This is a genomic window from Arthrobacter sp. AFG20 (genome assembly GCF_002892795.1).
Lineage (GTDB): Bacteria > Actinomycetota > Actinomycetes > Actinomycetales > Micrococcaceae > Arthrobacter.
Map to the genome: position 1 here is coordinate 56646 of NZ_PJMC01000004.1, position 56217 is coordinate 112862.

The following is a 56217-nucleotide window of genomic DNA, read 5'->3' on the forward strand; positions in this document are numbered from 1 at the left end:
CGCTGATGTGGCGTTGAGTTTGTGTTGTTCAGCCAGGAGTTTGTAGCGTCCCACATCATTGGTCAGGATGGTCAGGACCCGCTTGGGGGCCTCGGCAGTCTTTGCCGCCAGGTCCGCGAACTCGGCGTCCGTAGGATCAGAGGCGAAGTATTCCCAGTCCCCGGTCGTGTCCGCGCGCAGGGCGGCGGGGAACCGTCCCTCGGTACGCGTCTCATAGCCCCGGCAACCAGCCCAACCGGCTACCCAGACTTCAAGCAGATGAGTGATGTCTCCAACCATGGCTTCTGGCGTCATGTGATGAGAGTATTCCAGCGCTGTCATAAGCAACAGGGCTTGGGCGCTTGCTTATGCAATTGTGATAGGAGGCTCTTCCCGGGTCCGAATCCGTCCCCGGCGGCCACCAAGTACCCTTAAATACGTGGCTTTGAACCGAATCGTACTCTTTTACGGCTTTACTCCCATTGCGGACCCGGACGCTGTTCGGCTCTGGCAGCGTGCCCTGTGCGAAAAGCTGGGCCTGACCGGACGGATCATCATCTCCAAGGACGGCATCAACGCCACCGTCGGCGGGGAGATCGGGGCCGTCAAGCAGTACGTGAAAACCACCCGTGAATACCGGGGCTTCCACGGTATCGACGTCAAGTGGTCCGACGGCGGTGCGGAGGACTTCCCCCGCCTGAGCGTCAAGGTCCGCGACGAGATCGTCTCGTTCGGTGCGCCCGGCGAACTGAAGGTGGACGAAAACGGCGTCCGGGGAGGCGGGACCCATCTGCAGCCCGAGGAACTCCACGAACTCGTCGACGCGAGGAAGGCCAGCGGCCAGGACGTCGTGTTCTTTGACGGCCGCAACGCCTTTGAAGCACAGATCGGCAAGTTCAAGGACGCCGTCGTCCCTGACGTCGCCACCACCCACGACTTCATCACCGAGCTCGACTCCGGCAAGTACGACCATCTCAAGGACCAGCCCGTCGTCACGTACTGCACGGGAGGCATCCGCTGCGAGGTGCTGTCCAGCCTCATGGTGAACCGCGGCTTCAAAGAGGTGTACCAGTTGGACGGCGGCATCGTGCGCTACGGTGAAAAGTTCAAGGACCAGGGCCTCTGGGAAGGCTCCCTGTACGTCTTCGACAAGCGCATGCACCTCGAATTCAGCGAGGATGCCAAGACCATCGGCGAGTGCGTCCGGTGCCAGGCGCCCACGAGCAAGTTCGAGAACTGCTCGAACCCGAGCTGCCGCACGCTCACCCTGTACTGCGCCACGTGTGCGGCCGACCCGGAGACGCTGCGCTGCCCGGACGGCTGCGCCGCCTGAACTGCAGGGACCTCGGTAAAGCCGGTGCGTCAGATCCGGCTGATCCGGTAGGCGAAATTGGCGTCCGAGCGCGCCTCTACCGTCACCCGAAGCACGGAGTCCTTGGACAGGTGCACCACATTTACGCGGGAGGTGCCGCAACGGAGGCTCAGGTCAACCAGGGCGAACTCGGCGTCGCGGACTGTGAATGAGACCCGGCGCTCGCTCCGGCAGGCGAGAGTGAGGGAGTACGTGCCGCTCGGCAGCTGGCTGGTGGACTCCGTCTTGCTGTGTCCCCTTTCAACGCTGCCGTAGTTCGTATTGAAAACCTGTCCCTCGGCGTCAGGCATGACTTCCTTCGCCCATTCGGTGAGCTCCTCGCCCGACACCGGCACGTTCTCCAGGGGATCACGCGGCAACACGGGATCCGTCACCACGGGGCCGGCATCATCCGGAAGTTCGCCCCGGCCGTCGTCGTAGCTGTATTCACAGCCGCCCAGGACGGCTGCCACCAGCACAAAGAAAAGCACGACGGCGGCTGCCGGCGCCCGCAGCCAAAGCGTGCGTCGCGACCGCCCCAGGAAACGATGCGCGGAGGCCATCCGCACCGTGGGCATACCCCGACTTTAGGCCTGCAGGAGGCGCCGGTACAGATGGCAATCCCGGGAAAAATTCTCCCTGGCTGTCCCGGAGCTGCGGGATCCATGCGGCCCCGCCGCCAATGGGGTCCCGGATTAGCGCGCCGGAACCAGGTGGTAGGCGTACAGGAGCGGCGCGTCCACGCTGGAGGTGCTGATCTCCATTCGCCCGGCCTTCGGTACCGTGATCGATGCGGTTTCGAGGCTGCCGTTGCAGGCCGCTCCGGCTTCCGCCAGTTCCCTGCCGGCGAGCGTAACCGCGAAGAACGCCTTCCCGCCGCCGTCGCAGGTAATGGTCAGCGTGTAGTCGCCCGCCGGAACGCTGGCCGCCGTCTGGATGATCCGGTCCCGGTTGAGGATCTTGCCGGCGTCCTCCAGCACTGCCTGGCCGTCGGAGGGCAGCGCGGTGGCCCGCCACTGCGGAACATCGGCATTTTCGATCGACACCACAGGGGAGCAGGCAGCAACTGCCAGAACCATGACGGCGGACGCGGCCGCCCTGCTCAGGGCACGGGAAATCAGAGGAGAACGGTCAGGCATGACTTCAAACTTACCCGTTTGAGGTGCTGCTGGTTTCCGATCCCCTCCTCCCGCTCCGCCGCGAGGCCACAAAAGAGACAAGTCTGTCTGCCTCAGCCAGCACTTTGGCCACGCCTGCGGAGGTCACCAGCACCTGCTTGCCCCGGGACTCCAAGCTCACGGGGATGACCGTGGTCCGCGCCGCGGTGCCGGGCGGTACCGCAGTTTCGTGGTGTGGGGGCTGCGGTTCCGGCCGCTGCCGTTCCGTGGGTTGGGTTTTCGCAGCCTCGCGCCTGGCACTCTCCTCGGACAGGGTCAGGGCATCGATCTTGGCGCCACCGATCTTGTCCAGCATCTCGTAGTCCTCGTCAGTGCACAGGTCACTGGCCGCAAGGTGCTTCAGTGCGACCAGGCCCACGATTGCTCTGCTGAAATCGCGGTCCATGGCAAGGTCGATGGCCCACTGGGTCCGCTTCCACCACTGGTCTCGCCGGTCCGCCCCGCGGCGCTGCGCGAGTGTGCGCCAGGCGATCCAGCCGGCAATGACGGCGGCCAGCAGCGGGGCGAACGCCGCCGCGTACCGCAGCCAATCGGGATCGGCCGCCACGGCCTGGGTTGCGAGCATGGCCCAACTGTAGCTTCAGGCGCCGACAATAATCAGGCGCGGACGGTAGTGATGACAGTGGAAATAGACTTGGCCGGTGACCGAACCAATGCACTTCACCGCCGGCAACACTCCCGACGCACCGCGCAGCGACCTGCCCGACCTCCTGCAGGCGCTGGCCTCAGACCTCCGCGGGGTGGGCTACACCCTCGAGGGTGTAGCGGACCTGCTGGGGGACTCCGCGTACGCGGCCCTGAACCGGGATCAGCTCATCCCGGCGCTGATCGCGACTGAAGCAGCAGCCGCCGGCGGGCCGCGCACCGCAGCGCTGGCCGCCGTCGTGCGTTTCTGGCTTTTGGCCGTTCCGCAGGAAGTGGAGGTGCTCGACGGCGCGCTGCCCAGGACCCGCGCCGAAGGCCTGGCGGCGCTTGGACTGGCGAAAATCACGGGGAGCGAGGTGGCCGCCGACGCTGACCTGCGCCCCTACGGCTGGGAGTCGGTCGGGAATGGCGGCGTCGAAATCTGGGTGGCCAGCGACCTCGCCGCGCACCAGCGGCCCGGCGTCCTCCGGCACGACCACGTCCTGGGCATCGGGCAGGCATCCACCACCCTTGTCCAGACCACCATCCGCCGCCCTGCCGAAAGAGCACTGGACCTGGGCACCGGCTGTGGCATCCAGACCTTCCATCTCCTGCAGCACAGCGGCCACGTCACCGCCACTGACATCTCGGAGCGTGCCCTCGCATTCACGCGTTTCAACCTCCTGCTCAACGCCGAAGCCCTGGCCATTGATCCGGCGCGGCCGGAAGATCGGGTGAGCCTGCGGCTCGGTTCGCTCCTCGAGCCTGTTGCCGGCGAGGTTTTTGACCTCGTCGTGTCCAATCCGCCCTTCGTCATCACACCGCGCACCGCGGGGGAGGCCGCGGCCGACCAGTTCACCTACCGCGACGGCGGCCTGCCGGGGGACGACATCGTCGCGTCGCTCATCCGCTCCCTGCCCGAGGTGCTAGCCCCGGGCGGAACGGCCCAGCTTTTGGGCAACTGGGAGATACCGGAGGGTGCGGCGTGGGATGAGCGGCCGCAAAGCTGGGCCGGTCGGGACACGGACGCGTGGTTCATCCAGCGCGAACAGGTGGGGCCGGAGCAGTACGCCGAGACCTGGCTGCAGGACGCCTCGGAAAGCCGGGACCGCCGGCACTACCAGGAGGCCTATGCCGCGTACCTGGCGGACTTCGCGTCGCGGAATGTCGGCGGGATCGGCTTCGGCATGGTCTTCCTGCGCCGGCCGGCAGGTGAGCGGCGGATCCGCCGGTTCGAGGAGATCACCTATCCGATTGAACAGCCTGTCGGGCCCCATCTGGGGGCGGCGGTGGAGCGGGCCGACTGGCTGGCGGCCCACGACGTGACGGCGGCGCACCTTCTGGTGGCCGAGGACGTCACCGAGGAGCGCCACCAGCGCCCCGGGGCCGAACACCCCGGCGTCATCCTGCTGCGCCAGGGAGCTGGCCTCCGCCGCACCAACCTGCTGAGCACCGAACTGGCGGGCTTTGTCTCCGCGTGCGACGGCGACCTGACGGCCGGGCAGATTATCGGCGCCCTTGAGGCGCTGCTGGGCGGGATGGAGGGGTTCGACGGCGATGCCTTCCGCAGCGGCCTGCTGACCGACGTGGCCAATCTGGTCCGGGACGGATTCCTGCTGCCTGTTTCTCCGGACTGAAGGGAGCGCGCAGGCGCTCTCAGTTAAGCAGGCGCATTCAGTTAATCAGTGCGCGGCCCATCCCCGGCGCAGGGACGTCGATGGTGAAGCCGCACATGCAGCGGTAGGTCACGGCGTCGGCGGCCCCCACGGCCTTCATGGAGCGGATCAGGCGCTGGCCGTCCACCCGAATGGCCATCTCCAAAGAGAATTCCTGATCCAGACGCTTCATGGACCGGCGGCAGTGCCGCGGGGTGCCCGTTGCCGCCAGCAGGGAGCTGTCGGTGGCCGTGCCCGCGTCCAGGCTTGAGCCTGTCCGTTCTCCGGCGGACGGGGCTGCCGGCATCAAAGTGTCTTCGTCGAGGGTAATCATGGTCATCCTTTGGGCTTCTCACGGGGCTGCCAACACTGGCGGCCCCGCCGCGAACTGCTTGCGGGAGGTCTGTTTACGCCTGTAAGCAAAGCATGCTTAGTATTTCCGGGGCAAGCCGACCGGGCCGGGGCCGCGGATATCAAGCATTTCTTTCACAGCTCCCTGGTGCTGCGTAAACTGATGAAGTGAGTACTGACACGCCGTCCCCGGGACCGGCGCCGGAAGCCGCGCCGCGTCGCAGGAGCCGGCCGGAAAAGAAGGTGGAAATCACTGACCCCAAGGCGATCCGGGCCCTGGCCCATGCCGCCCGCCTGGAGGTTATCTCCGAGCTGTACTCCACGCAGTCCAGCCGTACGGCCACGGAACTTGCCCAGCAGACCGGGCTCACCCCCAGTGCGATGAGCTACCACCTGCGGGCACTGCAGAAGTGGGGCATCGTGGTCCCCGCCGAGGCATCGGCCGACGCCCGTGAACGCCGGTGGAAGGCGGCGGGCACGGACTTTGCGATCAACTCCGGCGGGGCGGTGGCCGGTCCGGACTTCGCGGTGATCGACCTCGAACTGGACGCATTCCGGCGCCGCGCCAGCTCCTATGCCCGGGCCCGCGACGAACAGCGCAAGCGCGGTGAGTCCGCCGAGCCGGCGTCGGCTGTGCTGCTCGCCAACAACCTTCTTTATCTGACCGCCGAGCAGCGCAGTGAACTGACGGAAAGGGTCTTTGAGCTGCTCCGGGACTACGAGCTGGAGGATCCCAACTGCATTCCACCGGGCGCCGAGCGGATCGCCACACTGTGGTCAATGATTCCGGACGACCGCACCCTGCCAGGGGCCTCCGGCGGCCGCGGCAGCACCTGACAGGCGCGGCGGACGGGCGCGTGCCGGCCTGCAGGGACCGGCCCGGGCGGTGGGCAGCCACGGCCGTGACGGCGGCCACCGTTTTCCACATGACAGCGCAGAATTCTGCAAAATATGGTGAACTAGGCCAGTATGGGCTGATCTGCCCGAGCAACCTTTTTCTGTAGGAGCACTGTGCCAAGCAAGGCCAAAACCGGCAAGAAACTCGTGATCGTGGAGTCTCCGGCCAAGAGCAAGACCATCGCCAAGTACCTGGGCGAGGGCTTCATCGTTGAGGCCTCCATCGGTCACATCCGCGACCTGCCGCAGCCGTCCGAGCTCCCCGCGGACCTGAAGAAAACCTCCCTGGGCAAGTTCGCCGTCGACGTCGAAAACGACTTCAAGCCCTATTACGTGGTGTCCCCGGACAAGAAGAAAAAGGTGGCCGAACTCAAGGCCCAGCTCAAAGACGCCGACGCGCTCTATCTCGCAACCGATGGGGACCGCGAGGGCGAAGCCATCGCGTGGCACCTCCTGGAGGTCCTGAAGCCCAAGGTCCCCGTGTACCGGATGACCTTCGGCGAAATTACCAAGGAAGCCATCCACCGCGCCATGGACAACCTCCGCGACGTCGATGCCGCCCTGGTTGACGCGCAGGAAACCCGCCGCATTTTGGACCGTCTCTACGGCTACGAGATCTCCCCGGTGCTGTGGCGCAAGGTAGCGCGCGGGCTGTCCGCCGGCCGCGTGCAGTCCGTGGTCACGCGCATGGTGGTGGACCGCGAACGCGAGCGTATGGCGTTCAGGTCCGCCTCCTACTGGGACCTGACCGGGCAGTTCGGTGCCGACGCCGGCTCCTTCAAAGCCAAACTCGCCGCCGTTGACGGCGCCAAGGTGGCCACCGGCCGGGACTTTAACGACGACGGCGAACTCACCTCGCGCAATGTTGCGCACCTCAACGAGGAACTCGCCACCTCGCTGGCCGCCGCCCTGCAGGACGCCGACTTCCGCGTCCGCTCGGTGGACACCAAGCCGTACACCCGCCGCCCCGCCGCGCCCTTCACCACCTCCACGCTGCAGCAGGAGGCCGGCCGCAAGCTGCGGTTCTCGTCCAAGAGCACCATGCAGATCGCCCAGCGGCTGTATGAGAACGGCTACATCACCTATATGCGTACGGACTCCTCGGCTCTGAGCGACGAGGCCGTCACGGCCGCGCGCCGCCAGGCTGCCGAGCTGTACGGTCCCGAATACGTTCCGCAGTCGCCCCGCGTCTACACCAGTAAGGCCGCCAACGCGCAGGAGGCCCACGAGGCCATCCGTCCCGCCGGTGACTCGTTCCGCACTCCGGCCCAGGTGGCCAAGCAGCTTAGCGGCGACGAATTCCGCCTGTATGAGCTGATCTGGAAGCGCACCGTCGCCTCCCAGATGGGCGACGCCAAGGGTTCCACCGCCACCATCCGGCTGGGCGCAGTGGCTGCCGACGGACGCGACGCCGAGTTCTCCGCCTCCGGTACGGTCATCACGTTCCCCGGCTTCCTGGCCGCCTATGAAGAGGGCAAGGACGAAAGCCGCGGCGACGACGACTCCGACGAGGCCCGCCGCCTGCCGAACGTCTCCAAGGGTGACGGTCTGACCGCCTCGGAGATCACCGCCGTCGGCCACGAGACCTCGCCGCCGCCGCGCTACACGGAAGCCTCCCTGACCGCCGAGCTGGAAAAGAAGGGCATCGGACGCCCGTCCACCTATGCCTCCACCATCTCAACCATCCAGGACCGCGGCTACGTGCGGAAGCAGGGCTCGGCGCTGGTGCCGAGCTGGATCGCGTTCTCCGTGGTGCGGCTCCTTGAGCAGCACTTCACGGACTATGTTGACTACGAGTTCACGGCCGACATGGAAGGCGACCTGGACAAGATCGCCAACGGCCAGGCTGTGGGTGCCGCCTGGCTCAAGCACTTCTACTACGGTGAAGACGCCGACCCCGGCCTGCTGAGCATCGTGAACAACCTGGGCGAGATCGACGCCCGCGAAATCAACTCCGTGCCCATCGCGGACGGCATCACGCTGCGCGTCGGCAAGTTCGGCCCCTACCTGGAGAGCTCACTGCCCACGGTCGACCCGAAGACCGGCGAAGTGGTGGAGTCCGCCCGTGCCAACGTCCCGGAGGACCTTGCCCCGGACGAGCTCACCGCCGCGAAGGCAGTGGAGCTCATGGAAACCGCTGCTCCCGAGGAACGGGTCCTGGGCGCCGATCCCCACACCGGCCACACGGTCGTTGCCAAGAACGGCCGGTACGGCGCCTACGTCACCGAGATCATCCCGGAAATGACCGAGGAACAGCTGGCCAACCAGCCAGTGGAGTACTACAAGAACGGCAAGCCCAAGCCGCCGAAGAAGCCCGTCAAGGCCAAGCCGCGCACCGGCTCGCTGTTCAAGTCCATGACCGTGGACGCTGTCACCCTGGACGAGGCGCTGCAGCTCATGAGCCTTCCCCGGGTGCTCGGCGAGGACGCCGAGGGCAACCCCATCACGGTGCAGAACGGCCGCTTCGGCCCGTACTTGAAGAAGGGCACGGACTCACGGTCCATCGGCTCGGAAGAGGAAATCTTCACCATCACGCTGGAGCAGGCCCTGGAGATCTACTCCCAGCCCAAGCAGCGCGGTGCCCGCGCGGCCGTGCCGCCGCTGGCCGAGTTCGGTCCGGACCCGGTGTCGGAGAAGAACATCGTGGTGAAGGAGGGCCGGTTCGGCCCGTACATCACCGACGGCATCACCAACATCACCGTGCCCCGCGACACTGCGCTGGAGGAACTGACCCGGGAACGCGCCGTCGAACTCCTCGCCGAAAAGCGGGCCAAGGGCCCGGTCAAGCGCACCACCACGCGCAAGGCACCGGCGAAGAAGGCCGCAGCGAAGAAGTAGGGGTGACGGCTGCGGGAATTGCTTCGTGCCGTGCAACGTGGTCGAGTAGATGCATGACTGAACAGCCGGAACCCGCAGAGACCACGCCGCTGAACGACCTTGAGGAGAAGCTGGCCCAGGGCGGCCAGCCGGACGCCGATCCGGTGGACGTCATCCTGTCTTTCCTCAACAACGAGGTCTACATCATCAGTTCCGACGCGCTTGAGGGCGAGGATTCCCAGGTTGAGCCGCTGGTGCTGGGCAACGCGGACGGCCAGCCGGTCCTTGCGGTGTTCTCGCACCCCAGCCGGGTGGACTCGCAGTACCTGGAGGCCGCTCCGAATGTGCTGGGCACGCAAGGCGCGGCGATCATCGCCAACATCGGCGATGAGCTCGGGATGGTCATCAACCCGGGTGCGGCGTATGGCTTCGAGATTAATCCCGAGGGCATCGCCAACATCAAGCGCGACTTCAAGCGCGCCGATGAAGTGGATCCCAACCCGGCGGGCCTCGAAGGCGAGTAAACCCGCGCGGCCGTGCGCGCACTAAAGCCCGCAATGTAAGCGACAGGTTGCGTCCGCTGCGCCGGCGGGAGGAATAATGGCAGGATGCGGCTAGGCGTCCTCGACATCGGTTCCAACACTGTCCACCTCCTGCTGGTGGATGCCCACCCCGGCGCGCGGCCTGTGCCTTTCGCCTCGCACAAGCGCCCCCTCTCCTTGGTGCAGTACCTCGATGAGGAAGGGAACATCACCGACGCGGGCCAGCATGAGCTCACGGAGTTCGTGCTCGAGGCCTGGGAGTTCGCGGCGCGGCACAAGGCCGACGACCTGCTGGCCTTCTGTACGTCAGCCATTCGCGAGGCCACCAACGGACCCGCGGTGCTGGCGCGGGTGAAGCACGAGACCACGGTGACGCTGCAGGAACTCACGGGCAGCGAGGAAGCGTCCATGACGTTCTTCGCCGTTCGCCGCTGGTATGGCTGGGGCGCCGGCACGGTCCTGAACTTCGACATCGGCGGCGGTTCCTTCGAAATGGCCCTGGGGCAGGATGAACTGCCCGAACTGGCAACCTCCGTGCCCCTCGGCGCGAGCCGGCTGACCCGGGACTGGCTGCACGAGGACCCGCCCTCCGCGAAGAGTGTCAAGGAGTTGCGCCGCTATATCCGGGCCACCCTCAAGCCCGTGGTCCGCAGCTTCAACGAGGTGGGCAGGGCGAACGTCCTGGCCGGCACCTCGAAGACGTTCCGCTCCCTGGCACGCATCGCCGGGGCAGCCCCCAGCGCCGCCGGCCCGTACGTGAAGCGTGACTTGAACCGCACGGACCTCGGCATCTGGGCGCAGCGGATCTCTGCCATGAAGTCCGAAGACCGGCTGCACCTGCCGGGCGTCTCCGAGGCACGCGCCAACCAGCTCCTTGCCGGGGCGCTGGTGGCTGAAGCGGCCCTGGAGCTCTTTGAGTACAAGAAAATCAAGATCTGCCCGTGGGCACTGCGCGAGGGCCTCATCCTCCGCCGCCTCGACCAGCTGGTTGTCGACGGGCCGCTTGAACCGGCGCCGCACGTGGGCGTCCCGCAGGTCACCGCGCTGCCAGCCATTTAGGGTTTGCGTGCTGCGGCCCCTCGCCGCCGCCTTAAACGAGCAAGCGCCGGCCGGTTACGCAGAAGAAGCTGGGGGGAACACTTCTGCAACCGACCGGCGCCGCGCCAGTCCCGGAGGACCGGCTCCATCACTCGCACCTGTGAGGCGCTTACGACTCTAATGGGCGAGTATGGGTGTTCTGGGGGATTTACCTGAAAGCGGGCTGGGAATCCGTCGCCAGCCTGGCGGGAGCTTAACGGACAGGGACTTAAAGCAAAGACACCGACAGCCTGCTGCAGAAAAATGGGCAAAACCGCTGCAGACCGTCGGTGCCTGACAAGCATCCCCATGCTTGCTTCATCACTCGCACCCTCAATGAGGTATTACCTAACTTAGGGGCCGAAGGTGTGTGAATGCTTCGACCAACATGTGAGCTTCCTGTGAATGACGCAGTCCTGCATCCGGTGCGATGAACTGCAATGATGGAGCAATGAGCAACCGAATCGCATTCCTTGGCTGTGGATCAATGAACGAGGCCATCCTGGGTGGCCTGCTGGAGAGCGGCATGGATCCCATGGAGATCGTGGCCACCGTCCGCCGCGCGGAGCGGGCAGCGGAGCTGGCCGAACGGCACGCGGGCATCACGGCCATCGCCGGCAGCGAAGAGCCCGACAACAACAAGCAGGCGGCGAAAGGTGCCGGCGTCGTGATTCTCGGCGTGAAGCCTGTGGGCATTGCCGAGCTGGCCCGGGAAGTGAGCGGCTCGCTTTCTCCCGATGCGATCGTCATCAGCGTTGCAGCCGCCGTTTCCATCGCCCAGCTCGAAGCCGCCCTGCCGGCGGGCCAGCCCGTGATCCGGACGATGCCCAACACCCCTGCGAAGCTGGGCCGCGGCGTGGTCTCAGTTTCCGCCGGCACCAACTGCTCGCCCGAGCAGCTCCAGCGGGCAAAAGATATTCTCGGCGCGGTGGGGACCGTCGTCGAAATCCCCGAGGAGCAGGTGGACGCCCTGGGCGCCATCAGCGGCTCAGGCCCGGCCTACGCGTTCTACCTGGCCGAGGCCATGGCCGCCGCCGGCGTTGAACTCGGACTCGACGAGGAGCTGGCGCTCCTGCTGGCACGCGAAACCGTGGCAGGAGCCGGCCTCATGCTGGCGGAACCCGGCGCCGAACCGGCCGCCCTGCGCAAAGCCGTGACCAGCCCCAACGGCACCACGGAGCGCGCCATCGCCACGTTCGATGACCGCGGCATGCCGGCCATCATCGCCGCGGGCGCACGCGCCGCTGCCGACCGCGCCGCCGAGATCACCAAGCAGCTCGGCTAGTCCCCACCCCTCCAGGACTGGAGTTTTTGTCCAGATACCGCGACTTAAAGGCCCTTTTGGGCCCGGTATCTGGACAAAAACCCGCCGTTACGGCCGGGCGGCGAACCGTTCCAGCAGGTCCACGTGGCCGGAGACAATCAGCATGTCGCGGGCGGAGACCTTGGTCTCGGGGCGGGCGTACGTGAAGTCCTCGCCTGGGGACTTCACGCCCACGATGGTCACGCCGTATTTGGACCGGACCTTGGACTCGTCCAGCGTGAAACCGACAGTTTCACGCGGCGGATACATCTTCACGATGGCGAAGTCGTCGTCGAACTCGATGAAGTCCAGCATGCGCCCGGAGACCAGGTGCGCCGCGCGGACCCCGGCGTCGGCCTCGGGGTAGATGACGTGGTTGGCGCCGATGCGGGTGAGGATCTTGCCGTGCGAGGGCGTGATCGCCTTGACCCACAAGTGCTCGATGCCGAGGTCCACCAGGTTCACGGTGATGAGCACTGAGGACTCGATGGATGTGCCCACGCCCACCACGGCTGAGCTGAACTCCTGCGCACCCAGCTGGCGCAGCGCGTCGATGTTGGTGGCGTCCGCCTCCACCACGTGGGTCAGAACGGGTGACCACTTCTGGACCAGGGACCTGTCGCGTTCGATGGCCAGCACCTCGCGGCCCTGCTTCACCAGCTGCTCGGCCGTGGAGGCACCGAAGCGGCCCAGCCCGATCACCAGAACCGGCGCGTTGTGGGCGGGGCGGTTGGGGGCGCCTGACGAATTAGCCAATGATTGGCCTCTCTTCCGGGTAGTGGTACAGCTGGCTGCGCTGGCGCAGGGCCAGGGCAGCGGCAAGCGTTACGGTGCCGACGCGCCCGGCGAACATCAGAACCGACAGCACATACACGCCTTCCGGAGGCAGCTCGGCGCTGAGGTTTGTGCTGAGGCCCACCGTGGCGAAGGCTGAAATCGTTTCGAACAGCACCCGGTCAAGGGATGCGCCGCTGATGTGGAGGAGCAGGAAGGCGGACGCGGACACCAGCGTGGCGCCGGCGACGATCACGGAGATGGCCACGCGCATGGTGCCCTCCGGGATGGTGCGGCCGTAAACCTTCACGTCGGCGTCGCCGCGGGCTTCGGCGATGATGGCCAGGAACATGACGGCGATGGTGGTGACCTTGATGCCGCCGGCCGTTGAAGCGGAGCCGCCGCCGGCGAACATGAGGGCGTCCGTGAGCAGCATGGTGGTGGATTCCATCTGGTTCTGGTCCACCAGGTTGAAGCCGCCGGAGCGCGTCATGACGGAGGCGAAGAGTGAGTGCGTGATTTTGTCGCCGAGGTCCATGCCGCCGATGGTCCTGGTGTTGTCCCACTCCATGAGCGCCCACAGGACGGTTCCGGCCGCGAGCAGGATGAACGAGACCTGGATGGTCAGCTTCGTGTGGAGGTTCCACTTCTTCCAGTTCAGCCCGTTTTGCTGCAGCACCATGACGACGGGGAAGCCGAGGCTGCCCAGGAACACGCCGAGCATGAGCGGGATGAGGATCCAGAGGTCTGTTTCGTAGGGGACGATGCCGTCCGAATGGGGGGTGAAGCCGGCGTTGTTGAAGGACGAGATGGAGTAAAAGACGCCGTGCCAGACGGACTGCCAGAACGGTTCGCCGAGGACCATGAAGCGCGGGATCAGGGCGATCGCGAGGACGGCCTCGATGACCACCGAGGTGGTGATGACGATCCGCAGCAGCGTACCCACCTCACCCAGCCGGCCCGCGTTGTTCATGGCCTCCTGGGCGATGAGCTTGCCCCTGACCCCCAGCTTCTTGCTCACCATGAGGGCCAGCAGCGAGGCCAGCGTCAGCGTGCCGAGGCCGCCGACGAAGATGCCGACCAGGATGATCAGCTGGCCGAAGAAGGACCAGTGCACGGCGGTGGACACCACGGTCAGGCCCGTGACGCAGACGGCCGAGACGGCGGTGAACAGGGACTGGTGGAGCGGCGTGAAGTCACCGGTTGCCGAGGACGCCGGCAGCGACAGGAGGGCGGTGAAGAGGACGATGACCACCACGAAGGCGCTCAGGGCAAGACGGGCCGGCGATGTGTTGGCAATGTCATCGATGAAGTCACGGATGCCCGTGAAGATCCACAGGCCCTCACGCTCCGGCGCTGCGGGTTGCCAGCTGGCCGGGCTCTTGGACCTCGACTGGCTTTGGGTCATGTGCGGCTGTTCCTCGGTTGACTCTGCTTCCTCCAGTAGTAAACCACTAAACCCCGCGCCGTGGCCGGGCCCGGGAGCAGACGGGCCTCCGGTAGCCTGTCAGTAATGACATTCCAGCCTGGACTCAGCCTCCCTGCACTGCCAACGACGGTGGTGTGGGACGCCGCCATGACGGCGTACAACTTCGGCCCGGGCCACCCCATGGCACCCGAACGCCTGGACCTGACCGCCCGGCTGGCCTCGAGCCTGGGCCTGCTGGACCTTGCCCACGTCACGCTGTCCGCCCCGGACGTGGCCGACGACGGCGAGCTCACCACCGTGCACAGCCCCGACTTCGTGGCCGCGGTCCGCCGGGCCAGCGACAACCCCGCCGCCGCGGACGAGTCCTACGGGCTGGGCACCGAGGACGATCCCGCCTTTGCCGGAATGCACGAGGCTGCGGCGCGCCTGGCCGGCGGCTCCCTCCTCGCGGCGAGCTCGATCCTGGACGGCTCGGCGGTCCGGGCCGTGAACTTCGGCGGCGGGCTGCACCACGCCTCCCGCGACCGGGCCAGCGGCTTCTGCGTCTACAACGATGCCGCCCTGGCCGTCCGGAAACTGCTCGACGGCGGCGTGCAGCGGGTGGCATATATCGACGTCGACGCCCACCACGGGGACGGGACGCAGAGCATCTTCTGGGACGACCCCCGCGTCCTCACCATCTCGCTGCACGAAACCGGCATGTCCCTGTTCCCCGGCACCGGCTTCGCCAACGAGATCGGCGGCCCCGAGGCCCTGGGCAGCGCCGTGAACGTGGCGCTGCCTGCGGGAACGGGTGACGCCGGTTGGCTGCGGGCATTCCACGCCGTGGTCCCGCAGCTGGTGGGCGCCTTCGCGCCCGAGGTCATCGTCAGCCAGCACGGCTGCGACTCGCACCGGCTTGATCCACTGACCCACTTGAACGTGAGCGTGGACGGACAGCGCGAGGCCGCCAGCGCCGTCGCGAGCCTGGCTGCCCGCTACTGCGGAAACCGCTGGATCGCCACCGGCGGCGGCGGGTACCACATCACGGGCGTTGTGCCGCGGACGTGGAGCCATCTGATCGGCATCGCTGCGAACCGGCCGGTGCCGCTGCGGACCCCCGTGCCGGAGGCGTGGCGGACGTACGTGCAGGAGCGTTACGGAGTTGACGCGCCGGAGAGCATGGGCGACGACGCCGACGTCTGGTGGCGCTCGTGGGAGGTCGGCTTTGATCCCAACGATGACATCGACCGCACCGTGATGGCCACGCGCAAGGAGGTCTTCCCGCTGTACGGCCTGGATCCCTGGTTTGATTAGTTCCGGTTTCTTCATGGGGCCAGCCGCGGACGAAATAGTAGATGCCATTCGGCGTATATGTCGCTAGGGTGGGTCTCATGGTGACAGACGACGTATTTGCCGTCATTGCGGAGGCAACGCGGCGCGACATTCTCGTGTCCCTCCAGGCGGGGGATAAAGCAGTGGGGGAGCTGGTCGAGGAGCTCGCCGCCAGCCAGCCCACCATCTCCAAACACCTCAAGGTGCTGCGTGAAGCCGACCTGGTGAGCATGCGCGCGCAGGGCCAGAAGCGCTACTACGCGCTCAATCGCAAACCGCTGGCGGGTGTGGCCAGCTGGCTGGAGACGTTCGACGTCGGACGCGCGGCTTCCGCAGTTACGTCACCGGACGCCGCACCTCAGCAGGCCCCAGAAGCCGAGGCCGCTGCTGCACGTACGGCCGCCGCCTCAGGAACATCGGCCGGGATTTCCGCGCCCGCCGTGGCCGGCCCTGCCGCGGAAGTACCGGGCGCCTTCGCGGCAGCCGCCGCCGCACGGTCCGGCAGCGCGGCGGACGACGCGACCCACGCACCAGGGCGGCCGGCGAGCGGCCAGCTGAGTCCCGCCGTCGTGGTTCCCGGCGGACAGCTTCCAGGCAGCGCCGGCCAGGACGACACCGTCCCGCAGCAGATCGGCCGCACCGTGGGCCGCGCCGCGACGAAGGCCGCCGACCTGCTGGCGAACCTGCCCAAGTTCGGCCGCAAAAAGTAGCCCCCTGAAGGAGTTTTTGTCCAGATAATGGGGGCTAATGGCCCATCAGAGGCCATTATCTGGACAAAAACTCCAGCGGGAGCAGGCTACTTGCCGAGGATCCGGACGTGCTCGGGGGTCAGCTCGGAAATGCTGCTGACGCCGAGGAGGGCCATGGTGCGGGCCATGTCCTTTTCGAGGATCTGCAGGACGCGGTCGACGCCGGCCCGGCCGCCGGCCATAAGCCCGTACAGGTAGGCGCGGCCGATGAGCGTGAAGTCGGCGCCGAGGGCCAGGGCGGCGATGATGTCCGCACCGCTCATGATGCCCGTGTCCAGCATGATCGCGGCCTTGCTGTTGTCCGCCTTGAGCGCCTGGGAAACTTCCGGCAGCAGGTGGAAGGGGATGGGTGCGCGGTCCAGCTGGCGGCCGCCGTGGTTGGAGAGCACGATGCCGTCGGCGCCGTGGTCCACCACCTTGCGGGCGTCGTCCACGGTCTGGATGCCCTTGACCACGAGCTTGCCCTTCCAGGTTTCGCGCAGCCAGTCGAGGTCCTCGAAGGTGAGGGTGGGGTCGAACATCGAGTTGATGAGGTCGGCCACCGTGCCTGTGTAGCGCGAGAGCGAGGCGAAGGTAAGCGGCTCGTGGGTAAGGAAGTTGAACCACCAGGCCGGGCGGTAGGACGCGTCCAGCACGGTCTTCAGCGTCAGGGCCGGCGGGATGGTCATGCCGTTCCGGACATCGCGGAGCCGCGCCCCGGCCACGGCGGTGTCCACCGTGACCATGAGGGTGTCGTTCCCGGCCTTCGCTGCCCGCTCAATCAGTTCGAGGGAGCGGTCCCGGTCCGTCCAGAGGTACAGCTGGAACCAGTTCCGGCCGTTGGGTGCCGCCGCGGCCACGTCCTCGATCGAGGCGGTGCCCATGGTGGAGAGTGTGTAGGGGATGCCTGCGGCCTCGGCGGCCTGCGAGCCCGCATATTCGCCTTCAGACTGCATCATCCGGGTAAAGCCGGTGGGCGCGATGCCCACGGGAAGCCGGGAGGACTTGCCCAGAATGTCCGTGCTCAGGTCGATACTGGACACGTTCCGCAGGATTCCGGGGCGGAACTCGATGTCCAGGAACGCCTCGCGGGCACGCCGCAGGGTGATCTCGGCCTCCGCCGCGCCGTCGGTGTAGTCAAACGGGGCCTGGGGGGTGCGGCGCTTTGCGATGTCGCGCAGTTCCCAGACGGTGCTGGCGCGCTTGAGCCGTGCTTCCTTGCTGAACTCGGGCTTCTTGAACTGCATCAGTGGGGCGAGGTCCGAGTACTTCGGGATGCGACGCTTCAGGGCGGCCGGGACCGCTGCGGCCGCAGCGGCAGCAGCGGCGACGCCGGTGGCGGGTGTGGCGGGAATGTCCGTGGCTTCCGGGGCCGGAGTGGTCTCCGGGTTGCTCGGCTGGATGGTGTGGGTCATGGCTTTCCTCCGTTGGCATGCCGGGAGATGCTGGTCAGGAGCCTCCCCGCTGTGGTCTAACCACACTCTAGGGCATGTGGTCCAACCACATCAAGTACCATGGGCTCATGCGTACGCACCAACTTGTCCTGCGGTGGATCGAGGATCAGCTCTCCGGCGGCCAGCTCGCCGTCGGCGGCCGCCTTCCGGCCGAACGGACCCTGGCCGAACAGCTCGGCGTCTCCCGCACCTCCGTCCGCGAGGCCATCCGGGTCCTTGAGGCCATGGGTGTGGTCCGGGCCGGCGTGGGTTCCGGTCCGGAGGCGGGAACTGTGGTGATCTCGGATCCGACGGCGGCACTCGGCTCAGCGCTGCGGCTGCACGTGGCCACGCAGCACCTGCCGGTGGAGGACGTGGTGGAAACGCGCGTGCTGCTCGAGTCCTGGGCGGCCGCCCGGGCCAGGCCCGATGCCCCCGAACTCGACCTCGCCGGGGCACTGCTGGACGACATGGACGGGGGCCACGGCATCGACGACTTCCTGGCCCTGGACGTCCGCTTCCACCTGGCACTGGCGGACGCCGCCGGCAACGCCGTGGTCAGCGCCATGATGGGATCCCTGCGGGAGGCCATTCAGGGCTATGCCGGGCAGCTGACCGCGAACCTGCCAGACTGGGACGCCACGGCCTCGCGGCTTCGTGCAGAACACCGGGAGATCCTGACGGCCATCAGGAAGGACGACGGCGGCCGGGCGGCCGAGTTGGTTGCCGCCCACATCAGGGGCTACTACAAAGAAGCCGGGCTGGGCCCGAAGGATCCGGACCCAGCCCGGCCGTAGCTTGCCTGGGGGTGAGTTTTTGTACAGATAATGGCCCCAAACAAGCGTTTAAGTCGCGATATCTGGACAAAAACTCGGGGAGGGTTGGCGGACCTCGACCTGCATCGCCTGGAAGTCGTCCGCCGCGTGCCGGCCAACCAGCAGACGGAAGGAGCCGCGCTCAACCTGCCGGCCGCCGTCGTTATGGCCAAAGGCATCCCGAAGAAAGCGTAGCCCCCGAAAACCTGGTGTGATCAGGTTTGCTTAATATGTTCTGGTCGCCCGGTGGGCGGGCGCCGGTGAAATAAACTTGCGAAATGTCTCCGTCAAAGCCCCGCGGGCAGTACGCCAAAGGCGCCGAACGCCGCGAGCAGATCATCCAAACCGCGACAGACGTCTTTGCCAGCGAAGGCTTCGAGGGCGCCGCCCTCAAACGTGTGGCCGAGCTCGTGGGGGTTAAGGAGGCCACGCTCTTTCACTACTTCAGCGGCAAACAGGAGCTCCTGACGGCGGTGCTTGCCGAGCGGGACCGCCGTAGCCGGGACATTGGGGGATTGGCCGAGTTTGGCCTGCCCAACCTGGCGTCCGTGGCCGAGCGGAACGAAAAGGAACCCGGGCTGACAACCCTCTACGCCGTGGCGTCGGCAACGGCCAATGACCCTGGGCACGCTTCGCACGGCTACTTCCAGGACAGGTACTCCCAGCTGGTGGAGGAACTGGCGATCGATATCGGCCGGCGCCAGGGTGCGGGGGAAATCCGGTCCGACGTCGCGGCGGAGTCACTCGCCAGACTGGTTATTGCGGCGTTCGACGGCCTTCAGCTGCAGTGGCTGTACGACAAGAAAGTGGACATGGCCGGCGGCCTGACGGAGCTCGTCGACGTACTCCTGGTGCCGACCAAGCCCTAACCCCGGCGGGCCCTAAGTGCTGACTGGGCCGGTGCTTCCCCGGATCTCCAGGCGCGGCTGGAAGGTGGTGTCCTCGTCCGGTGCCTCGGCATTGCGGATCAGGGCCCGCAGACTGTGCCAGGCGCGTTCGCCGAGTTCCGTGATCGGCACTGCGGCGGTGGTGAGCGGCGGGGTGGTGTACCGGGCAAAGGGGATGTCGTCGAAGCCGGTGATGGAGATGTCCTCGGGAACGCGGACGCCGTGCTCGTGCAGTCCGCTGAGGAGGCCCATGGCAACGAGGTCGTTGAAGGCAAGGACCCCGGTGGCCCCGCTGGCCAGCACCTCGTTTACCGCTTCATGGCCGGTTTCGAAGCTGGACCCGCCCTCGAGCATCCGGAGTTCGACGTCGGGATTCGAGGCCCGGAACTTGTTCAGCCCGGCCATGCGGGCCCGGTTGGAGGCGCTTCGGGCGGGGCCGGCCAGGAAGGCGATGCTGGTATGCCCCAGGCTGACCAGGTGTTCCGCGAGCTCCTGCACGCCCTGGCTGTAGTCCACCTCGAGGCTCGGCACGCGGGTTTCCGTGGTGCTGCGGTTGATCAGGACCATGGGATGCAGTGACGGCGCCAGCTCCTCGAGTTCGGCGTCGCCCATGCGCGGCGCACACAGTACCAGCCCGTCGCAGCGCCGCCGCGCTTCCCCGGCCAGGATCGCCTCCTCGCTCGAGACCTCGGAGGAATCGGCGATGAGCACCCGGTAGCCGTCCTGGGCTGCGGCCATGCTCAGTCCGCGCAGGATGGCCTGGAAAGTGGGGTTGGCGAGGTCCGGCACCACGATGCCGATGGTGTCGGTCTTGCCAAGGGCAAGGCTGCGTCCCACAGGATTCGGCTGATAGTTCAGTTCCGCCGCAGCATCGCGTACGCGCTGGGCAATGGCGGGATCCACGGTGAAGTTGCCATTCATCACGCGGGAAACGGTGGCGTGCGAGACGCCGGCCTTGAGCGCGACGTCCGCGATGCCGATGCGCCGGGTGCCGGTTCTCCTGCCCATATGGTTCCTTCCCTGTCCGCTGCCACGGAACGTTGCCACTGTCCGCCGCCGCGGCCCTCCGGCTTGCGGAAGATGGTTGACGCGCTCGCCGGTGTCTTGATACAAAGCTTATAACGTTTCGAGAAAACGCTTTCTCAGGATTCTTCCTTCATGTGGGCAGGGCGTCAAGCGGCCCGCCTACCGCCTTTGGAAAGGGGCCCACCCATGGTCAATGTCGACACCGCCCAGCACCCGCAACCCGAGACTTCGGGACCAGCCGCGCGGTCCCGCATCGCCCTGATAGGCACCGGCGGCCGCTCGGAAATGTACATCCGCGCCATCCTCGGCCAGCACGCGGATGTGGCCGATCTGGTGGCCCTCTCGGACGCAAATCCCGGCCGCGTGGAGTACTACCAGCGGCTCATCCAGGAACTCGGCGCGGAGGGCCCGGCCGACTCGTTCGAGCCCGGCAACCTGACCGAGTACATCAGAGCAAAGGCGATCGACCGCGTCATCGTCACCACCCCGGACTACACCCACGCCGACTACATAGTCGAAGCGCTCGAGGCGGGGGCCGACGTCGTCGTCGAAAAGCCGCTGACCATCGACGCCGAGGGCTGCCGCCGCATCACTTCAGCCGTGGCGGCCACCGGCCGCAACGTTGTGGTGACCTTCAACTATCGCTACTCACCGCGGAACAGCGCACTGAAGAAGGTCATCCAGGACGGCGTGATCGGCAAAGTCACGTCCATCGACTTCAGCTGGGTCCTGGACACCGTCCACGGCGCCGATTACTTCCGCCGCTGGCACCGCGACAAGCAGAACTCCGGCGGCCTGCTCATCCATAAGGCCTCCCACCACTTCGACCTCGTGAACTGGTGGATCGACGACGTTCCCGAGCGGGTCTACGCCTCCGGCGGCCTGCGGTTCTACGGCGCAAAAAATGCTGCGGAACGCGGCCTCGGCGCCCGGCCCGAGCGCGGCACGCAGAAGAAAGACAACAGCAGCGCACGCGATCCCTTCGCCCTGGACCTTCGCGAGGACGAGCGGCTGCGCGAGCTGTACTACGACAACGAGAAGTTCGACGGCTACCGCCGGGACCAGGACGTCTTCACCGAGGGCATCACCATCGAGGACAACCTGGCGCTCACGGTGGACTACGACGGCGGGCCAACGCTCAGCTACTCCCTGAACGCCCACAGCCCGTGGGAAGGCTACCGGGTTGCCGTCAACGGCACCGAAGGCCGGGCCGAGCTGGAGGTGGTGGAACGTGCCGCCGTCGTCCACAGCACCGACAAGAAAACCGTGGTGGACCCCTCCGCCACGCCCGTGGAAGAGGACGACGCCGTACGCCGAAACGGTGAACGCCTCGTGGTCCAGCGCCACTGGGAGCCAGCCTACGAGGTGCCCATCGTCAACGGCGAGGGCGGCCACGGCGGCGGCGACAACCTCCTGCTCTCCGACCTCTTCAACGGCCCGGGCGAGGACCCGCTGGGCCGGCCCTCCGGGTACCTGGACGGGCTCCGCTCCGTGTCCGTCGGTATTGCGGGCAACGCGTCGCTGGAAACCGAACTGCCCGTCCGCATCAGCGAGCTCGGCCTGGGCGTGGAACTGCGCCGCGGCCGGGCCTGAACGCAGCAGGAACAGGAACAACACCATGAGCAGAATTGTTGTCACCGGCGGCGCCGGGCGTTTGGGGCGCAGTGTGGTCGCGGGCCTCGCCGAGGCCGGGCACAAGGTGATCTCGGTGGACCGGGACGCCGTCCCGGGCGGCGCGTTCCCGGCCGGCGTCGAACAGGAAACGGCGGACCTGCTGGTCCCCGGCGAGGCGTTCCGCCTCCTGGAACGCACAGCGCCCGACGCCGTCATCCACCTCGCTGCTATCGCCGTGCCTTTCAGTGCACCCGAGGAGGTCATTTTCAGCACCAACACGCGGCTCGCCTTCGCGGTGGTCAGCGCGGCGACCGAACTCGGGATCGGGAAGATCGTTACGGCCAGCAGCCCCACCGTCCTGGGCTACGGCTCGCCCGCCGGCTGGCTGCCGGAGTCGTTCCCGGTGGACGAGGCCACAACGCCCCGGCCCTGGAACGCCTACGCGTTGTCCAAACTGATCGCCGAACAGACGGTGCAGATGTTCGCCGCGGCCCAGGGGGACCGGATCCGGTACGCGGCGTTCCGGCCCTGCTACGTCATCTCGCCGGAGGAGTGGGCGGGCGCCCCCACCCAGCAGGGGCACACCGTCCGCGAGCGGCTCGCCGACGCGGCACTGTCCGCGCCGGCGCTCTTCAACTATGTGGATGCCCGGGACGTGGCCGACTTCCTGGATGTGCTACTGCGGAACATGGACTCCATCCCCAACGGCGAGACGTTCTTCGTGGGCGCTGCCGATGCGCTGGCCACCGAACCGCTGGCCGCGCTTCTGCCGCAGTTCGTGCCCGGCAGCGCCGGGCGCGCCGCCGGACTCACCGGCACCAGCCCCGCCTTTTCCATCGACAAAGCCAAGCGGCTGCTCGGCTGGGAACCCCAACGCACATGGCGCACAGAACTCGCCCTGACTGAGGAAACCCTGGTCGGCGCCACCGCGGGACCAACCACCACAGGATCAGCCACACCCGGATCACAGGAGACCAAATGAAACTCGACGGCGTGCTTTTCTTTCCCGTCACCCCCTTCGGCGCCGACGGTGAAGTGGACGTTGAGGTCCTGAAGGAACACATCGCCTCACGCCTGGCGCACCGCCCCGGCGGTGTGTTCCCGGCATGCGGCACCGGCGAATTCCATGCCCTGAGCATCGACGAGGTGCGCACCGTGGTGACGGCCGCCGTCGAAACCGTGAACGGCCAGGTGCCCGTTATCGCCGGCGCCGGCGGCCCCCTTGGCCACGCCCTCGCCGCGGCACGCGCGGCCGAGGAAGCGGGCGCCGACGCCCTGCTGGTCCTGCCACCGTACTTGGTTTCCGGGCCCACCGACGGCGTGGTGGCCTACATCGAAGCGGTGGCCGGCGCGAGCAGCCTACCGGTGATCGTGTACCACCGCGGCACGGCCAAGTTCACGGCCAAGGCCATTGCGCAGCTGGCCGGCAACCCCAGGGTCATCGGCTTCAAGGACGGCATCGGGGACGTCGGCCTGGCCCAGGAGATCGTCTCCGCCGTCAAGGCCAGCGGCCGGGAGGACTTCCTGCTCTTCAACGGACTGCTGACCGCCGAACTGACGCAGGGCGCCTACCGGGGACTCGGCATCCCGCTGTACTCCTCGGCAGCCTTCGCCATGGCCCCGGAAATCGCCACCGCCTACTACGACGCCTACGCCAGCGGCGATGAGGACCGCCGGCAGGCCCTGCTCGCCGGCTTCTACGCGCCTCTCGTGCGCCTACGGGACCAGACGCCGGGCTTCGGCGTCTCCCTGATCAAGGCCGGTCTGCGCCTCAACGGACTGGCCGTCGGCCCGGTCCGGCCCCCGCTGGTTGACCCCACCGAGGACCAGCTCGTGGAGCTCAAGGCAATCCTGGCCAAGGGCCACGAGCTGGCCGGCCGCTGATGCCGGCCAAGATCACGGGGCTGCACACGCGACTCATTACGGTGCCGCTGCGGCGCAGCTGGGGCGCCGATGCACCGGAGAACCACATCATCGCCACCAGCCTTTTTACGGACGACGGCGGCGCGGGGCACGGTTTCTCCTGGACCCCCACTATCGGGCCGCAGGCGGTCAAGGCCCTCCTTGACCACGACATCGCGCCTTTTATCACCGGGCTGGACGCGAACCCGGAGGTGGTCTGGGACCAGCTCTGGAAACGGCTGCACGAGGCCGGTGGCGGCGGGCTCACCACCATCGCGATGGCTGGTGTCGACCTCGCCCTCTGGGACCTGGCGGCACGCACTGCGGGGGTGTCGGTGGCCGGGCTGCTGGGCCAGCGGCAGGAATCGGTGGAGGTCTACGGCTCGGGCGTGAACCTGCACTACTCCCTGGAAGAACTCGTGGCCCAGACCGAACGGTGGGTGGCCGCGGGCCACCGGGCCGTGAAGATCAAGGTGGGCAAGCCGGACCTGGTCGAGGACGCCGAACGCGTGGCCGCGGTCCGCTCGGTGCTCGGCCCGGACCGCCGGCTCATGATCGACGCAAACCAGCGCTGGGACCTGCCCGCTGCCCTCCGAGCCCTGGACGTGCTGGGCCAGTTCGGCCTGGACTGGCTGGAGGAACCCCTGCGCGCCGACGATCTCTCAGCCTACCGCCGCCTGCGGAAGCAGTCGCCGGTACCCATCGCCCTGGGCGAGAACGTGCACACCATCTACCGTTTCCGGGACTTTATCGAGGCCGAGGCAGTGGACATCATCCAGCCCAACATCATCCGGGTAGGCGGCATCACGCCGTTCCGCCGGATCGTGGAGCTGGCTCGGGCCAACAGCGTCCGTGTGGCGCCGCATCTGCTGCCCGAGCTGTCCGGCCAGCTCGCCCTGACCCTCGCCGAGGCGGTCAGCGTGGAGGACGTGGAGGACGCATCCTTCGAACAGCTGGGCATCCTGGCCGGCCAGCCGCCGGTCCAGATCCGCGACAGCCGCCTCTACGGGACGGGCCTTCCTGGCCTGGGTTTCAGCTTCACCGCCGCACTCACCCCTCAACCGCGGGACCGCGCCTTCGACCTGCCGGCGGACCCGGCGTTCCGGCTCTCGTAGGTTCCTCGCGCCCATCCAGGTAGCAGCACAGGGCGTTCCCAGACTTGGGAACGCCCTGTGCTGCTACTTGGTTGGGGTCAGTTATGCAGTTGGGTCAGTTACAGCTGCAGGGTCAGCGGCCGGGGGAGTCCGTTGACCTCCGCCGCCGGCCACCTCGGGTCGAACGTCAGGACACCGGTGCCCGCCGCAGTCAGCTGCACGGTGTCCTCGATCTTGACGCCCGGACCGGAGGGATTCCACGTGAAGGTCTGGTTGGGCACCACGACGTCGTCCGTGGCGGCGGTGGCACGGGGATCGCGGCCCGCGTACCCGGCGGGTCCGCCCTGGTGGTGCAGGGTCCACTGGTCGGCGCCGAAGCCGTGCCGGGCGTACGCGGCCTGGATTTCGCCGAAGATGCCGCCGAGCCTGGCGCCCGGAACCGTGGCGGCGAAGATGTCCGCCTCAACGGCCGCGATGCGCTCCTCGGCGTCCAGTTCTTCGGCGGTACCGGCGTCGAACCGCACCCACCTGGTCAGGTTGGCCACCAAGCCGTGCCTCCGGGCGCAGACCACGGCCATGGCCCGCCGGCCCAGGGGTGAGTGGGTGGCGAGTGGGTGCCGGAACGCGCTGCGCGAGCTGCCGTTGCAGAGCAGGACCAGGGGCTCGGCTCCGGCCGCGACAATCCGCGCGGCCAGGGCGGACGCGACCTCGAACTCGGTGGTGTCCGGCGTCGTCCGGGACAGGACGTCCGTCATGGCGCTGGCGGCATCGGCGCACAGCCTGGCGTAGCGGGCGCTCTCACCCGGCAGCATCGGCTGCCGCGCCGCCCGGAGTTCCGCGGCCACGGCCTTCTCTGCCAGCGGCTCGCCGGGTCCGGCGAGTGCACCGACGGCGTCGGCGAGCTGTCCGTGCCAGGGGACCGTGTGAAGTTCGACGCCGGGCGGCAGCTCTTCGGCGGCGAGGCGTTCCGCCTCGTTGTTGAACGTGACGAGGCGCTCGCCCCTCCGGTCAACGAGGAGCGCCGCGATCGGGTCGCCTGCCAGGCTGATGTGCATGCGGCTGCCGTCCAGGTACCACGTGAGCGCGGTGTGGCTGGTCAAGAGCAGGGCGTCATGTCCCCTGGCATCCAGGATGTCCAGGACCCGTTGCCGTTTGGCGGCCTTGTCGTGTGGGTTGCCGGGCAGGGTTGTTGGAGCCTGTACGGCTCCGGCCAGTGCGGTTGCGGGTGCAGGAACGTTCATGTGGTTTCCCCCAAAGATTCGGTGAGTTGTGCAATGTCTGCGGTGCTCAGGATTCCGTCGGCGACCAGAACCGTCACGGTGCGCCGGACAGGGTTGTCCCGGGTTGCGAGGAGGGGACTGTCCCAGGCGAGCGAGAGCCCGACTCCCGGGTAGCCCGCAAGCCGGACGAACCACGGATCCGGTGCCTGCGGCGAAGCGAGGAACACCAGCGTGGCCTCTTGGCCGCTCGCGGACCTTCCAGCTGCCCCGAACACTCCGCTCCATGCCAGCCACGGGGCAACCGTGCCGTGCACGGCGTCCTCGCCTTCGGCCCTGGCCGTCCGGATCCGTGCGTCACTTGCGGGTGGCAGCCGCCAGAAGAAGCCGCCGTAGCCGCCGTTTTCCCGGCCGTTGGAGCCCGGGCTGCCCAGCGCCACTGGTTCCGGGCCAACGGGTGCGAGTTCAAAGTCCAGGCCAAGCTTCCACACGGACGGGCCGACGGCGTCATACCGCCAGCGCCGCTGTTCGGTCAGCACCGCCGTGCCGTCGGGACCCACCCAGTGGAGTGTCTGGTGCAGGCCCCCGGGGGACTCGGCCGTGTCCGTGATTTCGATGTGGCCATGGTCGTCCTGCCACACGTAGCCACCGGCCCGGCGCGTGTAGGTCCGCCCGCCCCAGAAGTTCACGCCGGCAACGTCCTGGATGGCGACGCCCGCCCCCAGATGCCAGACGTGGTCGGCGGGCAGGTGGTCCGTGACAACCGTGCCTGCGAGCGTCGTTACAGGGTGCAGGTAGGGCCGGGGCACGGACGTCGGCGTGATGCGGCTTCCGTCCTGCAGCCAGGCAACGGGACGCCCATCCACTGCCAGAAAGGGTTTCGCCGGTTCCGGCCTGGCCCAGGGCAGCCCGAGCTCGGCAAACGTGGATTGCGAGAGAACTGCCCGCAGCAGCGCCGTCTCGATGCCGCCAACCACGGGGTGGGCGTCGTCGCTTTCGCCTTCCCAGGCAACACATGCCGCCGGAATCTCCCGCGGCGGCTCAGCGGTGCGGACCGCCTCGAGGACGGTCATGTAGGCTCCGGCTGCGGAGAGCGGGCTGAGCAGCCCGGTCCCGTTAGCTGTGGCGCGGGCGGCCAGGAGATTCTCCAGCAGGTCCGTCCGTCCGAACGTCCGCGTGCTGGTGCCCTGGGCGGTTTCCAGGACCAGCCTGTCCTCGGTGTAGAAGAACTCCGCCTTGCCGAGCGTGCCGAAGACTGTGACGGAAGGCGGGGACTGTTCGGCCGCGCACAGAGTCAGGGCACACATGAGGACCCGTCCGGCCGGCGTGCGGACCCGGATAACTGATGTGTCGTCGCTCTCCGTGTTGTGGGCCCGGTACAGGTCGGTTTCCACCGACCCGACGTCGCCCACGCCGGCCGCGCCGGCGATCCGCAGCCCGGTCGCAACCGCATGGGCCAGGGCGTTCGTGGCCACGCCGTCCACGACGTCGGTGCCGTCCAGGCTCCGCCGGCCGGCCCAGCGTGAGCGTTTGAAGTAGCCAGCGTTCCGCACCCAGGCCCCGGTGGCACCGATTCCGCGGATGCGGCCGAGTGCCCCCGATTCCACCAGCGCGGCGATCTCCGGCAGCGCATCCGAGCCGAGGCTCTGGAACCCGACCTGGACCAGCCGGCCCGCCGCCTCGGCCGCGGCCAGCACCTCTTCGAACTGGGCAAGGGAGGCCATCGGCGGCTTCTCCACGTAGACGTCGGCACCGGCGGCGATCGCGGCCAGGGCCAGCGGGGCGTGGGTCTGGATGGGCGTCGCGAGGATGACGACGTCGGGTGCGGTGCCCGCTGCCAGCAGTTCATCCAGGGTGCCGAAGACCTGCACCGAAGAATCCAGCGTCCCGTCTGCCGGGGGACGCGGATCGGCGACGGCGACAAGCCGGGCCAGTTGACGATTCTCCAGCCGGCGGAGATTGTCCAGGTGCCGGGCGCCGTAGCCGTGCACGCCCACCAGCGCGATGCGGGGGACGGTCGTCGGAACGGCCGAAGGAGCCGCGGCCACCCCGCCCTGAAGACCAGCCGCGAGGAAGGCGGCCGCCTCCTCCTGCATCCCGCGGGTAAACACATGGCCGCCCGGCCAAAAGCTCCCGGTGTACCGCCCGGCCGGATGGAGGGCACCCAGGCGGGCGTCGGCGTCGTGCATTCCCTGTTCCGGGAACAGTTCATCGGCCGACGCGTATTGCACCAGCAGGCTGTCCGACGATGAGCTCGCGGTGAGCTCGGGCCAGTCGCCAAGACGGGTGAGGCCGGGCGTCTGGAGCAGCCACGAATGTGCGTCCAAATACGTGGGAAACAGGGATGCGAAGGTGGTCATCATGCAGGTCACAACGTGGCTGCGGATGAGCGGGCTGAGCGCGGCGAGCATGAGGGACCTGGCGCCTCCGCCGGAGAAGCCGGCACAGCCGAGCCTTCCGGCGTCCACCCCCGGGAGCCCGGCGAGTACGTTCAGCGCCGCGAGGTCGTCGTGCGCCACCATGCCGGCGAAGCTGGTGCCGAGCAGGCCGGCGGCCTTGGCCACGGTGTCCTCGTGGGCGGCGGCCGCGGCGTCGTACAGTTCTGCCGGGGACGGTTCGACGCCGGCCTCCCGCCACAGTGCCTTCCGGCCGTCGACGGCGGCAGCCGTTCGATCGGGAGGCGTGCCGAGGTCGAAGCCCCGGCTGCCCCACGAGAACGTGTCATGGGCGAGCACGGCGAAACCCTGCGACGCCAGCCAGGTGGCGAAGGGCCGGCCCTCATACAGCCGGTTCCGGAGCGTGTCCGGGCCGCTTCCCGCCGTCGGGCTGTCCACCAGCCGCGCGGCACCGGAAGACTTGATGCCGGCATGGCAGTGCAGCGCCAAGACGCCCGGCAGGGGGCCGGCGGCGTGCGCCGGGCGGATGAACCAGGCAGTGGTGCGCGGACCAAAGCCCAGCTGCCAGCTCAAGCGGGAGGTGGTCACGCCATCGTATGTTTCCTCCCAGTCGACACGGACGGCGGGCCCGGCCGGGACGTCAGGAACACCAAGCACGTCCGCCAGCTCCTGGCTCCGGCTGTCTGCCGGGCGATAGCGCGGGGCGGCAGCCACGAAGCCAGGCCAGTCCTCGTAGCCGCCGATGGCGCTGGCTGGAATCATGGCCGCGTTCTCCGGGGTGCAAACATCGTTGTCCTGCCTTTCGCAGTTCGCGCGCAGCGGCGCTCGGCAGCGCTCATCAGTCAGAAAACGCTTTCTCAAAAATTAGCAAAGGGGTGTACACCGGTCAAGAAACCGTTTACTTTGGTACGGAGCCGCCGTTGCCCGAGTCACTTTCGGGCCACATTGGGAGCGTACTTTGGCGGCACCAGCTGCCGGCGTCAACGCTTAGGCAAGGACCAATCCGTGGAAGGCCACGATGACCAAAGGAGACCACATGGCCGCACAGCAGCACGAGGGGACGCCCGGCGTCCCCGGAGACGTCGGGAGGAGCCAGTGAGCGCCATCAGCGAACTGTCGTCGATGTCCCGCCGCAAGGGACCGGTGACCGAGGAGGAAAAGCGGGCCAACCGGCGCGACAACAAGGCGGCCTACATCTTCCTTCTGCCGTGGCTCGTGGGGCTCGTGGTCATCACGGTCGGCCCCATGCTGATGTCGCTGTACCTGGCATTCACCGACTACAACCTCCTGCAGCCGCCGGAATGGACGGGCCTGGACAACTTCACCCGGATGCTCGGCGACGCCCGGCTGCACAACTCGCTCCGGGTCACCTTCACGTATGTGCTGGTCGGGGTTCCGCTGCAGCTGGCAGTGGCGCTGCTGATCGCGCTGGTGCTGGACAAGGGGCTCCGCGGACTGCCCTTCTACCGCTCGGTGTTCTACCTGCCCTCCCTGCTGGGCGGGTCGGTCGCCGTCGCCATCCTGTGGAAGCAGATCTTTGGCACCACCGGCCTGGTCAACCAGGTTCTGGCGATGTTCGGCATTGCCGGACCCGGCTGGATCTCGGATCCAAGCACGTCGCTCGGGTCCATTATCCTGCTGCACGTCTGGACCTTCGGCAGCCCCATGATCATTTTCCTCGCCGGGCTGCGGCAGATTCCCAACATGTACTACGAGGCGGCCGAGGTGGACGGCGCAACGACGCTCCAGAAGTTCTGGCGGATCACGTTGCCCATGCTCAGCCCCATCATCTTCTTCAACCTGGTGCTGCAGATCATCGGCTCCTTCCAGTCCTTCACCCAGGCGTTCATCGTCTCGGGCGGCAATGGTGGGCCGTCGGATTCCACCATGTTCTTCACGCTGTACCTCTACCAAAAAGGCTTCGGCCAGTTCGACATGGGCTACGCCTCGGCCATGGCCTGGTTCCTCCTCGTGATCATCGGCGCCTTCACGGCCGTCAACTTCATCGCTTCAAAGTATTGGGTGTTCTATGATGACTAAACTTCAGACACTGCCCGCCCCCGAGCAGGAACAGGGCAAAGGCGGAAAAGCTCCCGGAAACAGGACCCGGGGCAGTGGCTCCCGGGGCAAGGCCGGCCGGCCGCGGGAATCGCGCGGCACCCTCGCCTTCAGCCGAAGCGCGCGGGTCAAAGCGCTGGCCAAGCACGCGCTGCTGATCATCACCGGCGGGATCATGATCTACCCGCTGCTGTGGATGGTGGTGTCCTCGCTGCGGCCCAACGATCTCATCTTCCGCGAGCCGGGCCTGTGGCTGAACAGCCTGGAGATGAGCAACTACACGGACGGCTGGTCCGCGCTGAGCCATCCGTTCGGTCACTACATGCTCAACTCGGCCATCGTGGTGATCGGCTCCATCCTGGGCAACCTGATCTCGTGCTCCATGGCCGCCTACGCCTTCGCCCGGCTCCAGTTCAGCGGAAAGAAGCTGTTCTTCGGCATCATGCTCCTGACCATCATGCTGCCGTTTCACGTGGTGATCGTTCCGCAGTACATCCTGTTCTCCCAGATCGGCTGGGTGAACACTTTCTGGCCGCTCATTGTGCCCAAGCTGCTGGCCACGGACGCGTTCTTCGTGTTCCTCATGGTCCAGTTCATCCGCGGCATTCCCAAGGAACTTGACGAGGCGGCCAGGATCGACGGCGCCGGCCACCCCCGCATCTTCCTGCGGGTCATCCTGCCCCTGATGGTGCCGGCGCTCGCCACCACCACGATCTTCACCTTCATCTGGACCTGGAACGACTTCTTCGGGGCCCTGATCTACCTCACCGACCCCGAAATGTTCACCGTTCCCGTCGCGCTGCGCGCCTTCGTAGACTCGCAGTCCGCCACCAGCTGGGGTTCGCTGTTCGCGATGTCCATCGTTTCCTTGCTGCCCGTGTTCCTGGTGTTCCTCTTCGGGCAGCGTTTCCTCATCAAGGGCATCGCCACCACAGGCATCAAGTAGCCCCGCCGGCTGGCCGCAACAGTCCAAGCCAAAACCTCTTGTAATACAAGCCACATACTTATAATGTAAGTTAACGAGAAAGCGCTTTCCCGGCGAGTTCTGTTCCTCATTCGCTTCCAGGATCAAAGAAGATCGGAGTTTCCAGTGCCACTCTTTCCCCGGCCCGCAACGGCAGCCGCATCCGGCGCCCCCGCAAAACCTGCAAAGGCAAAACGCCGCCTCCGCGCCACCGCGGCCGTGGCCGCCGCAGCCGCCGCCGTCCTCGCCCTGAGCGCCTGCGGCGGACCCGCCCAGTCGAGTGCGGACGGCAAGGTGGAACTGCGGTTCTCCTGGTGGGGCGGTGACAAGCGCGCTCAAGTCACCCAGGCCGCCATCGCTGCGTTTGAGGCGGAGAACCCCAACATCAAGATCAAGGCCGAATACGGCGACTGGAGCGGCTATTGGGACAAGCTCGCCACCCAGGTTGCCGCCAACGATGCCCCGGACATCATCCAGATGGACGAGAAGTACATCACCGAATACTCCACCCGCGGGGCGCTGCTGGACCTTTCCAAGTACGGCATCGACACCTCGAAGCTGGACGAGGCGGCCCTGAACGCCGGCAAGAGCGACGACGGCCTGACCGGTATCGCGGCCGGCATCAACGCCGCGACCATCCTGGCCAACCCGGCGGTGTTCAAGGCAGCCGGTGTGGCGCTCCCGGATGACAAGACCTGGACCTGGGAGGACTTCGAGCGCATCTCGGCCGAGGTGACCGCCAAGTCTCCCAAGGGAACCTACGGCGCCGCCGCCTACGGCACCGACGAGGCCTCCCTCGGCGTCTGGTTGCGGCAGAACGGCAAGTCCCTCTACACTTCGGACGGCAAGCTCGGGTTCGAGCCGTCCGACATCGCGGGCTGGTGGGACTTCCTCAAGCAGCTGAGCGAAAAGAAGGCCGTGCCCTCGGCCTCGGAAGTGGTTGAGGCCGAGGCGGCTCCGCTGGACCAGAGCGGCCTGGCCACGGGCAAGAACGGGCTGGCGTTCTGGTGGTCCAACCAGCTGCCGGCGCTGGAGAAGGCGGCCGGCGGAGAGCTGCAGGTGCTTCGGTTCCCCTCCAAGACGGGCAAGGCGGCGAACACCCAGCTCTGGTACAAGGCCTCCCAGTTCTGGTCCGCATCATCACGGACCAAGCACCCCGAAGAGGTGGCCAAGTTCATCAACTTCCTGGCCAACGACACGAAGGCCGGCGAGATCCTGCTGGCAGACCGCGGCGTCTACCCCAACTCCGAGGTCCGGGCCGCTATCCAGGCCAAGCTGACTCCTGCCGATGTCAAGGTGGTCAAGTTCATTGACCAGATCAAGGGCGAACTCGGCGAGGCCCCGGCGCCGCCGCCGAAGGGCGCGGGCGCCATCCAGGAGATCATCAAGCGCTACAGCTCCGAGGTGCTGTTCAACCGGCTCTCTACCCAGGACGCAGGCACGAAGGCCGTGGACGAAATGAACTCCGCGATCAGCAGCTAACGCCTCGCAGAGAACCACGCCGGAAACCCCGGGCCGTCTCCCAACGGAGACTGCCCGGGGTTTTCCGCGCGCGTTGGTACTGAAGCATGCGAGGCGGGGAGTTTTTGTACACGTATCGCGACTTCGGGGGCCTTTTGGGGCCATTATCTGTACAAAAACTCCAAGCCGCGCTCAGTCCTCGGCGATCACGACCACCGCTCCGCCGGGAACAAGCCCGCCGAAACGTCCGCCGCCCAACAGTTCCTCGCCGTCGGCCTTCACCGCCGCGTCCTCCCGGCCGTGGTTGATGGCGAAGAGGAAACGGCGCCCGTCCGCCGAGACCCGCCGGGTAAGTTCGACGCCGGCGGCGGCCTCCGCGCAAGCCGCCACTCCCGCCTCGGCCAGGAGCCGGTCCAAGAGGCGTTCGATGCCGTCACGGTCGGGGAGCGTGGCCAAGTACCAGGCGGCGCCGCGGCCCGCGGTCCTCCGGGTCAGGGCCGGGATTCCGTCCAGCGGGTAGCCGGTGAAGGTGGCCAGGGTTTCTGCCCTGTCCGCATGGACATGTTCACTCCAGACCCGGCCAATGGTGCCGTCACTCAGAGTCACCTTTCCGCCCTCGAGCAGTGGGTGGAACTCCTCGGTCCGGATGCCCAGCAGCTCCCGGAAGGCGCCCGGATAGCCGCCCAGCCGGATGTGGTCGCGGTCGTCGACAATGCCGCTGAAGTAGCTGACCAGCACCGTGGCCCCGGCTTCGGCGGCGCCGGCGATGTTGGCCGCGGCGTCATCGGTGACGCAGTAGAGGGTGCACACCAGGACCAGGTCATAGCCGGTCAGGTCGGCGGTGGGATGCACGAAATCCGCGGCCACGCCGCGCAGGAACAGTGAGCGGTGGAATTCGCGGAGCAGGTCGAGGTACTTCACATCCTCGCTCGGGTGCGAATCCAGTTCGCTGGCCCACCAGGCCTCGTAGTCGAAAATGATGGCTACCCGGGATTCCACCGTGGAACCCTTGACCGGGCCGAGCTTTTTCAGGGCGTCGCCGAGGGCCACCACCTCGCGCCACACCCGGGTGTCGCGGCCGCCGTGCGGCACCATCGCCGAATGGAACTTCTCGGCCCCGGCAACGCTCTGCCGCCACTGGAAGAACATGACGGCATCGGCGCCGCGGGCCACGTGGGCCAGGGAGTTCCGCAGCATTTCGCCGGGCATCTTCGGCTGGTTGCGTGGCTGCCAGTTCACGGCCGACGTCGAGTGTTCCATCAGGATCCACGGCCTGTTGCCCGCGACACCGCGCGTGAGGTCCGCGCTGAGCGCCAGTTCGATCTCCCGCTCCGGGTCCGCCGCCACCATGTAGTGATCGTTGGCCACCACGTCCAGGCCCTTCGCCCAGTCGAAGTAGTCCATGGACTTGGTGGCGCTGGAAACCATGAGGTTGGTGGTGGCCGGAACGCCGGGAGTCACCTCCCGGATCACCGCCAGCAGGCTCCGGTAGTAGTCCATCAGCACCCAGGAACTGAACCGCTGGAAGTCCAGCCGTTGCGTCGGGTTGAGGGTGGTGGGGGCGGCCCGCGGCGGAATGATCTCTTCGAACGAGGCATAGTGCTGCGACCAGAAGGCTGTTCCCCAGGCCTCATTCAGCGCTTCGATGCCGTCGTAGCGCTGCTCCAGCCAGCGCCGGAACGCTGTGGCGTCCTCCTCGCCGTAAAACTCTGAAACGTGGCAGCCCAGCTCATTGTCCACATGCCAGAGCGCCAGGGCCGGATGGTCCTTGTACCGTTCGGCCAGCTTGCGGGTAATGCCCGCGGCATACCGGCGGTAAACAGCGGACGACGGCGAGTAGTGCCGCCGGGAGCCGCGCTCCAGGACGGTGCCCTCCGCCGTCACCGGCAGGACTTCCGGATGCTTCCGCACCAGCCAGGCCGGGGGAGCGGCCGTGGCCGTGGCGAGGGCAACCTTGATGCCTGCGCTATCCAGGTTGTCCAGCACCTCATCCAGCCAGGCAAAGTCGTACTCCCCTTCGCGCGGCTCCAGGAGCGCCCAGGAAAAGATGGCCACGCTGAGGAGCGTCACCCCGGCCTCTTTCATGAGGCCGATGTCCTCCAGCCGGACGTCGGCCGGCCATTGCTCGGGGTTGTAGTCGCCCCCGAAGGCGAGGCCGGGGCCGCTGTTCCACGCCGGAGCCGGGTAGGAGGTTTCTGGATTGGGCATGGGACTCCTTTGTCGAGGACGGCGACCTGGCGGTGATTTGGACGTCGAAAGAAGATGTTTGGAAAACGCTTGCCCGAACGGGCTAATGCGATTATTGTATCGATTCAGAGATGGTGTAATCCAGATCACGACTCCAAGTTGACGAAGTTTTCTGAAAAAAGTTTGCGTTATTGAGCAAGGAGGCTCCCATGATCAGCAGAAGGAATTTTCTGACCACCGTCGCGGTAGGAACGGTGTCCGCGGCAGCGCTGGCCGCGTGCGGTGCTCCGGCAAGCCAGACAGGCTCGGCCGCTAACCCGGTAACCATCACCTACACCTGGTGGGGCAACGACGACCGGGCCGAGCGCACCCGCAAGGCCATCGCCGTGTTCGAGCAGAAGAACCCCGACGTCAAGGTCAACGGCAACTTCACCGACTTCGCCGGCTACTGGCAGAAGCGCGCCACCGAGGCCGCCGGCGGCGGACTCCCGGACGTCATGCAGTGGGACCTCTCGTACCTGCGCGATTACGCCCAGCGCAATCAGCTCCTGGACCTCGGCACCGTGAAGATCAATACCGACGCCTTCGACAAGACCCTGCTTCCCTCCGGCCAGATCCGCGGCAAGACCTACGGCATCCCCACCAGCACCAACGCCTTCGCCGTCTACTACGATCCGGCCAAACTGAAGGAAATCGGCGTGGCTGAACCGGCCGGCATGTGGACCTACGCAGAGTACAAGGACTGGCTCACCAAGATCGGGCAGGCCGGCGGCGGAAAGTACTTCGGCGGGTCCGACTTCACCGGCATCTGGTGGCAGTTCAACATCTGGCTGCGGCAGAAGGGCATCGACGCCTTCACCGGTGACGGCAAGCTCGGCTTCAGCAAGGATGACCTGCGAACCTGGCTGAACCTGAACTCGGACCTCCGCGGCACCAACGCCGTGGTCCCCGCGGACCGCAGCGCCCAGGTCAAGCCCAAGAGCCCGTTCGGCTCCAACCTCACCGTCTCGGAGAACACCTGGGACAACTTCATGGCCGGCTACCTCAAGGACAGCGGAGCCAAGGAGCTCAAGCTGGTGCCCGTCCCGTCGGACGATCCGGACAACCTCGGACTGTTCCTCAAGCCGTCCATGCTCATGGTGGCCAGCGCCAAGACCAAGAACAAGGACGCGGCCGCCCGCTTCATCGACTTCATGGTCAACGATCCCGAGGTGGGCGAGATCTTCAAGACCTCCCGCGGTGTTCCCGCCTCCAAGACCCAGCGGGACGGCACCACCTTCGAAGGCACCGACAAAGCCGTGGTGGACTACGAAACCTCCATCGGCAAGTACCTCAAGGACGCCCCCGAACCCCCGATCGTCGGCTTCGGCACCCTCGAGGCCGCGTTCCTTCGCTTCAATGAGGACCTGAACTACGGAAAGCTCACGGTGGACGGTGCCGTGGACCAGTGGTTCAAGGAAGCCGAAGACGTCATCAAGCAGAACGCGTAGCGTACGCGCTGCAGAACCTGACAAGGACTCTTTCGTGACTCAGACCCTGACCCGCCGCAGCGGCACCGCCGCCGCTCCGCCCGCGCATGCACCGCGCCGGCGGAGTGCGGACGCCCGTGCCGGCTACACCTTCCTGCTGCCCTGGCTGCTGGGCTTCATCCTCCTGACCGTGGGCCCGATGCTGTCCTCGCTCTACCTCTCCTTCACCAACTACAACCTCTTCGACGCGCCCAAGTGGATCGGCCTGGACAACTACACCAGCCTGTTCCAGGACGAGCGCTTCCTGCAGTCGGTGGGCGTCACGCTGGGCTACGTGGTGTTCGGAACCCCGCTGAAGCTCGCCGCGGCGCTCGCTGTGGCCCTGCTGCTGAACAACGCCACCCGCGGCCAGGGCTTCTACCGCTCGGCCTTCTACGCCCCTTCGCTCATTGGGGCAAGCGTCTCGATCGCGATCGTGTGGAAGGCCATGTTCGGCGACCAGGGTCCCGTGGACCAGGGCCTGTCCTTCTTCGGCATCAACCTCGGCGGCTGGGTGGGCAACCCGTCCATGACCATGCCCATGATGATCCTGCTGACCGTCTGGCAGTTCGGCGCCCCCATGGTGATCTTCCTGGCCGGCCTGAAGCAGATCCCGCAGGAACTGTACGAGGCGGCCTCCGTGGACGGTGCCGGCCGGCTCCGGAAGTTCGTGAACATCACGTTCCCCATGCTCTCCCCGGTGGTCTTCTTCAACCTCCTCCTGGAGACAATCCACGCGTTCCAGATCTTCGCCTCGGCGTACATCATCTCCAACGGTGAAGGCGGCCCGGCCGGTTCCACCCTCTTCTACACCCTCTACCTCTACCTGCGGGGCTTCAGTGACTTCCGAATGGGCTACGCCTCGGCCATGGCCTGGCTCCTGGTGATCGTCGTCGGCATCATCACACTGATCTTCTTCCGCACGTCCAAGTCCTGGGTCCACTACAGCGGTGATTCAAAATGACCACACTCAGTCCAACCACCCCGGCCCGGACCGCTGACGCGTCCGAGTACAACCCCAAGGCCGACTCCCGGGCGGCCAAGCGCACCCGCAGCATCGTGTTCCACACCCTGTCGCTGGCCCTCATCGCCGTCGTGCTTTACCCGGCGCTGTGGATGGTCAGTTCGGCCTTCAAACCCAGCAGCGAGATCATCGGCAACTCGTCGATCTGGAGCTCACACTTCAGCCTCGACAACTTCGTGACCGCGATGGGCGGCATCGGCGGCGTCTCCACGGCCCAGTTCTTCACCAACTCGGTGGTGCTGGCCCTCGGCTCGGTGATCGGGACGGTGCTCTCGGCGACCGTCTCCGCCTACGCCTTCGCCCGGATCAAGTTCCCCGGCCGCAGCATCTTCTTCGGCATGATGATCGCCACCCTGCTCCTGCCGTTCCACGTGGTGATCATTCCGCAGTACATCATCTTCCAGCAGCTGGGGCTCGTGGACACCTACATCCCCCTGCTGATCGGCAAGTTCCTGGCCGCGGATGCCTTCTTCGTTTTCCTCATGGTGCAGTTCATGCGCAATCTGCCCCGGGAACTGGACGAGGCAGCGATCATCGACGGCGCGGGCCACGTGCGGATCTTCTGCAGCATCATGCTGCCGCTGATGAAGCCTGCCCTCATCAGCTCGTCCATCTTCGCCTTCATCTGGAGCTGGAACGACTTCCTGGGCCCGCTGCTCTACCTGAACTCGCCGGAAAAGTACCCTCTGCCCCTGGCCCTGCGGCTCTTTGTGGACCAGACCCAGAGCTCCGACTACGGCGCGATGATCGCCATGTCCGTCCTGGCACTGCTCCCCGTGCTGGTGTTCTTCCTGGTCTTCCAGCGCTACATCGTGGAGGGCGTCTCCACCCAGGGCCTCAAGGGCTGACACCATGACCGCCGAGACCGAAAGCGTGCCCGTCAACAGGTTCGCGCTCTTCTCCGAGACCATGCTGGCGGGCGTCATCGTGCTTGGACTCTCCGTTCCCCTGGTCACGGTGCCGGCCGCGTATGCGGCCGGCACCGCCCACCTGGGTCGGCACCTCTCCGGACGGGACGACTCCGTGCGGGGCCTCTGGGGCACGTTCCGGGCCGCCTTGCCCGGGAGCCTCAAACTTGGGCTTACGACGGCGGCCGTTGCGGCCGTCGTCATCATCAACCTGCTGCTCGCGGCGGCAGGGCAGCTGCCGGGAGGGGCCGTCGTCATGCCGGCGACGCTGCTCCTGGCCGTGGCGGCCACCGTGCTGCTGCTGAGGACCGCGTCCCGGTCGCAGCCCGGCCATTGGGATGAAGCCCTGGCAGCAGCCCGGACGGAGTCCGTGGTGGACTGGTCCGGTTCGCTGCTCCTGGTGGCGGCACTGGGCCTGACTGCCGTGTTCGTGTGGATGCTGCCGGCGCTGGTAATCGTGGTGCCGGGCTGCCTCGTGCTCGCCGCGGCAGCGGTCAGGCTCCGCGCCGAGGCCAGGTCAGCCAGCTGACGTGACGTCCCCCCGCAGATCCTTGCAAGGCAAAACCTACTCAAACAAGAGCTCCGGACGCGATACGGCTTCCGGACCCGTCAAGGCCGCCGGACAACCGAACCGGAACGGCAGCTGGTACCGGCCGCTCGTGCAGCGCAACTACCGCATCTTCGTGGGCATGCAGCTCGCGGGCGGCACCGGCGTCTGGATGCAGCGGCTTGCCCAGGACTGGCTGGTGCTGCAGCTGACCGGAAGCCCCGCGGCGGTGGGCGTTGCCGTGGCACTCCAGTTCCTGCCCCTGCTGGTGGTGGGGCCGCTCGGCGGCGTGGTGGTGGATCTCTTTCCCAAGCGCCGCATCCTTCTCCTTTGCCAGTCCGTCACCGCCGTCCTGGCCGGCGGCCTCGCCGTGTGGGACGCCGGCGGGAGCATCGCGGTCGAAGTTGTCTACGCCAGCTGCATCCTGCTGGGCATCACCAGCGCCCTGGACGGCCCGGCCCGCCAGGTGTTCGTGAACGAAGTGGTGGGCGACGCCGGCCTTCCGGCGGCAATCGGGCTCAACAACGCCATCGGGCAGCTCGGGGCCATGGCCGGGCCCGCCGTGGGCGGGCTGGTGATCGCCACGGCCGGATCCGCGGCCGCCTTCGCCGCCAACGCCGTGCTGTGCCTGGCGGTGCTGGCCATGATCGCCGCCATTAGGCCGGGCGAACTTCATCCGGGCACGCCGGCGGTCCGCGGGCGGGGCCAGGTGCTTGCGGGCTTCCGTTACGTGCGCGACCGCCCGCGGCTGCTGCTGGTCATGCTGCTTGCCGGACTCCTCGGGGCGTTCGGAATGAACGGGCCGGTGGTGCTGGCGGCCTTTGCCAGCTCGGTCTGGCACAGCGGCGCCGCCGGGTTCGGCCTGTTCAACACCCTTGCCGCCGGTGGTGCCCTTGCCGGCGCCGTCGTGGCGTCCCGGCTGCAGCGGTTCGGCCGGAAGGGCATCGTGGCCAGCGCCGGGCTCTTCGGACTTGCGCAGCTCATCGCCGCCGTCATGCCCAGCCAGGAGCTGTTCATGGCGATGCTGCTGGTGGTCGGTTTCATGACCCTGCTGTTCCTCACCAGCGCCGCCACCGCCGTGCAGCTGGAGGCCGGGGCGGATGTCCGGGGCCGGGTCATGGCCCTGTACCTGCCGCTCCTGCTGGGCGGCCATGCCCTCGGCGGGCTGCTGGCCGGCTGGCTGACGGAGTGGCTCGGCGTCCGGGCGGGGCTGGTGGTGACCGGCGCGCTGGGGATGGTTTCCGCCGCCATGATTGCGGGCCTGCTGTGGCTCCACGGCCGCCGGACGGCTGGTTAACCTAGCGCTGACTCACCAGGGATTCGACGGCGGCCGGCGACAGTTCTCCGTCGCACATCCACACGCTCAGGCTCCGCCGGAGCGATTCCCCGGCGGCCAGCTCCACCGGCCTGTCCCAGGCCAGGGCCGACCCGACGGCGGGGTAGCCGGAGCAGCGGACAAACCACGGATCGGCGGCCTCGGCCGGCGCACTGAACACGAGCGTCGCGGGCTGCCCCGACCGGATGCCGGGGACTTCCCCGAAGGAGGCGGTCCATGCCAGCCACGGCGCAACGGCGCCGTGGACGGCCGGTTCCCCCTCGGCGTCGGACGTGAAAATGCGGGCGCCGCTGCACGCCGGAAGGCGCCAGAAGAAGCCGCCGTAGCCGCTGCCCGCGGCGCCGTTCGAGCCCGGGCTCCCGAGCGAAACGTCGACGACGGCGGTCAGTTCCGTACCCAGGTCCAGGCGCCACGTGCGCTCGCCCAGGATCTCGCGGCTGAGGGTCCGCTGTTCGCTCAGCAGGGGCTGTCCGTCCGTTCCGAGCCACCGGAGCTGCCGGGTGTCCGGGATATTCAAATTGGCGGGAAGCAGTTCAATCCGGCCGTGGTCCTGCCGGGACACGTACGCGCCGGCGCCGCGCGTGTATGTCTTGCCGCCCCAGAAGTTGGTGCCGTTGACGTCCTGGAGCGCGAAGCCGGCACCCAGGTGCCACGGGTGGTCGGCGGGCAGATGGTCCGTCACCTCGGTTCCGCCGAGGGTGGTGACGGGGTGCAGGTAGGGGCGCGGTGACAACGCCGGGTTGAGTTCCGCGCCCGTACGCAGGACTGCCAGCAGCCTGCCGCCGGCGTCGAACAGGCGTGTGGCCTCGGAAGGATCCGCGGTGCGCGCCCATGGCAGGGCCAGCTCGCTGAATGTGGCGTGCGCGCTGATGGCCCGCTCCAGGGCGTCCTCGATCCCGGGTATCACGGCATGGGCCGCGTCGCCGTCGCCCACCCAGAGCACGTGGGCGGAGCTGACCGGCGCCGGCGGCTCGGCCGTGCGAACGGCCTCGAGCACCAGCATGAACGCCCCGGAGTCGTTGAGGGCGCTGGTGAGTTCCGCGCCTTCGGCCAGGTGCGCCAGCAGGTTTTCGGTCAGGTCGTCGCGGCCGAACTCCTGCGAGTGCTCTCCGACCGCGTTGCTGATGTGCAGCCGGTCCTCGGTGTAGTGGAAAACGGCCGTTCCCTCGGAGCCCTGCAGGGTGATGTACGGCTCCACGGGCTCCGACGCGCAGAGCGTCAGGGCGCAGGTAATCGGCAGCCCGGCGGCGGTCCGGATCCTGATGACGGACGTGTCATCGGCCTCGATGTCGTTCGCGCGGTAGAGGTCGGTTTCAACGGAGGCCACGTCCTCCACGGTCCGGGCGCCCGCGATGCGCAGGGCGGTGGCGATGGCGTGTGCCAGGGGATTGGTGGCCACGCCGTCCACCACGTCCACACCGTCCAGGCTCCGCTTGCCGGCCCACCGGGAGCGCCTGTAATAGGCCCGGTCCCGCACCCAGCGTCCGGTCGCACCGATTCCCTGCAGGGTGCCGATGGTGCCGTCCTGGAGGAGCTTGTCGATGGCCGCCAGTGCCTGCGATCCGAGGCTCTGGAACCCGATCTGCACGCTGCGGCCGGATGCTTCGGCGGCCTCCTGCAGCTGCCGGAAGTCGGCCAGCGATGCCACCGGGGGTTTCTCCAGGTAGAGGTCTGCGCCGGAGGCCAGGGTGGCCAGTGCCAGTGGCGCATGGGTCTGGATGGGGGTGGCCACGATGACCACGTCGGGGCTGTGGTTGCCGGCCAGGAGGGACTGCAGATCGGGGTGGACCGCCGTCGAGTCCGGCAACGCGCCCGGGGACGGCGGATTCGGGTCCGCCACGGCCACGAGTTCCACCGCGCCGGCCTGGGCCAGCCGGTCCAGGTTCTTCAGGTGGTGGGCGCCGAAGCCGTGGACGCCGATCAGGGCGATCCGGGCCGGGGTTCCGCGGCGGTGCATATTCATGAGTCTCCTGTCCGGCGCTGCGGTGCTGCACGACGCCATCGTCAACCATTGCCGGGGAGCGTGTCTTCAGTGCAGCAAGCGCTTTCCCGTTTCTGTCTGCTGCTCAGTGTACTCCGCTGGCGCGGCCTGTGTAACGTTTCAAAAATCGCTTGACCTTCAGGCTGCCGGCGGCTGATCATCTCAGGAGCCGATGCGGAAGGAAGAGCGATGAAGATTTTGCTGGCCGGAGATTCGACCGTTGCCAACTGCCCCACCTACGAGTATCCGATGAGTGGCTGGGGCGCCCACCTTGCGCCGGAGGTTTACTCGTGGGGCGCCGTGCACAACTTCGCCAAGGGCGGGGCAACCACCGAGTCCTTCCGGGAGGAGGGGCTGTGGTACGAACTTCTGCACCAGGCGGTCAGCGGCGACGTGGTGCTCATCCAGTTCGGCCACAACGACCAGAAGCGCGGTCACCTGGGTGCCCGCGGCGGCTACGCGGACAACCTCCGCCGGATGGTGGGCGATGTCCGGGCCAAGGGGGCCGCTCCCGTCCTCTGCACCTCGGTGGAGCGGCGGCATTTCAGTGATGGCCGCCTCGAGGAGACGCTCGGGGAGTACCCCGCGGTGGTCCGTGAACTGGGCATCGAGTTGGGCCTCGATGTGGTGGACCTCAACTCCTGGACCCGCGCCCTGTACGCCGGGCTTGGCGAGGAGGGGTCCAAGGAATTGTTCTTCCACTTTGGCCCCGGCGAGCACGCGCACTGGTTCGGCGGGCTGCTGGACGACACCCACTTTCACGAGCGGGGAGCGCGGCGGATCGCAGCATTCGTGGCCGCCCGCCTCGAAGTGCTGGGCTTTAAACCGGAACCCGACCTGCTCGCCGTCTTCTAGGCGGACGCCACCTTTGCCGGGCCGCCGGTCAGGGGGTCGCCTCAACACCTGCGGTGCTTTGCCTGACCACCAGCTCTGGCGTGAACACGACGGCGCGGTGGCGGGGGTGCTGCGCGTCCAGTTCCTCCGTCAGGAGTTCAATGGCAGTCCTGCCGATTGCGTCGGTGGGCTGGCGGATGGAGGAGAGCGGCACGACGGCGGACACGGCAAAGTCGATGTCGTCGTAACCGATCAGGGCCACGTCATCCGGAATGCGGACACCATTCATCATGGTCAGGGACTGCATGACTCCGAGGGCCAGCAGGTCGTTGGCGCAGAAGATGCCGTCCGGCATGTTGCCGGCGCCCCGCTCCATGAGACTATTGCCCACGCCGCGCCCGGCGAGCACGGACTGGCCGTCGGAATCAAGCACCTCCAGTGCTGCGCCGTCCACCTCGGCCACGGCTCGGCGGGCGCCGGCGAGGCGGTCGGAAACCTGCCGGATGGACAGCGGGCCGCCCACGAAGGCCAGCTTCCTGCGCCCGAGATCGAGGAGGTGCCGGGCGGCAAGGTAGCCGCCGGCGTCGTCATCCACGGACACCGAACTGAAGCGGTCCTCGTCGGCCAGCCGGTCCACCAGGACCGTGGGAACGCCGCGCTGCCGCAGGGCTTCCAGCCTGTCGGCCACATCCCCCACCGGGGAGATGAGCAGGCCCTGGACCCGCTGTTCCTGGAAGAGGTCGATGTAGTGCGATTCCCGGTTCGCGTCGTGCCCGCTGTCGCCCAGCAGCACGGCGCTGCCGTTCACGGCCGCCGCATCCTCGGCCGCCCGGACCAGGGAGGTGAAGAATGGGTTGCCGACGTCCAGGACCACGACGCCGATGGTTCGGCTGTGCCCTGCCCGCAACTGCCGGGCGGCGTCGTTGCGGACGAAACCAAGTTCGTCGATGGCTTGCAGCACCCGGTCCTTGGTGCGCTTGGAGACGCGGTCGGGATTGTTCAGGACGTTGGACACTGTGCCCACCGCAACCTGCGCATGGTTGGCGACGTCCTTGATGCTGGCTGCCCGCGACATTCTGCTGATCCTCCGAAAGATCGATTTGCCCGTCCGGGTGAAAACGCTTGACACCCTTCTTCAACCCAGAGTACTTTGAATCGTAACAATGAAACGATTCAAAGGCGAGAGAATATTCAAAGCCGAACGAATTGGTTTCCGCTTCGTCCGCCGCACCCGAAACGTCTACAGGAGTACAACATGAGGGTTTGCTTCCGATCCTCCGTCCAGCTGGAGCTGCTGGCGGAGTACCGCCGGCGCCACGCCGCCGTCTGGCCGGAGATGCTGGCCGCGCTCAAGGACGCGGGCTGGAACAACTACTCGCTGTTCCTGGACGAGGACGGGCTGCTGATCGGCTACCTCGAATGCGACGACTTTGACGCCGTGCGGGCCCGGATGGCCCTCACCGACGTCAACGCCCGCTGGCAGGCGGAAATGGCCACGCTCTTCCGGGACAGCGATGTTCCGCCCGACGAGGGCTTCCGGGTGCTCGACGAGGTGTTCAACCTCGACGGTCAGTTGGCCGCGGCCGCCGGCAGTAACGCTGACGCCGCCGCCAAGCACTAAGTCTTTCAAGTACTGACACTGCCAAACACTGACGAAAGAAAGATCATGAACAACACAGCATCGGCACTGGGCCGGCTTTCGGAGCTTGCGATTGAGGTTCCGTCATGGGCCTACGGCAACTCGGGCACCCGTTTCAAGGTGTTCGGCACGCCCGGTACCCCGCGCACGGTCCAGGAGAAACTGGCGGATGCCGCCAAGGTCCATGAGCTCACCGGCCTGGCTCCCACCGTGGCGCTGCACATCCCGTGGGACAAGGTGGACGACTACGCGGCCCTGAAGGAGTACGCGGCCGGCCTCGGTGTGGGGCTGGGCACGATCAACTCGAACACCTTCCAGGATGACGAGTACAAGTTCGGCTCGCTGACGTCCTCGGACGACGCCGTCCGGCGCCGGGCAATCGAGCACCACTTCGAGTGTATCGACATCATGCATGCCACCGGGTCAAAGGACCTGAAGATCTGGCTCGCGGATGGCACCAACTACCCGGGCCAGGATGACATGCGCGGCCGCCAGGACCGGCTGGCCGAGTCCCTGCAGGAGATCTACACCCGCCTCGGCGAGGACCAGCGCCTGGTGCTGGAGTACAAGTTCTTCGAGCCGGCTTTTTACCACACCGACGTTCCGGACTGGGGCACCTCGTACGCGCAGACCCTGGCCCTGGGCGAGAAGGCGTTTGTCTGCCTGGACACCGGTCACCACGCCCCGGGCACCAACATCGAATTCATCGTGATGCAGCTGCTGCGCCTGGGCAAGCTGGGCTCCTTCGACTTCAACTCGCGTTTCTACGCCGATGATGATCTGATCGTGGGCGCCGCGGACCCGTTCCAGCTGTTCCGCATCATGCACGAGGTGATCCGCGGCGGCGGCTTCGGCAAGGATTCCGGCGTGGCGCTGATGCTGGACCAGTGCCACAACCTCGAGGAGAAGATCCCCGGCCAGATCCGCTCGGTGCTGAACGTGCAGGAGATGACCGCCCGCGCCCTGCTGATCGACACTGCGGCCCTGGCCGAGGCCCAGCGCGCCGGCGACGTCCTGGCCGCCAACGCCGTGTTCAACGACGCCTTCTACACCGACGTCCGGCCGGTCCTGGCCGAATGGCGTGAATCCCGCGGCCTGCCCGCGGACCCGCTGGCCGCCTATAAGGCCAGCGGCTACCAGAAGAAAATCAACGAGGACCGCGCAGGCGGCCAGCAAGCCGGATGGGGCGCCTAATAGCCATGAGCATTAACAAGACTGTTGAAGACCTGATCGCCCGTTCCAACCGCCTGGGCGCGGACAAGCGGAACACGAACTTCGCCGGCGGCAACACCTCCGCGAAGGGCACCGAGACGGACCCCGTCACCGGCGAGGACGTCCACCTCCTTTGGGTGAAGGGCTCCGGCGGGGACCTCGGCACCCTGAAGGCCCAGAACCTTGCGGTCCTCCGCCTGGACCGGCTGCAGGCACTGAAGAACGTCTACCCCGGGGTGGAGCGCGAGGACGAGATGGTCGCGGCCTTCGATTACTGCCTGCACGGCAAGGGCGGCGCCGCGCCGTCCATCGACACCGCCATGCACGGGCTCGTGGACGCCGCGCATGTGGACCACCTGCACCCCGATTCGGGCATTGCGATCGCCACGGCGGCCGACGGTGAGGCGCTGACCGCGAAGATCTTCGGCGACAAGGTGGTCTGGGTGCCCTGGCGCCGGCCGGGCTTCCAGCTGGGCCTGGACATCGCCGCGATCAAGGACGCCAACCCGCAGGCCGTCGGCACAATCCTGGGCGGGCACGGCATCACGGCCTGGGGCGCCACGTCCGAAGAGGCGGAAGCCAATTCGCTCTGGATCATCGAACAGGCCGAGCAGTACATCGCCCGGAACGGCAAGGCCGAACCCTTTGGCCCGAAGCTGCCGGGCTACGCTCCGCTGGCCGAGGCCGAGCGGCGTGCGAAGGCCGCCGCGCTGGCACCGGTGATCCGCGCCCTGGCCTCGGCGGACAAGCCGCAGGTGGGCCACTTCAGTGACGACCCCGCCGTGCTGGAGTTCCTCGAAGCCGCCGAGCACCCCCGCCTGGGCGCGCTGGGCACGTCCTGCCCGGACCACTTCCTGCGCACCAAGGTCAAACCGCTCATCCTGAATCTGCCCGCGGACGCCTCGATCGAGGATTCTGTGGCCCGGCTGAAGGAACTGCACGCTGCCTACCGCGAGGACTACCAGGCCTACTACGACCGCCACGCGGATGCCGACTCACCCGCCCTGCGCGGCGCGGACCCGGCCATCGTCCTGGTTCCCGGCGTCGGCATGTTCTCCTACGGTGCCAACAAGCAGACTGCCCGCGTGGCCGGGGAGTTCTACCTGAACGCGATCAACGTGATGCGCGGCGCCGAGGCGATCTCCACCTACGCCCCGATCGATGAGGCCGAGAAGTTCCGGATCGAGTACTGGGCCCTGGAGGAAGCCAAGCTCGCCCGGATGCCCAAGCCCAAGTCCCACGCCACCCGCATCGCGCTGGTGACCGGCGCGGCGTCGGGCATCGGCAAGGCCATCGCCACCCGCCTCGCCGCGGAGGGCGCCTGCGTGGTCATCGCGGACCTGAACCTCGAAAACGCCCAGGCCGTCGCAGCCGAACTCGGTGGCCCGGACGTCGCCGTCGGCGTCCAGGCCGACGTCACCAACGAGGCCCAGGTCGCCGCCGCCATCGACGAGGCGGTGCTGGCCTTCGGCGGGTTGGACCTGGTGGTCAACAACGCCGGCCTGTCCATCTCCAAGCCGCTGCTGGAAACCACCGAGAAGGACTGGGACCTGCAGCACAACGTGATGGCCAAAGGTTCCTTCCTGGTGGCCAAGGCCGCCGCGAAGGTCATGATCGAGCAGGGCCTGGGCGGGGACATCATCTACATCTCCTCCAAGAACTCCGTGTTCGCCGGCCCGAACAACATCGCCTACTCCGCCACCAAGGCCGACCAGGCCCACCAGGTCCGCCTGCTCGCCGCGGAACTGGGCGAGTACGGCATCCGCGTCAACGGCATCAACCCCGACGGCGTGGTCCGCGGCTCCGGGATCTTCGCCGGCGGCTGGGGCGCCAAACGGGCCGCCGTCTACGGCGTGGACGAGGAGAAACTGGGCGAGTACTACGCGCAGCGCACCCTGCTCAAGCGCGAGGTCCTGCCCGAACACGTCGCCAACGCCGCGGCGGTGCTCACCAGCAACGAACTCTCGCACACCACCGGCCTGCACATCCCCGTTGACGCCGGCGTCGCGGCAGCCTTCCTGCGGTGAGCAGCATGCAAACTGCCAGTGTCGACGGCGGCCTGTTCGCCGCCGTCGACATCGGTGCCTCCTCGGGACGCGTCATCCTGGGACGGATCAGCACTGACGGCGGTCCGGCGCGGGCCACGCTCGACGTCGTGCACCGTTTCCCCAACGCGGTGGTGCAGTCCGACGGCGGCCTCCGCTGGGACTTCGACGCCCTCTTCGCCGAGGTGCTCACCGGCCTCGCTGCCGCCGGCACGGCGGCAGCTGAGTGCGGGGAAACGATCACCAGCATCGGCATCGACACCTGGGCGGTGGACTACGGGCTGGTCAACAAGGCCGGCGAGCTCACCGCGCAACCGTACAGCTACCGGGACGAACGCAGCCGCACCGCCGTCGCCCGGGTCCACGCGAAACTGGACCCGGCACGGCTCTACACCACCACCGGGCTGCAGTTCCTGCAGTTCAACACGCTCTACCAGCTCGCCACAGAACAGGACCTGGACGGGCTGCAGGCCCTCCTGATCCCTGACCTTATTGCGTTCCTGCTCACGGGGCAGCGCCGCACCGAGGCCACGAACGCCTCCACCACCGGGCTGTTCGACGCCGTCGCGGGGGAGTGGGCCACCGAATTGTTCGGACCCCTGGGCCTGCCGAAGGACCTGTTCCCGCCGCTGATCCAGCCCGGCGAAACCCTGGGCACCCTGCTGGCCGGAATTGCGGAACGGACCGGGCTGCCCGAAGCTACGAAGGTGGTGGCCGTAGGTTCGCACGACACCGCCTCGGCCGTCGCCGCCGTTCCCGCAGAGCAGGAAAACTTCGCGTACATCTCCTCGGGCACGTGGTCGCTGGTGGGGCTGGAACTGCACCAGCCGGTGCTCACCGAAGCCAGCCGCGCGGCGAATTTCACCAACGAGCGCGGCGTGGACGGCACTACGCGGTACCTGCGCAACGTCGGCGGCCTGTGGCTGCTCAGCGAATGCCAGCGCACCTGGGCGGAGGGCGGCTACCGGCCCGCCATCGGGGAACTTCTCGACGCGGCCGCGGCGCTCCCGCCCGGCGGGCCACGGATCAACCCCGACGATCCCGCCTTCATCGCCCCGGACAACATGCCGGACCGCATCCGTGCCGCAGCCCGCAACACCGGCGCCGTCCTTCCCGGCGAGCCGGCAGCGATAGTCCGCTGCATCCTGGACAGCCTCGCCGCCGGGTACGCGCGCACCATCGCCGACGCCGAACGCCTCGCCGGTGTTGCCGTCGACGTCGTGCACATCGTTGGCGGCGGCTCGCAGAACGCGCTGCTGTGCCAGCTCACGGCACAGGCTACCGGCAGACCCGTCATCGCCGGCCCGGTCGAGGCAACGGCCCTCGGCAACGTCCTGATCCAGGCCCGCGCCGCAGGTGCCGTCAGCGGGGGACTGGACGCGCTGCGGGCCCTGGTGCGGGCGTCACACAGGCTCGACAGGTTCGAGGCCGCGCTGGTCTGATAGGACGCAACTGCACGCCACCCCAGGAACCCGCTAACCAGGAAGAACGGAAAATCCATGCCCCTGTTCGATCTGCCCCTCGAGGAGCTCCGCCGGTACACATCCGCGGCCACGGTGCCGCCGGATTTCCAGGTTTTCTGGGACCGCACGATTGAGGAGGCAAGGACCTTCCCGCTGGACGCTGTCTTCGAGCCGGTGGAGAACTACCTGGCTGTCGTGGACACCTTCGACGTCACGTTCGCCGGCCACGGCGGCGCCCCGGTGAAAGGCTGGCTGCACCTGCCGGTGACACGGGAGGCCGGGACCCCGCTTCCCGCCGTCGTGCAGTACGCCGGTTATTCCGGCGGCCGCGGACTGGTTAACCAGGACACGAGGTGGGCGCAGGCGGGCTATGCGCATTTCATCATGGACACCCGGGGCCAGGGCTACTCCGGAGCGGTCGGTGAGACCGCGGACCCGCACCCGTCGGCCGGCGAGGTGGCGTATGCGGGCCTCATGACGCGGGGCGCGGCCAGCCGCGAGGACTACTACTACCGCCGCGTGTACGTGGACGCATTCCGCGCGGTCGAGGCGGCGCAGTCGCATCCCGACGTGGACGCGTCCCGGATCGTGGTGGCGGGCGTGAGCCAGGGCGGCGGGATCACCGTCGCGGTGGCCGGACTCGCTGCCGGACGGCTCGACGGCGTCATCGCCGCCCTGCCTGACGTCCCGTTCCTCCAGGACTTCCCGCGCGCCATCGACATTGCACCCCGCGGCCCGTATCCCGAGATCGCGGCCTTCCTCGGCCGGCACCGCGAGCGGTACGAGCCCATGCTGGCCGTGCTGAACTACTTCGACGGCGTCAACCTGGGCAGGTCAGCGACGGCGCCGGCGCTGTTCTCGGTGGCGCTGATGGATGACGTCTGCCCGCCGTCGACCGTCTTTGCCAGCTACAACGCCTACGGGGCGGAGGCTGTGGCTGGGCCGGGAGCAGATGGGGCGGCGGTGAAGGACATCGAGGTGTACCGCTTCAACAACCACGAGGGCGGCCAGGAGCACCACTGGATCCGGCAGCTGCAGTACCTGCGCAAGCTGCTGGGGTGAGGCACTCCTGTCGGCCCGCTCCAGCGCGAACGTACACTTGTGGCCCCTGGGAAACGCTTCCTCCGGGCCTCAAATGTCCGTTCGCGCAATGGTCGATTTGCGGCCCGCGCGGGGCCGCGGCTATGGTGTGCCTATGACTAACCGTTGGTATGCGTATTTTTCGTTGGCTCTGGAGGGGCCCGCGTCTAACTGACACGCATCCAACTTTCCTTCAGAGCCAACAGGGCAGAGATCATTCTCTGCCCTTCGCCATATCTACGGCGGGTTCTGATCAGGGGCCCGCTCCCACCCGGAACAGGACCCGAAAATGAGCGCAGCAGCCACCGAAACCCAGCAGCCGACGTCGAAACGCCAGTCGACGTCGAACCTGAGGGTCAGCGAGATCACCGCCCTGCCCACGCCTCAGGAGATGATTGCGGAACTGCCGCTGAATGCGAAGGCGGCCGACGTCGTCGAACGCGGCCGCGACGAAGTCCGGGCCATCATGGACGGCGTGGACGACCGCCTGCTGGTGATCGTCGGTCCGTGCTCCATCCACGACCCCAAGGCCGGCCTGGAATACGCCCGCCGGCTGGTCAGCCAGGCCGGGAAGCACAAGGAAGACCTCCTCGTGGTCATGCGGACCTACTTCGAGAAGCCGCGGACCACCGTGGGCTGGAAGGGCCTGATCAACGATCCGCACCTGGACGGAAGCCATGACATCGCGACGGGACTTCGGGCCGCCCGCCAGTTCCTGCAGCAGGTCACCGCCCTGGGGCTTCCCACCGCCACCGAGTTCCTGGAACCCATCAGCCCGCAGTACATGGCAGACCTCGTCTCCTGGGGAGCCATCGGCGCGCGGACCACGGAAAGCCAGATCCACCGCCAGCTGGCGTCCGGGCTGTCCATGCCCATCGGCTTCAAGAACGGAACCGACGGCGACCTCCAGGTGGCGGTCGATGCCTGCAGCGCCGCCGCCGCAGCCCAGGCCTTCCTCGGGATCGACGGCGACGGCCGGGCCGCGCTGGTGTCCACCGCGGGCAACCCCGACACCCACGTGATCCTCCGCGGCGGCCGGAAGGGCCCCAACTACTCCGCCGCCGACGTCGAAGCGGCCTCCGCCAAGCTCGCCGCCAAGAACCTCAACCCGCGGCTGATCGTGGACGCCAGCCACGCCAACAGCGGTAAGAGCCACCACCGCCAGGCGGAGGTGGCGCTTGAGATCGGCGCCCAGCTCGAGGACGCGGGAACGGCCGCAGGGGCCATTGCCGGCGTCATGCTGGAGAGCTTCCTCGTGGGCGGCGCACAGAACCTCGATGTGGCAGAACACGCCGCAGGCCACTCCGACCTGACCTACGGCCAGAGCGTCACGGACGCCTGCATGGAGTGGGATGTGACGGCGTCCGTGCTCGAACAGCTGGCGGCATCGTCGCGGAAACGGCGGGCTTTCACAATGGCCACGTGAGCATCTAGAGTAACTAGCACACGGTTGTTCGATGGCTCAGCATCGGCGCACACCGCAGATAGACCGGCGTCGTTGCTGAGAGCAAAGGAATATGGGTATGTCCGCAGAGTCGAACTTCTCGAACGCCAAGTTCTTGACCGTGGCCGAGGTGGCTGAGGTAATGCGTGTCTCCAAAATGACCGTGTACCGCCTTGTCCATTCGGGGGAGATGCCCGCCGTCAGGTTCGGCCGCTCCTACCGCGTCCCGGAGACCGCCGTCGAACAGTACCTCAAGGGTGCTGTCGTGGACGGTCATACGGGCACCGCCTAACGGACCAGACTGACCGCACCGATCCCGTGGTTGCTGCAGCCGCCTTGGGGGCCGCTGCACGCCACGGGGCTGTGCTGGTCAGGGGATGCTCCCGATAAGCGGTACGCTGTTAAGGAACGTTTTACGTCATTGTAAGAATCTGTCAGTTGTCAGTCTGTTGCTCAGTCCACGGACCTTCTTCATCAGACAGGTACTGCATCTAGTTTGTAAGGAACTTTCGTGGGTTCAGTTATTAAGAAGCGTCGCAAGCGTATGGCCAAGAAGAAGCACCGCAAGTTGCTTCGTAAGACCCGCCACCAGCGCCGCAATAAGAAGTAGAGCTCGCTCTACGCGTCAATGCCCGTTCCCTTTCGAGGGTGCGGGCATTTTTGCATCCTGGCGACGATACTGGCAACCCGCGATGCACAAACCGCCTGGCGCGCCGGGAATTCCCGTGTCGTGGGGGAATCTGCGCGTCGAAGGGGAAGAACGGCGTCAGGCGCGGGGGCCGCGGAAGCGGGTGTAGCCTCGCCAGAGGCCGTAGACCGCTCCTCCTGCCGTGGCTGCCTTGAGGCCCAGGGTGGCGGCCCGGCGGCCTGAGCGGAAGTCGTAGACCGGCCAGTTGTGTTCTCGGGCGTGCTTGCGCAGGCGGGCGTCCGGGTTGATCGCCACGGGGTGGCCCACCATCGTCAGCAGCGGGATGTCGTTGTAGGAGTCGCTGTAAGCCCAGCAGCGCTTCAGGTCCAGTCCGTGGTGGTCCGCGATGCCCTGGACCGCCACAGCCTTGGCGGCGCCATGCAGGATGTCGCCGACGAGCCTGCCCGTGTAGAAGCCGTCCTTGGTCTCGCCGACGGTGCCGAGGGCGCCGGTGAGCCCCAGCCGCGTGGAAATCACCGTCGCGACCTCGATCGGCGTTGCGGTGACGAGCCAGACCTTCCGGCCCACCCGCAGGTGCTGTTCAGCCAGGGCCTTGGCGCCGGGCCAGATCCGGGAGGCGATCATCTCGTCGTAGACCTCTTCGCCCAGGGCCCTGATGTCCTCTTCCGTGATGCCGGCGGCGAGCCTCAGCGCGGAATCCCGGACGGCGTGGACGTCATTGAGGTTCTCGCCCCGGAGCACGAACTTGAGCTGCTGCCATGCCATGCCCGCCGCCTGCGCAAGCGTGAAGGCTCCGCGCTGGTGCATTTTCCTGGCCACGTGGAACAGGCTCGCGCCGCGCATGAGGGTGTTGTCGACGTCGAAGAAGGCTGCCTCGCCGTGTTGCTGCTTCGCAACCGGACGGTGGGCCACAGCGACGTACTTCTCCTCGGGCATGCCACTGAGTCTAGTCACTGCAGTTCCTCGCTACTGACTGCCGCCGTCGCTCACCGCCGGGAACGGCGATACGGTTGAAGCATGGCAAACCCCGACGTCGTTCTCCTCACCAAAGCTGACTGCCACCTGTGCGCCGCAGCGCGTGACGCCGTCGGGCGGGTAACTGCCGGACTGGGGCTTTCGTGGTCGGAGCGGCAGTTGGACTCCGACGACGAACTGCGCGACCGCTATGCCGAGGAGATTCCGGTGGTGTTGGTGGACGGGATCCAGCGCGACTTCTGGAAGATCGACGAGGCCCGCCTGGAGCGTGTCCTGCGCCGAGCCATCGCAGGGGATTAGCCGATTTCGAACAATGGCATTGGCTTTGTTGACATAACTGATGGGGATTTAGAGTGGACTCACAACGCGACGCAACGGAGCAGATAGTGACTTCGCTCGATTCACCACCCCAGGCCCTGCCCGGGCCCACCGGTCCCACCGGTGCTGCCGGAAAGCAGATTCCGCCGGCAGCCGTGGCCAGGCTGACGATCTACCTGCGCGCCCTGAACTCCCTGCTGGCCGAAGGCACCGAGCGGGTCTCCTCGGAATCGCTGGCTGAGCTTTCGGGAGTCGGCTCCTCAACCCTCCGCAAGGATCTGTCCCACGTGGGCTCCTACGGCACCCGCGGCGTGGGCTATGAGGTGCAGTACCTGAGCCGCCACATCGCCGCCGCGCTGGGCCTGACGCATGACTGGAAAGTCGCCATTGTCGGCGCCGGTAACCTGGGCAAGGCGCTGGCGCGCTACGGCGGCTTCGAATCCAGGGGCTTTGACGTGGTTGCCATCTTCGACGCCGACCAGATGGTGGTGGGCAACGAGGTGGGCTGGCTGCGGGTCAGTGACGTTGCGGACCTGGAAGCGGTCCTGGAGCGGACCGGCACCAACATGGTGGTGCTGGCGCTGCCTGCCGCAGTGGCCCAGAGTATCTGTGACCGGGTGGTGGGCGCCGGCGTGCGCAGCATCCTTAGTTTTGCTCCCGTGATGCTCCAGGTGCCCGACGGCGTGACGCTGAGGAAGGTGGACATGGCCACCGAGCTGCAGATCCTTGCCTACCACGCGCAACGGGCGCAGACGCCCGGTCAGCCGGAGTAACTCCGGCCTTCCAGGAATCCGCGCCCGTTGACGGGAAGGGCTTGTTGCTTTGCGGGTGCCTAGCGGCCGTACGGGCCGCCCGGCTGCGAGTAGGGGTTGGCGAACGGCTGCGGCTTCTGGAAGTAGGGTGCCGCTCCCGGCAGGTACAGCATTATGATCGCGGCGATGCCGAGGAGGCCCACCAGGGTGTTCAGGCCCGCCGGGAAGAGGCTGAACACGGAAAGAGCGGCAAAGACAGTGCCCAGAATGCGGGCCCAGTTCTTGCCCTTCCGGACGTTGAACGCCACCAGCGCGTAGAGGCCGGCGCCGATCAGCGCAAAGACCACCATGGTTCCGATGATGAAGCCCTTGACGTCCTCGAACGCGATGTTCTGGCCGCTGCCGCGCAGTTGCTCTTCGAACGTGCTCCGCATGGCCGGGTCATCCAGTGTGGGAATGGTGATCAGGATGGACAGGATCGACAGGACGCCCGCAGCGATGATCATCCAGAAGGAATAATTCACGAGCTTCGGGACGCCGGCGCTGGTGGCTGCCTGGGCCTGTTCCGACGGGTACTGCCCGTAGGGGGACTGGCCATAAGGGCTCTGGCCGTAGGGCGGCTGACCGGACTGCGGCTGTCCGTACTGTGGCGAGTTCTGGCCGTACTGCGGGGTGCTTTGTCCGCCCTGTCCGTACTGCGGTGCGTTCTGGCCGTACTGCGGAGCGTTCTGTCCGTACGGGGGAACGCCTTGTCCGCCCTGCCCGAACTGGGGAGTGTTCTGTCCGTACTGGGGTGCGTCCTGACCGTAGCGGGGCTGCCCGTTGCCTGGCTGGGAACCGTTGGGCTCGTTGGAGCCGGGGTCATTGGAGTGCGGGACGGGAGGATTGCTCATGAGCGGTCCTTTGCGTAGTGACGTCTGAATCGGCTACCGGTTCAGACGCCTGCCCTCCCCAGCATGGTTCACTTCCCACCGTACCCCTCAGCAGGTACGCGGGGGATCATTCCGGAGAGGTATTCCAAACGCGGGCCAACCTGCGGAAACGCTGCCGCGCGGCAGAACCTCGCCAAAGTTCCGTGGCCGGTCTGCCGGCATCTCGAAAGCGAACCGGCCCCCGCCGGCGGGCGGCTGCTGCCCCGGGAACTGCTGTCCCGGCGTCGGACGACAAACGCCCCGTCGGCGGAGAGTCCGCGGACGGGGCGCTTCGGGGCCAGTAGTCGTGGCTGCGGGACGGGCCCGGAAGGCCTACGCTGCAGGTGCGATGAAGGCCAGTTCAAGGTTGATGGCAACCTTGTCGCTGACCAGCACGCCGCCGGCTTCCAGCACGGCGTTCCAGGTCAGGCCGAAGTCCTTGCGGCTGATGGTGGTCTCGGCGGAAACACCGGCCCGGGTGTTGCCGAAGGGGTCAACTGCAACGCCGTTGAATTCGG

The 56217-nt window shown here is 67.2% G+C and carries 52 protein-coding genes and 1 pseudogene (2 of these 53 running past the window's edge); 35 read left to right on the forward strand and 18 right to left on the reverse strand.

From position 1 onward, the window contains the following. Window positions 1–294: the start of a GNAT family N-acetyltransferase gene (locus CXZ05_RS05600; RefSeq protein ID WP_102971638.1), read on the reverse strand. 399 nt of this gene lie to the left of the window's left edge; only the first 294 of its 693 coding nucleotides appear in the window; it begins with the start codon at window positions 292–294; its stop codon lies beyond the left edge, outside the window. A gap of 124 nt (window positions 295–418) precedes the next feature. Between CXZ05_RS05600 and CXZ05_RS05605 the strand changes: the two genes are divergently transcribed. After that, window positions 419–1312: a rhodanese-related sulfurtransferase gene (locus CXZ05_RS05605; protein WP_102971639.1), complete on the forward strand. Its 894-nt coding sequence runs from the start codon at window positions 419–421 to the stop codon at window positions 1310–1312. 29 nt (window positions 1313–1341) lie between these two features. Here CXZ05_RS05605 and CXZ05_RS05610 read toward each other — a convergent pair whose 3' ends face one another. The 3 genes from CXZ05_RS05610 to CXZ05_RS05620 form a co-directional block, all read right to left on the reverse strand. Continuing rightward, window positions 1342–1908 (reverse strand): hypothetical protein, encoded by a 567-nt coding sequence (locus CXZ05_RS05610; protein WP_102971640.1) that lies wholly within the window; start codon window positions 1906–1908, stop codon window positions 1342–1344. 117 nt (window positions 1909–2025) lie between these two features. After that, window positions 2026–2469, reverse strand: a complete 444-nt coding sequence (locus CXZ05_RS05615; protein WP_102971641.1) for a hypothetical protein — start codon at window positions 2467–2469, stop codon at window positions 2026–2028. A 10-nt stretch (window positions 2470–2479) separates the two neighbouring features. Beyond that, a complete protein-coding gene (locus CXZ05_RS05620; RefSeq protein WP_102971642.1) occupies window positions 2480–3073 on the reverse strand; it encodes a hypothetical protein in 594 nt (197 codons plus the stop codon). 88 nt (window positions 3074–3161) lie between these two features. Here CXZ05_RS05620 and CXZ05_RS05625 point away from each other — a divergent pair, with 88 nt between their 5' ends. Then, window positions 3162–4769 carry a methyltransferase gene (locus tag CXZ05_RS05625; RefSeq protein WP_102971643.1) on the forward strand — a complete coding sequence of 536 codons (1608 nt, stop codon included), beginning with the start codon at window positions 3162–3164 and terminating at the stop codon, window positions 4767–4769. A 37-nt stretch (window positions 4770–4806) separates the two neighbouring features. On the opposite strand, the gene CXZ05_RS05630 is transcribed toward CXZ05_RS05625, so the two are convergent. Beyond that, entirely contained in the window at window positions 4807–5121 is a 315-nt protein-coding gene (locus CXZ05_RS05630) for a hypothetical protein (protein WP_146033056.1), read from the reverse strand. Between the two features lie 185 nt (window positions 5122–5306). Here CXZ05_RS05630 and CXZ05_RS05635 point away from each other — a divergent pair, with 185 nt between their 5' ends. From CXZ05_RS05635 to proC, 5 genes are all read left to right on the forward strand, one after another. After that, complete coding sequence (locus tag CXZ05_RS05635) at window positions 5307–5975, forward strand: helix-turn-helix transcriptional regulator (protein ID WP_102971645.1); 669 nt, start codon at window positions 5307–5309, stop codon at window positions 5973–5975. Between the two features lie 174 nt (window positions 5976–6149). Then, window positions 6150–8873, forward strand: a complete 2724-nt coding sequence (gene topA, locus CXZ05_RS05640) for a type I DNA topoisomerase (RefSeq protein ID WP_102971646.1) — start codon at window positions 6150–6152, stop codon at window positions 8871–8873. Window positions 8874–8926: 53 nt separating this feature from the next. Next, the gene (locus CXZ05_RS05645) at window positions 8927–9376 is read left to right on the forward strand and encodes an SseB family protein (RefSeq protein WP_102971647.1); all 450 of its coding nucleotides are present in this window, start codon (window positions 8927–8929) and stop codon (window positions 9374–9376) included. An 84-nt stretch (window positions 9377–9460) separates the two neighbouring features. Then, a complete protein-coding gene (locus CXZ05_RS05650) occupies window positions 9461–10453 on the forward strand; it encodes a Ppx/GppA phosphatase family protein (RefSeq protein ID WP_102971648.1) in 993 nt (330 codons plus the stop codon). 469 nt (window positions 10454–10922) lie between these two features. Beyond that, window positions 10923–11756: a pyrroline-5-carboxylate reductase gene (proC, locus tag CXZ05_RS05655; RefSeq protein ID WP_102971649.1), complete on the forward strand. Its 834-nt coding sequence runs from the start codon at window positions 10923–10925 to the stop codon at window positions 11754–11756. Between the two features lie 87 nt (window positions 11757–11843). Here proC and CXZ05_RS05660 read toward each other — a convergent pair whose 3' ends face one another. Then, on the reverse strand, window positions 11844–12530 hold the full coding sequence (locus CXZ05_RS05660) for a TrkA family potassium uptake protein (RefSeq protein WP_102971650.1): 687 nt from the start codon (window positions 12528–12530) through the stop codon (window positions 11844–11846). Continuing rightward, on the reverse strand, window positions 12523–13956 hold the full coding sequence (locus CXZ05_RS05665; protein WP_102971651.1) for a TrkH family potassium uptake protein: 1434 nt from the start codon (window positions 13954–13956) through the stop codon (window positions 12523–12525). The genes CXZ05_RS05660 and CXZ05_RS05665 overlap by 8 nt, the downstream gene beginning before the upstream one ends. Window positions 13957–14061: 105 nt before the next feature. Between CXZ05_RS05665 and CXZ05_RS05670 the strand changes: the two genes are divergently transcribed. Beyond that, a complete protein-coding gene (locus CXZ05_RS05670) occupies window positions 14062–15273 on the forward strand; it encodes an acetoin utilization protein AcuC (protein ID WP_102971652.1) in 1212 nt (403 codons plus the stop codon). Window positions 15274–15350: 77 nt separating this feature from the next. Continuing rightward, window positions 15351–16001 carry a helix-turn-helix transcriptional regulator gene (locus tag CXZ05_RS05675; protein ID WP_102971897.1) on the forward strand — a complete coding sequence of 217 codons (651 nt, stop codon included), beginning with the start codon at window positions 15351–15353 and terminating at the stop codon, window positions 15999–16001. Window positions 16002–16087: 86 nt separating this feature from the next. Here CXZ05_RS05675 and CXZ05_RS05680 read toward each other — a convergent pair whose 3' ends face one another. Then, window positions 16088–17434 (reverse strand): alpha-hydroxy acid oxidase, encoded by a 1347-nt coding sequence (locus CXZ05_RS05680; protein ID WP_102971653.1) that lies wholly within the window; start codon window positions 17432–17434, stop codon window positions 16088–16090. A gap of 107 nt (window positions 17435–17541) precedes the next feature. Here CXZ05_RS05680 and CXZ05_RS05685 point away from each other — a divergent pair, with 107 nt between their 5' ends. From CXZ05_RS05685 to CXZ05_RS05690, 3 genes are all read left to right on the forward strand, one after another. Further along, a complete protein-coding gene (locus CXZ05_RS05685) occupies window positions 17542–18249 on the forward strand; it encodes a FadR/GntR family transcriptional regulator (protein WP_102971898.1) in 708 nt (235 codons plus the stop codon). Between the two features lie 84 nt (window positions 18250–18333). Next, a complete protein-coding gene (locus tag CXZ05_RS23340) occupies window positions 18334–18462 on the forward strand; it encodes a hypothetical protein (RefSeq protein ID WP_258006462.1) in 129 nt (42 codons plus the stop codon). Between the two features lie 83 nt (window positions 18463–18545). Next, a complete protein-coding gene (locus tag CXZ05_RS05690) occupies window positions 18546–19136 on the forward strand; it encodes a TetR/AcrR family transcriptional regulator (protein WP_102971654.1) in 591 nt (196 codons plus the stop codon). 12 nt (window positions 19137–19148) lie between these two features. Here the strand turns inward: CXZ05_RS05690 and CXZ05_RS05695 are convergent, their stop codons facing one another. After that, a complete protein-coding gene (locus CXZ05_RS05695; protein ID WP_102971655.1) occupies window positions 19149–20162 on the reverse strand; it encodes a LacI family DNA-binding transcriptional regulator in 1014 nt (337 codons plus the stop codon). A gap of 204 nt (window positions 20163–20366) precedes the next feature. Between CXZ05_RS05695 and CXZ05_RS05700 the strand changes: the two genes are divergently transcribed. The 4 genes from CXZ05_RS05700 to CXZ05_RS05715 are packed head-to-tail and all read left to right on the forward strand — an operon-like array spanning window position 20367 to window position 24811. Continuing rightward, window positions 20367–21773: a Gfo/Idh/MocA family protein gene (locus tag CXZ05_RS05700; protein WP_102971656.1), complete on the forward strand. Its 1407-nt coding sequence runs from the start codon at window positions 20367–20369 to the stop codon at window positions 21771–21773. A gap of 25 nt (window positions 21774–21798) precedes the next feature. Beyond that, the gene (locus CXZ05_RS05705; protein ID WP_102971657.1) at window positions 21799–22776 is read left to right on the forward strand and encodes an NAD(P)-dependent oxidoreductase; all 978 of its coding nucleotides are present in this window, start codon (window positions 21799–21801) and stop codon (window positions 22774–22776) included. After that, window positions 22773–23678, forward strand: coding sequence for a 5-dehydro-4-deoxyglucarate dehydratase (locus CXZ05_RS05710; RefSeq protein ID WP_102971658.1), 906 nt, complete (start codon window positions 22773–22775; stop codon window positions 23676–23678). Before CXZ05_RS05705 ends, CXZ05_RS05710 begins: the two co-directional genes overlap by 4 nt. After that, on the forward strand, window positions 23678–24811 hold the full coding sequence (locus CXZ05_RS05715; RefSeq protein ID WP_102971659.1) for a mandelate racemase/muconate lactonizing enzyme family protein: 1134 nt from the start codon (window positions 23678–23680) through the stop codon (window positions 24809–24811). The genes CXZ05_RS05710 and CXZ05_RS05715 overlap by 1 nt, the downstream gene beginning before the upstream one ends. A 98-nt stretch (window positions 24812–24909) precedes the next feature. On the opposite strand, the gene CXZ05_RS05720 is transcribed toward CXZ05_RS05715, so the two are convergent. From CXZ05_RS05720 to CXZ05_RS23675, 3 genes and pseudogenes are all read right to left on the reverse strand, one after another. Continuing rightward, window positions 24910–26031 carry a Xaa-Pro peptidase family protein gene (locus tag CXZ05_RS05720; protein ID WP_102971660.1) on the reverse strand — a complete coding sequence of 374 codons (1122 nt, stop codon included), beginning with the start codon at window positions 26029–26031 and terminating at the stop codon, window positions 24910–24912. Further along, window positions 26028–28055: a DUF6807 family protein gene (locus CXZ05_RS05725; protein ID WP_258006479.1), complete on the reverse strand. Its 2028-nt coding sequence runs from the start codon at window positions 28053–28055 to the stop codon at window positions 26028–26030. The genes CXZ05_RS05720 and CXZ05_RS05725 overlap by 4 nt, the downstream gene beginning before the upstream one ends. A gap of 6 nt (window positions 28056–28061) precedes the next feature. Beyond that, a pseudogene (locus CXZ05_RS23675) lies at window positions 28062–29165 on the reverse strand (dienelactone hydrolase family protein); the annotation flags it as partial. Between the two features lie 333 nt (window positions 29166–29498). Here CXZ05_RS23675 and CXZ05_RS05730 point away from each other — a divergent pair. The 3 genes from CXZ05_RS05730 to CXZ05_RS05740 all read left to right on the forward strand — a co-directional run bounded on the left by CXZ05_RS05730 (window position 29499) and on the right by CXZ05_RS05740 (window position 32907). After that, window positions 29499–30443, forward strand: coding sequence for a carbohydrate ABC transporter permease (locus CXZ05_RS05730; protein ID WP_102971661.1), 945 nt, complete (start codon window positions 29499–29501; stop codon window positions 30441–30443). Then, window positions 30436–31407 carry a carbohydrate ABC transporter permease gene (locus tag CXZ05_RS05735; protein WP_374754632.1) on the forward strand — a complete coding sequence of 324 codons (972 nt, stop codon included), beginning with the start codon at window positions 30436–30438 and terminating at the stop codon, window positions 31405–31407. Before CXZ05_RS05730 ends, CXZ05_RS05735 begins: the two co-directional genes overlap by 8 nt. 144 nt (window positions 31408–31551) lie before the next feature. After that, window positions 31552–32907 carry an ABC transporter substrate-binding protein gene (locus tag CXZ05_RS05740; protein ID WP_102971663.1) on the forward strand — a complete coding sequence of 452 codons (1356 nt, stop codon included), beginning with the start codon at window positions 31552–31554 and terminating at the stop codon, window positions 32905–32907. Between the two features lie 171 nt (window positions 32908–33078). Here the strand turns inward: CXZ05_RS05740 and CXZ05_RS05745 are convergent, their stop codons facing one another. Then, entirely contained in the window at window positions 33079–35094 is a 2016-nt protein-coding gene (locus tag CXZ05_RS05745) for a beta-galactosidase (RefSeq protein WP_102971664.1), read from the reverse strand. A 188-nt stretch (window positions 35095–35282) separates the two neighbouring features. On the opposite strand from CXZ05_RS05745, the gene CXZ05_RS05750 reads away from it, so the two are divergent. Genes CXZ05_RS05750 through CXZ05_RS05770 form a run of 5 tightly spaced genes read left to right on the forward strand, consistent with a single transcriptional unit; the run spans window position 35283 to window position 40357 of the window. Beyond that, window positions 35283–36563, forward strand: a complete 1281-nt coding sequence (locus CXZ05_RS05750; protein ID WP_102971665.1) for an ABC transporter substrate-binding protein — start codon at window positions 35283–35285, stop codon at window positions 36561–36563. Between the two features lie 34 nt (window positions 36564–36597). Continuing rightward, the gene (locus tag CXZ05_RS05755) at window positions 36598–37545 is read left to right on the forward strand and encodes a carbohydrate ABC transporter permease (protein WP_102971666.1); all 948 of its coding nucleotides are present in this window, start codon (window positions 36598–36600) and stop codon (window positions 37543–37545) included. Continuing rightward, window positions 37542–38453 carry a carbohydrate ABC transporter permease gene (locus tag CXZ05_RS05760; protein ID WP_102971667.1) on the forward strand — a complete coding sequence of 304 codons (912 nt, stop codon included), beginning with the start codon at window positions 37542–37544 and terminating at the stop codon, window positions 38451–38453. Before CXZ05_RS05755 ends, CXZ05_RS05760 begins: the two co-directional genes overlap by 4 nt. A 4-nt stretch (window positions 38454–38457) precedes the next feature. Then, window positions 38458–39042, forward strand: coding sequence for a Poxvirus protein I5 (locus CXZ05_RS05765; protein ID WP_102971668.1), 585 nt, complete (start codon window positions 38458–38460; stop codon window positions 39040–39042). Window position 39043: 1 nt separating this feature from the next. Then, window positions 39044–40357, forward strand: coding sequence for an MFS transporter (locus CXZ05_RS05770; protein WP_258006463.1), 1314 nt, complete (start codon window positions 39044–39046; stop codon window positions 40355–40357). Window position 40358: 1 nt separating this feature from the next. Here the strand turns inward: CXZ05_RS05770 and CXZ05_RS05775 are convergent, their stop codons facing one another. After that, the gene (locus tag CXZ05_RS05775) at window positions 40359–42359 is read right to left on the reverse strand and encodes a DUF6807 family protein (protein ID WP_102971670.1); all 2001 of its coding nucleotides are present in this window, start codon (window positions 42357–42359) and stop codon (window positions 40359–40361) included. A gap of 207 nt (window positions 42360–42566) precedes the next feature. On the opposite strand from CXZ05_RS05775, the gene CXZ05_RS05780 reads away from it, so the two are divergent. Continuing rightward, window positions 42567–43232 (forward strand): rhamnogalacturonan acetylesterase, encoded by a 666-nt coding sequence (locus CXZ05_RS05780; protein ID WP_102971671.1) that lies wholly within the window; start codon window positions 42567–42569, stop codon window positions 43230–43232. A 28-nt stretch (window positions 43233–43260) separates the two neighbouring features. Here CXZ05_RS05780 and CXZ05_RS05785 read toward each other — a convergent pair whose 3' ends face one another. Then, window positions 43261–44286 (reverse strand): LacI family DNA-binding transcriptional regulator, encoded by a 1026-nt coding sequence (locus CXZ05_RS05785; RefSeq protein WP_102971672.1) that lies wholly within the window; start codon window positions 44284–44286, stop codon window positions 43261–43263. Window positions 44287–44466: 180 nt separating this feature from the next. On the opposite strand from CXZ05_RS05785, the gene CXZ05_RS05790 reads away from it, so the two are divergent. From CXZ05_RS05790 to CXZ05_RS05825, 8 genes are all read left to right on the forward strand, one after another. Beyond that, window positions 44467–44832: an L-rhamnose mutarotase gene (locus tag CXZ05_RS05790; protein WP_102971673.1), complete on the forward strand. Its 366-nt coding sequence runs from the start codon at window positions 44467–44469 to the stop codon at window positions 44830–44832. A 45-nt stretch (window positions 44833–44877) separates the two neighbouring features. Continuing rightward, window positions 44878–46044 (forward strand): L-rhamnose isomerase, encoded by a 1167-nt coding sequence (rhaI, locus tag CXZ05_RS05795; protein WP_102971674.1) that lies wholly within the window; start codon window positions 44878–44880, stop codon window positions 46042–46044. 5 nt (window positions 46045–46049) lie between these two features. Then, window positions 46050–48089, forward strand: coding sequence for a bifunctional aldolase/short-chain dehydrogenase (locus CXZ05_RS05800; protein ID WP_180987283.1), 2040 nt, complete (start codon window positions 46050–46052; stop codon window positions 48087–48089). A 5-nt stretch (window positions 48090–48094) separates the two neighbouring features. After that, window positions 48095–49549, forward strand: a complete 1455-nt coding sequence (locus CXZ05_RS05805; protein WP_102971900.1) for a rhamnulokinase family protein — start codon at window positions 48095–48097, stop codon at window positions 49547–49549. A gap of 57 nt (window positions 49550–49606) precedes the next feature. Then, window positions 49607–50632 carry an acetylxylan esterase gene (locus CXZ05_RS05810; protein WP_102971676.1) on the forward strand — a complete coding sequence of 342 codons (1026 nt, stop codon included), beginning with the start codon at window positions 49607–49609 and terminating at the stop codon, window positions 50630–50632. 307 nt (window positions 50633–50939) lie between these two features. Further along, window positions 50940–52076 (forward strand): 3-deoxy-7-phosphoheptulonate synthase, encoded by a 1137-nt coding sequence (locus CXZ05_RS05815; RefSeq protein WP_102971677.1) that lies wholly within the window; start codon window positions 50940–50942, stop codon window positions 52074–52076. A gap of 97 nt (window positions 52077–52173) precedes the next feature. Further along, window positions 52174–52386 carry a helix-turn-helix domain-containing protein gene (locus tag CXZ05_RS05820; protein ID WP_003797758.1) on the forward strand — a complete coding sequence of 71 codons (213 nt, stop codon included), beginning with the start codon at window positions 52174–52176 and terminating at the stop codon, window positions 52384–52386. A 219-nt stretch (window positions 52387–52605) separates the two neighbouring features. Further along, window positions 52606–52704: a 30S ribosomal protein bS22 gene (locus CXZ05_RS05825; protein ID WP_003792170.1), complete on the forward strand. Its 99-nt coding sequence runs from the start codon at window positions 52606–52608 to the stop codon at window positions 52702–52704. 156 nt (window positions 52705–52860) lie between these two features. On the opposite strand, the gene CXZ05_RS05830 is transcribed toward CXZ05_RS05825, so the two are convergent. Then, window positions 52861–53679, reverse strand: coding sequence for an HAD family phosphatase (locus tag CXZ05_RS05830; protein ID WP_102971678.1), 819 nt, complete (start codon window positions 53677–53679; stop codon window positions 52861–52863). Window positions 53680–53760: 81 nt separating this feature from the next. On the opposite strand from CXZ05_RS05830, the gene CXZ05_RS05835 reads away from it, so the two are divergent. After that, entirely contained in the window at window positions 53761–54018 is a 258-nt protein-coding gene (locus CXZ05_RS05835; protein ID WP_102971679.1) for a glutaredoxin family protein, read from the forward strand. Between the two features lie 86 nt (window positions 54019–54104). Beyond that, window positions 54105–54809, forward strand: coding sequence for a redox-sensing transcriptional repressor Rex (locus tag CXZ05_RS05840; protein WP_102971680.1), 705 nt, complete (start codon window positions 54105–54107; stop codon window positions 54807–54809). Between the two features lie 59 nt (window positions 54810–54868). Here CXZ05_RS05840 and CXZ05_RS05845 read toward each other — a convergent pair whose 3' ends face one another. Continuing rightward, window positions 54869–55681, reverse strand: coding sequence for a hypothetical protein (locus tag CXZ05_RS05845; RefSeq protein WP_102971681.1), 813 nt, complete (start codon window positions 55679–55681; stop codon window positions 54869–54871). A 351-nt stretch (window positions 55682–56032) separates the two neighbouring features. After that, on the reverse strand, window positions 56033–56217 hold the 3' portion of the coding sequence (locus CXZ05_RS05850; protein WP_102971682.1) for a YceI family protein. It continues 364 nt past the right edge of the window; 185 of the gene's 549 nt are visible here — the last part of the coding sequence; its start codon lies off the right edge, out of view; it ends in the stop codon at window positions 56033–56035.

Coding starts and splice junctions, on each gene's coding strand:
- CXZ05_RS05610 (WP_102971640.1), bottom strand. CDS start 1,908: ATGCCCACGGTGCGGATGGCCTCCGCGCATCGTTTCCTGGGGCGGTCG.
- CXZ05_RS05615 (WP_102971641.1), bottom strand. CDS start 2,469: ATGCCTGACCGTTCTCCTCTGATTTCCCGTGCCCTGAGCAGGGCGGCC.
- CXZ05_RS05620 (WP_102971642.1), bottom strand. CDS start 3,073: ATGCTCGCAACCCAGGCCGTGGCGGCCGATCCCGATTGGCTGCGGTAC.
- CXZ05_RS05625 (WP_102971643.1), top strand. CDS start 3,162: ATGCACTTCACCGCCGGCAACACTCCCGACGCACCGCGCAGCGACCTG.
- CXZ05_RS05630 (WP_146033056.1), bottom strand. CDS start 5,121: ATGATTACCCTCGACGAAGACACTTTGATGCCGGCAGCCCCGTCCGCC.
- CXZ05_RS05645 (WP_102971647.1), top strand. CDS start 8,927: ATGACTGAACAGCCGGAACCCGCAGAGACCACGCCGCTGAACGACCTT.
- CXZ05_RS05650 (WP_102971648.1), top strand. CDS start 9,461: ATGCGGCTAGGCGTCCTCGACATCGGTTCCAACACTGTCCACCTCCTG.
- proC (WP_102971649.1), top strand. CDS start 10,923: ATGAGCAACCGAATCGCATTCCTTGGCTGTGGATCAATGAACGAGGCC.
- CXZ05_RS05665 (WP_102971651.1), bottom strand. CDS start 13,956: ATGACCCAAAGCCAGTCGAGGTCCAAGAGCCCGGCCAGCTGGCAACCC.
- CXZ05_RS05670 (WP_102971652.1), top strand. CDS start 14,062: ATGACATTCCAGCCTGGACTCAGCCTCCCTGCACTGCCAACGACGGTG.
- CXZ05_RS05675 (WP_102971897.1), top strand. CDS start 15,351: ATGGTGACAGACGACGTATTTGCCGTCATTGCGGAGGCAACGCGGCGC.
- CXZ05_RS05680 (WP_102971653.1), bottom strand. CDS start 17,434: ATGACCCACACCATCCAGCCGAGCAACCCGGAGACCACTCCGGCCCCG.
- CXZ05_RS05685 (WP_102971898.1), top strand. CDS start 17,542: ATGCGTACGCACCAACTTGTCCTGCGGTGGATCGAGGATCAGCTCTCC.
- CXZ05_RS05690 (WP_102971654.1), top strand. CDS start 18,546: ATGTCTCCGTCAAAGCCCCGCGGGCAGTACGCCAAAGGCGCCGAACGC.
- CXZ05_RS05695 (WP_102971655.1), bottom strand. CDS start 20,162: ATGGGCAGGAGAACCGGCACCCGGCGCATCGGCATCGCGGACGTCGCG.
- CXZ05_RS05700 (WP_102971656.1), top strand. CDS start 20,367: ATGGTCAATGTCGACACCGCCCAGCACCCGCAACCCGAGACTTCGGGA.
- CXZ05_RS05705 (WP_102971657.1), top strand. CDS start 21,799: ATGAGCAGAATTGTTGTCACCGGCGGCGCCGGGCGTTTGGGGCGCAGT.
- CXZ05_RS05710 (WP_102971658.1), top strand. CDS start 22,773: ATGAAACTCGACGGCGTGCTTTTCTTTCCCGTCACCCCCTTCGGCGCC.
- CXZ05_RS05715 (WP_102971659.1), top strand. CDS start 23,678: ATGCCGGCCAAGATCACGGGGCTGCACACGCGACTCATTACGGTGCCG.
- CXZ05_RS05720 (WP_102971660.1), bottom strand. CDS start 26,031: ATGAACGTTCCTGCACCCGCAACCGCACTGGCCGGAGCCGTACAGGCT.
- CXZ05_RS05735 (WP_374754632.1), top strand. CDS start 30,436: ATGACTAAACTTCAGACACTGCCCGCCCCCGAGCAGGAACAGGGCAAA.
- CXZ05_RS05745 (WP_102971664.1), bottom strand. CDS start 35,094: ATGCCCAATCCAGAAACCTCCTACCCGGCTCCGGCGTGGAACAGCGGC.
- CXZ05_RS05750 (WP_102971665.1), top strand. CDS start 35,283: ATGATCAGCAGAAGGAATTTTCTGACCACCGTCGCGGTAGGAACGGTG.
- CXZ05_RS05760 (WP_102971667.1), top strand. CDS start 37,542: ATGACCACACTCAGTCCAACCACCCCGGCCCGGACCGCTGACGCGTCC.
- CXZ05_RS05765 (WP_102971668.1), top strand. CDS start 38,458: ATGACCGCCGAGACCGAAAGCGTGCCCGTCAACAGGTTCGCGCTCTTC.
- CXZ05_RS05775 (WP_102971670.1), bottom strand. CDS start 42,359: ATGAATATGCACCGCCGCGGAACCCCGGCCCGGATCGCCCTGATCGGC.
- CXZ05_RS05780 (WP_102971671.1), top strand. CDS start 42,567: ATGAAGATTTTGCTGGCCGGAGATTCGACCGTTGCCAACTGCCCCACC.
- CXZ05_RS05785 (WP_102971672.1), bottom strand. CDS start 44,286: ATGTCGCGGGCAGCCAGCATCAAGGACGTCGCCAACCATGCGCAGGTT.
- CXZ05_RS05790 (WP_102971673.1), top strand. CDS start 44,467: ATGAGGGTTTGCTTCCGATCCTCCGTCCAGCTGGAGCTGCTGGCGGAG.
- rhaI (WP_102971674.1), top strand. CDS start 44,878: ATGAACAACACAGCATCGGCACTGGGCCGGCTTTCGGAGCTTGCGATT.
- CXZ05_RS05800 (WP_180987283.1), top strand. CDS start 46,050: ATGAGCATTAACAAGACTGTTGAAGACCTGATCGCCCGTTCCAACCGC.
- CXZ05_RS05805 (WP_102971900.1), top strand. CDS start 48,095: ATGCAAACTGCCAGTGTCGACGGCGGCCTGTTCGCCGCCGTCGACATC.
- CXZ05_RS05810 (WP_102971676.1), top strand. CDS start 49,607: ATGCCCCTGTTCGATCTGCCCCTCGAGGAGCTCCGCCGGTACACATCC.
- CXZ05_RS05815 (WP_102971677.1), top strand. CDS start 50,940: ATGAGCGCAGCAGCCACCGAAACCCAGCAGCCGACGTCGAAACGCCAG.
- CXZ05_RS05820 (WP_003797758.1), top strand. CDS start 52,174: ATGTCCGCAGAGTCGAACTTCTCGAACGCCAAGTTCTTGACCGTGGCC.
- CXZ05_RS05830 (WP_102971678.1), bottom strand. CDS start 53,679: ATGCCCGAGGAGAAGTACGTCGCTGTGGCCCACCGTCCGGTTGCGAAG.
- CXZ05_RS05835 (WP_102971679.1), top strand. CDS start 53,761: ATGGCAAACCCCGACGTCGTTCTCCTCACCAAAGCTGACTGCCACCTG.
- CXZ05_RS05845 (WP_102971681.1), bottom strand. CDS start 55,681: ATGAGCAATCCTCCCGTCCCGCACTCCAATGACCCCGGCTCCAACGAG.